Origin of the sequence: Henriciella litoralis (genome assembly GCF_002088935.1) — a bacterium.
Lineage (GTDB): Bacteria > Pseudomonadota > Alphaproteobacteria > Caulobacterales > Hyphomonadaceae > Henriciella > Henriciella litoralis.
On the sequence record NZ_NCSS01000006.1, the window covers coordinates 1,568,292 to 1,625,072 of the forward strand.

Genomic DNA, 56,781 nt, shown 5'->3' on the forward strand with positions numbered 1-56,781 from the left:
AGAAGCGAAATGTCATCTGCTCCATAAATTTTGGAAAGCCGCAGGATTGGCGCCTTTTCAGGGCCGATTGAGGCCGAAATAATCACGTCAACTGCCGAGCCTGGCCTGGTCTGCCGAGAGGGACATCCAGCATGGAATACACAGCTCTCCTGATCACGGTGATGGCGTGAAGGCCGAGGCGATCAGACGCCTTACGTCGCCTGAAAAACCGGACTAGTCGGCCGTTTCCGCCAACGTCTCTTGCGCCATTTCAATATAGGGCACCGGATCGACCAGCTCGAATCCGGTTGTCCGCTCGACCATTTCGGTGAGCCAGGCGCGGTGGCCTGATCCATAGACGACGAGCACCCGGTCCCCCGGCTTGGTCACTTGGACGAGCTTGTTGAAAATCTTCGCATTGCGCATGAACCAGTAGGCCGCAAGCTCGGCACCCGGCTGGGTCTCGCCTTCGCCCATCTTGATCATGTCCCAGTAAACGGTGTCGAGCGTTTCATCGCCATTGTGCAGCATCAGCACGTCAGGGATCGTGCCCGTCGTTTCGGCCTGCTGGAATTTCTTCATCAGCGCTGACATGTCGGTCACCTCAGCCAGCTCGGCCTGTCGACCGGTTTCCTCGGCGAACTCGCTTAGCTTGCCATAGGGAAAATAGTCCGGCTCATCGCCTTCGGGTTGCTCGTCGATGCCGTACACCCGATCAACGCCTGCCAGCATCGCGACGCGGTAGCCGATCTGCGCGATCTCATTGCGGTTTTCAGCAAGATCAGCCGGCGTAAAATCATCAAACCTCGTGTCGAGATAAGGCGGCTCGGCCTGCGCTTCGGTCGCGACGACAGTTGGCTTGAAGCTCGCCAGGGCCTTGCCCAGCGCATCGAGCTCTGCCTGGCGCCGAGGGACCAGAACATCTCCAACCTCGATATTGTTGAGATCATGGCCCGGATTAGCGAAGTGATAGACGCCCAGCACCATGACCTCTACCGGCCGCTCATCGGCAGGCTCGGTCTGCGCAAATGCCCCTGCGACCAATGCAAAGGCGGACAGGGCGACAACCAGAAAACGAACCATCATCTAAACCTCCCAAGTGTGGGCGTTCAGACTAGGACATCGCTACTGGCTGCACCAGCCATGTCAGACCTGATTTCGACCAGCTCCTGCCCCTGCCTTGGCGGCGCGCTTTCGCACATTTAGCCCGGTCGTGCGGCTGGAACTGTCGAACCAAAGATTTATCGCAGTCCTCAGCAGTAAAATCTGCCGCAATTATCTATCAACCTGCCAACAGAGTTATTCTGAAACCGGAGCTAAGCGGGATCGTCATTCTGTTCATTATTTTCCAATTCAATGCCTGAGAGCGCCTCGTTTTGTTTGTTCTCACGAATTTGAATTTCTGCGTCCAACGACAGCTTCATGTTGCCAATGTCGTTTTGTAGACGTTGCATTTCGGCATCCATTCCGGCCATAGCACCTTTCAATTGCGCGAGTTCTCTCTCCAACTCCAAAATTTCTTTATTCTTTTTTTCAATATTGGTTTTTATGTCCTCAACGCCTTCACCTTCGGCAGGCGTTGCTTCAGCGCCCTCCAATTGCGGGTCATTCAACTTCTCTTTGAGGGCGCTGAGTTCATTTTGAAGCTCACCTAAATGAGCCTGTGCGTCTGTAACTTTTTGAGAAATTTTCTCTTTTTCAATTTTGAGGCTCTCCTTCGCGTCCGTTCGTTCTTTTATCATGGATGTATAAACGAGGATTTTTTGCTGACGAGAGTCGTGGTCTGAAGTTATCAGCATCTGTGACTGCAGCACGCCTACCTTTTTTAAGATTGACGCGACCTGGTCAATGCCTGGGTTCTGCCTGATATCTATGCTAACCGCGGCTTCTTCGAGCCCCGAAATTGTTGTGCATGCCGCATGATATCTCAGCGCATCGGTTATTGCTTCTTCGAGGCTGTACCTATCGATTGCTGTCACTTTGTCGTCAGAGGAAAGTTCAAAACGACGCGCTGAATCGGTTGAATTCCTTTGAGCGGCCTGAACAATCACCGGCGTTCCTCGGCGGGTCGAAATCTGCTCGCGCAATCTGTCTTGCCTGACGTCAATACCTTTGGATATTACGTCGAACGTTAAGCTATACAGGTATGACTGACTAAACTCGGCACCTATGCCGCTGGATATTCCACTCAAGCCCGCCATGGCCCGCACTGTTTCAACATCAGAGAATATAGTCGCTAAGCCGCCAAATATCGTGGCCACAGACCCGGAAAAAAAGTCGCTCGTGGATGACATGCTAGCTACATGATTTTTGTAAATCAGGCAGTACTGCTCGGACGCCGCAATTATTCTATCCTGAATACTATTGCGTCGATGTTCGAGGGATAGATACCCCATGCTGCGGACTTCGAGATAAGAATAGCAATTCGCGCCTGCCAGCAAAAGTTCGTAGCTCGTTTCAATCCTCTCGAATTGTTTGTCAGCGGAGTTTAACCTAGACGGCTCGCAAACAATTTTGGTTTTACCTATAACAGCCCGCGGATTGGTTCCGCCTGACACAGCTCCACCGACTAGATAGCTGACAGTTTTGCCGGTCTGGTCGTAAACCGGAATTCGTCTTGCCGGATTAACCAAAGCGATCAAATCTATAGAATCGAAGTTCTTACCATCAAGCAGCGGCCAAACGCCTGCCATGTTCGCTTTGAGATAATTGTCTTGATAATTTCGCGGCCCGTAAATTTCTTCCGATGTTTCACAGCCGACCAACGCCAGACCGCAAAGCCCAGCCACCACAAACTTGTTCATAATGCTTTCCCCCGAAACCCGGAAAGCAAATTCTATTACAAATTTACATCAGTCAAGCTGAAAGCGTTTCAACTAGCTCGTCGCACCGGCCTTAGCGGCGCGCTTGCGGACGTTCGGGTCAAGGTGGATCTTGCGCAGGCGGATGTTCTGCGGCGTCACTTCGACCAGTTCGTCGTCTGCAATATAGGCGAGCGAGCGCTCAAGCGTCATCTGAATTGGCGGAGTGAGGCGCACCGCTTCGTCGGTCCCGGAGGCGCGAACGTTGGTAAGCTTCTTGCCTTTCATGACGTTGACTTCGAGGTCGTTGTCACGGTTGTGCTCGCCGATGATCATGCCCTGATAGACCTTGTCGCCAGGGTGGATCATCATCGGGCCGCGATCTTCCAGATTCCAGAGCGCGAAAGCCACAGCCTCGCCCTGCTCCATCGAGATCAGAACGCCGGTATGACGGCCTTTGATCGCGCCTTTGTATGGCGCGTATTCAAGGAAGACGCGGTTCATGATGGCGGTGCCGCGCGTATCGGAGAGAAGCTCACCCTGATAGCCGATCAGGCCGCGCGTTGGCGCATGGAAGACAAGCCGGGTGCGGCCTGCACCGGATGGCTTCATCTCGGTCATGTCGGCTTTGCGCTCATTCAGCTTCTGCACGATGATACCGGTATGGTCATCATCCACGTCGATGACGACTTCCTCGATCGGCTCAAGCTTTTCGCCGGTGTCCGGGTCTTCCTTCAGGACGACTTGCGGACGCATTACGCCAAGCTCAAAGCCTTCGCGGCGCATCGTCTCGATCAGAACGGCGAGTTGGAGTTCGCCCCGTCCGGAAACGGTAAAGGCTTCGGCCTCGGTTGAGCGCTCAACTTTCAGCGCCACATTGCCTTCGGCTTCTTTCACCAGACGGTCCCAGATGAGACGCGAGGTGACTTTCTTGCCTTCGGTGCCGGCCAGCGGGCTGTCATTGACGCGGAAGGTCATCGACAGGGTTGGCGGGTCGATTGGCTGGGCTTCGATAGGCTCAGTGATGGACGGGTCGACAAATGTGTCGGCCACGTTTGCCTTGGTGAGGCCCGAGACAGAAACGATGTCGCCAGCAACACCTTCTTCAATCGGCTCACGCGAGAGACCACGGAACGCCAGCACCTTGGAAACGCGCCCCTGCTCAACCAGCTCACCATCGCGCGACAGGACTTTCACCGTCTGGTTCGGCTTGATCGAGCCGGACGTCACGCGGCCGGTGAGAATACGGCCAAGGAAGTTGTCAGCCGAAATCGTGGTCGCCAGCATCCGGAACGGGCCTTCTTCGACCGCTGGTTCCGGCACATGTTTCACAACCATGTCGAACAGCGCATCCATGCTGTCGGTTTGATCTTCGGGATCGGTCGACATCCAGCCATTCTTGGCTGAGCCGTAAAGGATCGGGAAATCGAGCTGGTCGTCGTCTGCGCCAAGGTCAGCGAAGAGGTCGAACACTTCGTTGATGACATAGTCAGGACGCGAGTCCGACTTGTCGATCTTGTTGACGCAGACAATCGGACGAAGGCCGACTTTCAGCGCTTTCGACACAACGAATTTGGTCTGCGGCATCGGGCCTTCAGCCGCATCGACGAGCACGATCGCACCATCGACCATCTGCAGGATACGCTCCACCTCGCCGCCAAAGTCGGCGTGGCCGGGCGTGTCGACGATGTTGATGCGGGTGTCACCCCAGACGACGGACGTGGTTTTCGCGAGGATGGTGATCCCGCGCTCACGCTCCAGGTCATTGGAGTCCATCATGCGGTCTTCGGTGGCTTCATTCTCGCGGAACGTGCCAGATTGTTTGAGCAGGCAATCGACGAGGGTCGTCTTGCCATGGTCAACGTGGGCGATGATCGCGATGTTGCGAAGCGCGGTGGGCTCAGTCATGGGAGGGGATGCTTTCGGCAAAGGCGTTGTTTGGGCGCGCTTTACACGCCTATGCCCCCTTTGGCTATGGCCAAGCCTCAGCGCAGGGCCAGAGGCGCCTCACTGACGCGGGCCTGACTGGCTCTGCTTGATCTTGTACCCCCAGCTTGTGAATTCCTTCGGGCCGTCCACCTCATCGTCCGGATTGGGAGGGAAATTGCACTGGTAGTTGGTTGCGCTTGTGAACTCACCCTCCCGCTGACCATAGGCAGCCATCAGATTACGATAGGAGCAGGTGTCATGCAGACGACCGAACAGGTATTTGCGCGTTGGCTGCAGCTCCGGACCTGAACAGCTCCCCCCAAAATCCTGCGGTTTACCGGTGGCGATCTGATTGGATGGCCCGGCAGAACGGGAGTGATCATTCGCCCAGCGCGCCGACTGGCAGCGATTGAGCGGGTCTTCAAAACAGGCAACTTCCTTGACCCGGCTTGCCGCCGTGCGGACGGGCTTGTCGGCAAGTTCCCGCAGGAAGGGGCGTGGATCATACCCGCCCGGTTTGGGCACATAACCGACAACGACCTGACCGAAATGCTCGGCATCCACCCAGCTTGTCCCAACGCGCATACCGCTTGGATTGCCGGGGACAGGATCGATGAAGCGGGGGCAGTCCTTTCCGGGATTTGCCGCATTTTCGACGGCCGGTGAGCCGTAGACGAACCGCGTCGTGCGCTGCTTCACCCCGGCCGGCAGCCGGTTCACGCAGCTTTTGGCGAGCGCGCGCGGCGCCCCCTCATTCACCATCCACACCTTGCCGGCATTGATCAGTGTCTTGAGACGACCGCTCGGCAGATCACGCGCCTGATTGATATACATGTCAGCCATCGCGACGCTGGCGGTCGCCCCGCCAAGAGACATGCCCGCGATCACAACCCCATCCTGGCAATGACCGGCATCGGTCGCGTCCGACAGGAATTTTAGAACCCCGTGCTGTGTCTCCAGATAATTATCGTGATAGCCTTCCTTGACTGTGCAAGTGCCACCGGAACGATCGAGGTCAGACGACTGCATCTTGGTGGCGATCTCACCTTCACCGAACACACCGAAAGCATCGCCCGTCACGCCGAAACGCGTCAGGAAGCCCCTCTTCGCAAAATACTTCACGTCCTGATCGGTGCCGCGGTATGAGACGACGCAATAGCTCTTGTCGCGTCCGCTATGTGTCTGCTCATAGACGCCCATCACGACATCGGCCGGGTATTTTACGCTCGAGCGCTCGTCGAAGACATCACCGAATGATATTGCCATCCGCAGGGGGCTCGCCCGGAGGGAGCCTGAGCCGCCAACAATATTCTTCGTGAAGTTCTTGTCCTGATGCACATAGGCGCGAAAGCTCGATGGCGTGATCAGATACGGAAAGCGCGTGTGATGGATGATGACGCCAATATCTCGCCACGGGATCGTCATGCCCGTATTCGTGCTCCAGCTAGCCTGTTCCGCAGCGACAATGGCCGCTTCCTCTGCACGCCTCTTTGCTTCCCTGGCGCGCTGTTCTTCAAATGCTCTCTCGGCCGCAATGTCTGTCAGCCTTGCCCAGTTGTGGTAGCGCGTTTCAAGTTCTGTCAGGGAGTCGCGGCTTTCGCCCGGTTTGAAATTTAGAATGGGCGGTGCTACGCCAGTGTCGAATGTGCCCTCCCAGGCCACACCACGCTTCAGCCAGACATCCGGCAAACCATTGGCAAGCCAGTTCCAGCGTCCATTGATATCGTCGCCTTCCGACTGCCAGAACTCTATGAACCCCTTGCCGCCATCCTTTCGTACGAATACGCCGCGCAGCGTGCGGTCGCACGGACGGGCAATCTTCGCCTTGATGACGCCGACATTTGCATAGTCGCCATAAACGGTCGTGCCATCCTCAATCAGGCGCAACTGTCCGTAGGTCGTGTTCCATGTCCCAGTCCAGATCGGTCGGCATTCCTGCGCTGTGGCGACCCCCGCCAGTCCCGCAACAGCCAGAGCGGCCAATGCGCCGCGATACAATTTCCTGAAAGGCGTCATCCTCTGCGTCCCCCAATTTGTCCCTGCGCAGATATTCCTTTTTCGACCGCCGCTTGTCCAGCTCATCGGCCCTTCACTGGAACCTTGTCGCGTCCCCAGAGGTTGCCTTCCTAGAGAACAGGGGACTGCATGAGCTATATTCACGACCATCTACACAAGGGCGAACAGGTTCTTGCCTGGGGCAAGTTCCACTGGCTCTGGCATGCGCGCGCCTGGGCCGCCTTGATCCTGCTTGGCTGGCTCATCGTCGGTCTGGTCTACTTTATCTATGAAATGATCCGGAAGAAGACGACCGAGTTCGCCGTCACCAACAGGGCGATCGTCATGAAGACCGGCTTCATCGCGACCCATGTCGACCAGCTGTCCCTGGAAGCGATTGAAAGCGCCAATCTCAATCAGGGCATCTTCGGACGTATTTTCAATTTCGGCGATCTCGATATCGAAGGGCGCGGCGAAGGCGAAGTGGAATTCCCGACCATGGCGCACCCGGCGGCGTTTCTAAGCGCCATTAATGAGGCGCGGATGCAGAATGACCGCGCCTCCGTGGATCGCCTTGCCGATGACCTGGCTGAAAAGGAGGTGCACACATGAGCCCGCACACATCCCGCCGACAAAACCGCAAGCCCCGCACGCGCCAATCGCTCGCAGCGGCCCTGATTAAAACAGGTTCACGTCGGAACGGTGCGACGGTGCAGCCGTTGATGAAGGGAATGGCGCGCAGAATCGCGCTTGCCATAATTGAAAAGAAATTCAGGAGAATTCGATGACCAAGAGAGCAGAAGGAAAAACAGTTGCTATCCTCGCCACAGATGGCTTTGAGGAAGTGGAACTGACCTCTCCCAAGGAAGCCCTTGAGAACGCCGGTGCGAAGACCGTTATTGTGTCGCTGAAGCATGGCGAGATCGAAGCGAACCAGCACCGCAAGCACGGCATCAAGGTTGCCGTCGACAAAACGCTTGATGAAGTGAAGGCAGACGATTTCGACGCCATCCTCATCCCGGGCGGCCTGTTCAACCCGGACGCCCTGCGCACAGAGCAGAAGGCCCTCGATTTCACGTCCGCCTTCTTCGAGCAGAAGAAACCGGTCTTCTCGATCTGCCACGGCCCGCAGGTGCTGATCTCAGCGAACCTTGTGAATGGCCGCAAAGTCACTGGCTTCAAGTCGATCCAGCAGGATCTGAAGAATGCAGGCGGTATTGTGAGCGACGAGAAGGTCGTTGTTGATGAAGGACTGGTGACCTCACGCAACCCGGACGATCTTGGTGCGTTCAATGACAAGATTGTCGAAGAACTCTGCGAAGGCAGACATGAAGGACAAAGAAAATCGGTCGCAGCGTAGTCTCATCCCCTCGCTAATTCGACCGATCAGGCGCCCCTCAGAATGAGGGGCGCTTTTTTTTTGCGCGCCATAAAGGTGGCCCGATAATTAGCTTGACCGCTAATTTCGATTTATGCTAATTAGCATTTATGACAAATAACGTGTTCAGCGCATTGGGACACCCTTTAAGGCGCAGCGTGATGACGCTGCTTCGCAAGGGCCCGCGGACATCCGGTGAATTAGCAGAGGCGTTCGATGCCAGCTGGCCCACTGTCAGCCGACACCTCGCCGTTCTGAAGGATGCCGACCTCATCACAGCTGAACGCAGCGGGACGAGCATCATCTACCGCGCAAATACAAGCGTCCTTGAGGACGCCGCCGCCGCCCTGCTGGCGCTTGTCGGCAAAGACAATGGCGATGATGACATCAAGGAGGCTGCAGAATGATCAAGACCGGACTCATATGGACCGCAGGCGCCATCGCCGTCATGGCGGGCATACTTTTCTGGGCCTGGGGCGCTGTGCCAGATGGTCAGCCAATCCCGGTTCACTGGAATGCCAGCGGAGAGGCTGACAGCTTCAAGCCTCGCAGTGAAGCTTTGATCTATCTTCTCATTCTGCCGGCCTCGGCCCTCTTCACCAGCCTGCTTATGGCGCTCGCCCCCAGCCTTGATCCGTTCAAGGACAATCTACGCAAGAGCGCCAAGGCCTATGTCGCCATATGGGCCGGCATTCTGCTCCTGATGACGTTTTTGACGGGTGGCATTGCCTATATGATGGTGCGCGGCGCGCAGGACGGTGAAACCTCAAATGACTTTATCCGCTTCGTGCTAGCGGCGTGCGGCATCCTCTTCATCGTCATCGGCAACTATCTCCCCAAGACGCGCAAGACTTTCTTCATCGGCATCCGCACCCCCTGGACGCTGACCAGCGACTATACCTGGGAGAAGACGCACCGCCTCGTCGGACCGCTCTACATCCTTGCTGGCCTCATCGGCATCATCGCGGCCTTCACCATGAGCGGGATTGCGCTGGTCATCACCTTTGTCGGCGCGGTCCTCTCGGTATCCCTCTTCGGTGTCATCTATTCCTGGTGGGTCTGGCGGCACGCAAATGACCGTAATGAAGGAAGCGACTATATCGTCTGATCGCGCGATCATGGCTGGACAGACAGCGGTTGATTATGCAGGTCAGTCAAATGCGGATCGTTTTCCTTTTCCTTGCAGCCGTCTCTCTGGTAACGGCCTGCGGACCGATGCCAGGCGATGCGGGCAAAGCGACCTTGCGGCAGGTGATGGCAGACACGATTGAGCCGCAGTCGGCGCTCGTTCAGGACATGACGTTTGAGCTTTACGACGATAATGGCGAGCTGGATCCCCGCCGCCTCTCCACCTCCCATTGGGATGTGATCGAGCAAGCCGGAAAAGACCTGGAGAAGGCCGGCCGCGCCCTCGCCCGCGCCGAGACCCACAAGGTCACCGCCGAAGGTGTCGCCCTGCAGGGGGCCGATGCCGAAGGCGCCGCAACGCCGGAAGAGATCGCCGCATGGATTGAGGCAGACCATGATGGCTTCGCCGCCGAAGCCCGCAAACTTGCCGGCGCCGCGCAGAACATCGTCGTTGCCGCGCAACTTCGCGACGCGATCGAACTCGACGCCGCCGCTCTCTCCCTCGGCGACACCTGCTCCAGCTGCCACAACCAGTTCTGGTATCGGCAAAGCGAGTAGCGCTGCCATATTCTTGCTTTCAGCTCGCTGGGGCACCCTCTTCGTTTCTGGACCCGCCTGAACACCTGCGCCAGCAGCATCACGGTTGACAAATTGGCGTCAAACGCCATTTTGTTATCATGATAACTTATGGAGCTTTCTAATGCCCGCTTTCAACCTCTTCGCCGAGATCAGCCCTAAACCGGAGCACTTTGCCGAAGCTCGCGAGGCCGTCATGGCCATCGTCGAGCCGACGCGCGACGAACCGGGTTGCGTGTCTTTCACCTTGCTAGACAACGAGGATGAGAGCCGCCTCTATCTCTTTGAGGAGTGGCGCGATGAAGCCGATCTCGAGGCCCATTATGCCAAGCCCTACACGGCGGCCGTTTTCAAAAAATACGAAAACTGGCTTCAGCACTCGCCCGTGATCACCAAGATGCAAAAGCGTGCCTGAGGCCTCATGTTCTTCCTGAAAGACCTTCCGACCCGCGACATGATCGAACGCTACGCCGCAACGCATGCTGCGGGCCGCGCGGGCGACATTCAGCGCACGCTAAACCTGATGGGCGCGGTCAGCCGCCTCATCCGGACACTCGATGCCTTCTTTGCCGCGCATGATTTCTCGCAGCTGAAATTCATGATCCTGATGGTGATTGACCGGGAGCTTGAGACAGACTCCCTGACGTTTTCCCAAATCGCATCGAAGATAGACGTGTCGCGGCCCGTGCTCTCGCGAACGGTGGCATCGCTGCTTGATGCAGGCTTTCTGTTAGAGCAGGCCGACAAGCAAGATGGCCGAGTGCGCCATCTTTCGATAAGCCCCGATGGCCGATCAAAACTCGAAACGCTCTGGCCGGAATACTTCACGCTCCTTACAGACCGCGCCGCCAAGGAAGGCCTTGCATGAAAGCCCGCCTGTTCCACCTCTTTGTCGTCTGGCTAACCGTCTATGTCGGGGTCACCGGATCCCTTCTGATCATCCATGAACTTATACCCGGCATACCGCTGGCCGTGCAGACTCTGGTGATTACAGCGATCCTTGTGCCGCTCATTCTGCTGGTCATCGGCCCGGCGGCTGCCCGACTGGCGGGGCGCACCTTCCCGCCCTGCACAAATGAAACCTCCGCCCATCAGGACTGACGGGCGGAGGCCTCGATAATCATTTTACGGCGCGTTACAGACGCGCCCTAATTGCCTTTGCGAGCCTGCACATCGGCTTCATTGGCGACGGCGCGGTCTTCTGAATCGAAGATAATCTCTTCGGACTCGCCCTTGCCATAGTCGCGCGATTTCTTGGCCAGCCGCGACATGGATTCCTGCATCGAGCCTGCACTCATCGCCATCGATTTTTGGCGCGAAACGCCAACCGCATCGGCGTCATCGAATTTGGCAAACTCCGCGCCGAGGAAGACAACTTCCCAGCCCTTTGCTTCAACCCGGTCAAGCGCGGCGCGCGCGCCCTCCTTGGTCATTTCACGCGAGGAGTTCTCCAGCCCGTCCGTCATGATGACGATCACGGCCTTTTCCGGCGCATCCTTCTCAGCGGTCGAGATAATCCGGCCGATGGCATCGAAAAGCGGCGTCATCCCGCGTGGGCTCACCTCGTCACTTGTCACCGTCTCCCAGTTGCCAGGCGTCACGCTCTTGCGCAGCACATCATATTTTAGACCATCCTGCGCATCGAATACCGCCAGCGTCACGGAGGTGTCTAGATCATCCTGCTCGCCCTCTTCCAGCTTGCCGATGTCGGCTGCGTACGCGTTTACAGATGTCAGCGCCTCGTCCCAGATGCCGGACATCGAACCGGTCCGGTCCAGCAAAATGTAGGAGTGGACCGCGTCATTGGCTGGCTGGATTTCTGGTGTGTCAGGCGCCGGCTTTGCCGCGCAGGCGCCAAATACGGCCGCCGTCGCCAGTGTCGAGAGGATCAGTGTCCGTTTCATCTCAAGTGTCTCCATTCATCCCTCGGCCCCACCCTGGAGCGCGATGGAGCAAGGCTGACGCCAAAATTGGGCGATGAGGGGGCAGGTTTTAGGTGAAAGGTCGGTCATCTTCGGGCAGTAGACGTTTTCTGCTGTCGCCGTATGATTTGCCGATGCTCATTCGTGCAGCACGACCTGATGATGGCCCACAGATTGCCGCGATCTCGCGAGAGGCGCGGGCCCACGGCATGCCATGGCTCGCAGTCGTTCACACCCCCGCAGAAGACGTGGACTTTTTCACCAATCGCGTGCTCGCCGAACAAACGGTCCTCGTCGCCGAACATGCAGGCGAGCGGGCCGGCTTTGCGGCGTGTCGCGGGTCTTGGCTGAACCATCTCTATGTTGCCCCGCGCCACTGGAGTTTCGGGATCGGCTCGGCGCTTATCGCAAGGGTCCAGGCCAGTCATGACCGGCTCGAACTCTGGGCCTTCCAGAGGAATGAAGGCGCGCGGCGCTTCTATCGTCGCCACGGCTTCCATGACACCGAATACACGGACGGAGACAACAATGAAGAGCGCGAGCCAGATGTCCGTATGGTCTGGCAAGCGTGAATTCTTTTAGTCCTGCGGAACGTTTTCTCCGGGCGGCGGTTCTTCTACTAGGATTATAAAAGGAGGGATCATCATGGATCCGGTTGGAATTCTAATCTGGCTTGTCATCGGTGCAGTTGCCGGTTGGCTCGCAGGACAAGTGATGCGCGGCGCAGGCTTTGGTCTGGTTGGCAACATTATTGTCGGCATTATCGGCGCCGTTCTCGGCGGCGTCATCTTCGGTGCCCTCGGCATCACCTTTGGCGGCATTCTCGGCAGCATTCTCGGCGCCTTCCTCGGCGCATGTATCCTGCTCTTCCTGATCAGTCTCGTTAAACGCGCCTGATCTGTCGAAGACAAAGACGAAATTCATGACGCCCCGGCCCAATGGCTGGGGCGTTTTTGTTTGATTTGGGCGTACGCTGTCACTTGCCCCGCCCGCGCACATGAATATGGTGCGCGCCGATAGCCACACCCCTCCCAGCGGAGCATATACATGTCCAAGAAGCCTGCGCCCAAGAAAGTCGTCCTTGCCTATTCCGGCGGCCTCGACACTTCGATCATCCTGAAATGGCTGCAGACCGAGTTCGGCGCCGAAGTCGTGACCTTCACAGCAGACCTTGGCCAGGGCGAGGAACTTGAGCCGGCCCGCAAGAAGGCGCTGGCCGCCGGGGTAAAGCCGGAAAACATCTTCATCGAGGATGTGCGCGAGGATTTCGTGCGCGACTATGTCTTCCCGATGTTCCGCGCCAATGCCGTCTATGAAGGCGTTTACCTGCTCGGCACCTCGATCGCCCGCCCGCTGATCGCCAAGCGCCAGATCGAGATTGCCGACATGGTCGGCGCCGACGCCGTCTGTCATGGCGCGACCGGCAAGGGCAATGACCAGGTCCGCTTCGAGCTTGGCTATTACGGCCTCAACCCGGACATCAAGGTGATCGCTCCGTGGCGCGACTGGGATTTCAAGTCCCGCACCGACCTTCTCGCCTTTGCCGAAACCCATGGCATCGAGATCACCAAGGACAAGCGCGGCGAAGCCCCCTTCTCGGTCGATGCGAACCTTCTCCACTCTTCTTCAGAGGGTAAGGTACTGGAAGACCCGGCCGAGCCAGCGCCGGAATTCGTCCACATGCGCACGATCAACCCGGAAGACGCGCCCGACGAGCCGGAAGTCATCACCATCGGTTTTGAGCGCGGCGATGCGATCTCCATCAATGGCGAGGAAATGAGCCCGGCGACCCTGCTGACCGCGCTCAATGCCTATGGCAAGAAGCACGGCATCGGCCGCCTGGACCTTCTGGAAAACCGTTTCGTCGGCATGAAGTCGCGCGGCATCTATGAGACGCCCGGCGGCACCATCCTGCTCGTCGCCCATCGCGGCATCGAACAAGCCACGCTCGACAAAGGTGCAGGCCACCTCAAAGACGAGCTGATGCCGAAATATGCTGAGCTCATCTATAATGGCTTCTGGTGGAGCCCGGAGCGCGAAATGCTGCAGGCCGCCATCGACCATTCCCAGCGCTGGGTGACCGGCGAAGTGACGATCAAGCTCTATAAGGGCCAGGCCTACCTCATCGGCCGCTCCAGCCCCTATTCGCTCTACTCAGAGAAAATCGTCACCTTCGAAGACGACCACGGCGCCTATGACCAGAAGGATGCGGAGGGCTTCATCAAGCTGAACGCGCTGCGCCTGAGGCTCCTGGCCGGGCGGGACCGGAAGGCTGGGCGGAATTAGCTTGGCTCCCGACATATCTGAGTTCTCATACGGATTCGCCTTAACCAACGAACTGGTAGATCGTTACGGCGATTTGCGCTTTGCACCCATCTTTCCGTCACTGCTTGAGGAGGGCAAACCAGGGGGCGGATACGATTTACAGATTGGCGGTCCAACCTTTCCGATATTTGTCCAATTCAAGCTCTCTCACAAAATGATGACGAGACGCGCGAAAGAAATATCAAGATACAAACTACCCATTATTCCGCCCTTCTTTCGGTTTTCAATAATGGATTCTCGGCACTCCAAGCAGCATGAAATGCTGCTTTCATTGGAGAATGCTGGGAATGAAGTGTTCTATGCCGCTCCACGCTTTCATACTCATGAAGAACTGAATGCAGCTTTCAACAAGAACTCGGTAAGTGCTGATTCAACTTTCGTGCGCCCCTCCACGATCGGACATCTAACGCCCGGATCGCACACGTGCGCGATTGATCATTCGACTATTCACATTTGCTCAGAACCATTCTCGGCAGAGGGGCTGAGCGTTCAAGATCTACGAAATTCCATAACCGGCAAACTGGACGAGAACTTGTTGCGGTTCGGTCCGGACCTCACCGAATTCCTGCTTGACCGATACCAGCGCGCTTCTGAACGAATCGAAGATTCCGAGAACAAAGCTTTAATGGCGTACGATCAGTATATTGAGACTTACATGTACGGTCGGTTTCAGACTACCGGTCAACCCGCGCGCCCGATTGGTCTCCGATACAGAGAACTAGTCAGCTCTCTTTCCGAAAAGGTATCCTTGGCGGAAGGAACATTCGAAAAGATTTCAAAGCTATCGGAATTCTCTACCAACATATTCGGAGCGCAACTTTTTGTCGTACAACGAAAATAGTATCCCTTAGCTCAATACAATCCCATAGCTCGTCTCGCAAAGCTCGGTTGAATATTGACACCCCCCAACGCCGCCTGCTATCTCCCGCGCCCATGTTCAATATGACGCTCTATTATTGTAGCTGCTCCTAGCAGACTGACGCGCCGGCCTTAGCCTGCGTGACCAGAGCCTTATTGTCTTAAAAACTCACAATCGATCGCTGACGCCTCATCCGGGCTGCTCGCTCCCAACCGCGCTGTAAACGCGGCCCCGTTCACCAAGACCGGGAGTGGCCACGGTGAGAGGTTTGATTCCTCGGCAGCCCACCAGGGGCGCCGCATCGCTTCGTGAGACCCGCACGGACATCACCCCATGCGATACCTACGTTTCGAAAGTCAGGTGCCCTATGAGGGCGCTTCCAGCCGTCTTGGCATCTTCCAGATTGCGTACCGTCTGCGCGACGCCGATGACACGCGCGTGCACGACGCCAATGAAATTGCCCGGCTGCTCCTATGGCTAAAAACCCACCTTCATGCCCCCGAAGAGCTGAGCCTTGACGCCAATAAGCGCGCGATATGCTGGTTCAAGTCCGCCGCGCATGAGCCGATGAAGCGGATGTGGCATCTGAAGGCCATTGTCGAGGTCTATGGCTACTGGATCAGCGTCAAGAAAACGCGGGAGCCGGGCCTCATCATCTATGAGGATGGCTGGCAGGTCGCGGCGATCCCACGCACTCGTAGGCCCAATTAACCAGATCAGCGCCACCCTACGCAATCTCCCTTATTCCCAACGCCTCAGCGCCGCCGCATCCTTTTGGTCACCACAGGCTTGGGTGGAGGGAAATGCATATGGGACACCTCACTGTTGATCCGCTTGCCATTGCGGCGCTGGTCGGATTCGGATCGCTGGTGCTGATTTGTGTGGGCATCACTGTCTGGTTCGTGCGCCAGTCAATGAAGAAGCCGGGCGAACTTTAGGGCCGCGCCAGACAAACCAGAATCCCTGTCGACAGCGGCCCCGACGCGGGCGCATAGTGGCGTTTTCACCGACAGGAGACGCCCATATGCCCGTCACACGCCTTGCTCTCTCGTTTGCGCTCGCACTTGGCAGCGTCGCCCTGCCCGCCTTTGCCACGCCAGCGAGCCATGATGTGTTCGGCACGTTCTACATCGAAAAAGGCACGTCCCGCATTACCATCGCAGATTGCGGCGATGGCACCCCGTGCGGCACGGTCAGCTGGATTAACCCGGACACGATGTCGCCCGGCCTGACGCCGGAAACGGCGCGCACCAAGGCGGGCGATCCGGTGATCGGCCTCCTCATGCTGCAGGGCTTCGAAAAGAAGAAGAATGACTGGCGCGGCGGCACGATCTATGACCCGGAAAACGACAAGAGCTATGCCTCGCGCATCAAACGTCTGCCCGATGGAAACCTTGAACTGAAAGGTTGCATCGGTCCGATCTGCCAGACCCAGATCTGGCCGGAGTTTGCCGAGGACTAGGCGCGTCCATCACGGTTGACGCCCACGCGAAACCGCCCCACTCTCGCGCATGCCCATTCGCCCCTATCGCCCGTCAGATCTGCCTGCCCTCTTTGCCATCAACCAGGCCTCGACGCCGGGTGTCGGCCATGAGGAGAGCGCAGACGGCCTTAAGCGCTGGATCGATATCTCGACCTGCCTAGTCGCCGCCGATGAGAACGACACGCCGCTCGGCTTCATCACTCTGCTTGAACCGCACACCAAGGCGTATGCCAGCGACAATCTGCGCTGGATGGAGGACTGGATGGCGCGCGAGGAGACCGACATGATCTATGTCGACCGGATCGCACTCGCCGAAGCGGCCCGGGGGCAACGCCTCGGTCAGGCGCTTTATGCCGCCGCGTTTGAGCATGCGCGCGGGCGCAAGCACATCACTTGTGAAGTGAATACCGATCCGGACAATCCCGGCTCTCACCGCTTCCACCAGCGGCTCGGTTTCGTCGAAGTTGGCCGGAAACGCTACAAACCCGACTATGAAGTTGCCTATTATGCGCGGCCGGTTGCCGATTGATTGCGGGACGCCGTTGTAATTCCTGCCCATCCTTCGACAAGCTCAGGATGAGGTGGTGCTTGGTAGCAGGCCGAGCGTGAAGCTCAACGCACCCTCATCCTGAGCCTGTCGAAGGGTGAAGCCCCAAATGCGCCCCTTCTCCTCGCTCCACAATGGCGGATTTGTACAATCCCTGCGGGCCGCGTCCGCCTAGTTTTCAGATCTGATCTTCACACTGAAACGAGCGCGCATGTTCCGAACCTTCCGCTTTGCTATCGCGGCAGCTGCCGTTTTAGCGACAGCCGCCCCGGCACTCGCCGAGGGCGACACCGCCGCGCCAGCGCCCTGCCCGGAAGACGCCGAGCAAAAGCTCTATGAGTGGATTTATTTCCTCCGCCGCGATCAGGCCGAGCTCCCGAAAGCCTATGCGGTTGCTAAATCCGTCGAAGCTCGATGCTCAGATCGGCCAGAAGCGCTTGGCCTCGCTGCCCTCATTTATGCGCAACTCTTCAGCCCGGAAGGCAATGAGGAAACCCGGCACGCCTTGCTCGATGGAATCTGGCGTCTTCAACAGGCGCAAGACAAAGTCTGGGACCCGGAGACCAATCCTCCCATCATGGTTCACTTCCCCGGCAATGAGCTGGAGACCACCAAGCTCGCTACACGCAGCAATCTCGATTCCATCTTTCGTAATACGATCATCCCAGGGCTGATGCGGCTGCATGTCGAGGGCGCAGACGTGCCGATCTATGATGTGTCAAAGCATCTAGAGAGCTGTCCATGGCCGATCAAGAAGGCGGATAAAAGCCGGGCCCGCGATGAGGCATGGGGGCTCTTCAACGCCGTCCACGCAGATCGCTCAAAGGTCGATGTTGAGGCCGGCGCGCACCGCTTGCGTGAACTCAGCCGCGTCTGCCCGGATCAGTCAGCCGATGTTACGAAATTGCTGGCGCAGTACCTTGCTGCCGCCTCAAGGCTCGCCGCCGAAGACGGAGAGCAAGACAAGGCGAGGCAGTATGCCAAAGACGCGATCGACGCGGGATTTCATCTGCTCAATGACATTCCGGGCACCGTCGGAGGGATCGCCTATCTGAAAGGCCAGACCGAGCAGATGATCAAGGAATTGCGGGCCACTTATCCCGACCTTTAGGTCAAGCAGCCACTGGCATCGCTGCGCCGGTATCGATCGCCTTGAAAACAGATTGCATCGGCGCGCTCGCCTTTTGCGTGTCGAGTTTCGACAGCGTGGCCTCAAGCTCGATATTGTAATGGATCGACGTGCCGCCGGTCGCCCCGCTCACAGCGCCAATCGACTTCATGAGCGCGCGTCCGGGCTTATTTTCGTAAAGCACATCAGCGGTCAAACGCGTGATCCCGACTTGCCGGGCCTCGGACGCCAGAAGCGCGATCAATAGACGTGAGATGCCCCTTGAATGCCACGGGTCAATGAGGCCGATCGCAAAATCGGCGGTTGGCGATTTGGGGTCGTCACGCATCGCATGTACAGCGCCGATAACCTGATGGTCAGGCGCGCTTTCATCAATCGCCACCCAGGCCACATGAAGGATGCCATCCGCATCAGCGAGACGGTGGATCACATGTTCGGGCACATGCGGCGCACCACTGAAAAAGCGCATATAGCGGGTCTGCGGCGAGAAGCTTTCAATTGCTTCACGCAAGGCTGGCTCGTCTGTCGGGACCAGTCGGCGCAGGAGGATGGGCGTGCCATCCGCTGCGCGAAGTCGAATCTCTGAAACCATTATGCTGCACCTGCTCATTTTTATGCTGCATATGCGAAATGGGGTTTTTACCAGGTTAAGGCAATGGGCGAGGCGCAGCTTTTCCATGCATAGATGCATATCTGACACACCGAGCCAGTCTTGCGCTCCGAATGGCGAGAAAAACACCGCTACGACACCCGAGGCGGCCTCTACGACACCGTTACGACACCGTGTTTTTGGGGGAAACCGGGCTGTCTTTCACGTCGCTAATCCTCTCCGGCTCTGCTAGTCAGGCCCAATGACAGACACGCACACCTATACGGGCGACGAGCCGATGCGGCTCAATAAATGGATGGCGCAGCTCGGCCTTTGCTCGCGCCGTGAGGCGGAAACGCTGATCATGTCCGGCAGTGTAAAGGTGGATGGGGAGCCGGTTTCCGAACCGGGCCACAAGATATCACCCGGGCAAATCCTGTCACTCGCAGGCAAGGCCGCCAAGGCGCTGGACGATCAGCTGACCGTGGTCATTCACAAGCCCGTCGGCTTTGTTTCGGCCCAGCCGGAGCCGGAACAGACGCCCGCCATCCGTCTCGCGACGCGTGAAAATCTAATCGGTAGCGCGCCCAAACTGCCCGGTAGATCAACGAATTTCGCGCCGCTTGGGCGCCTGGACATGGATTCGCGCGGGCTGTTGCTCCTGTCCGAAGACGGGGTGCTGGCCAAGGCGATTATTGGCCCGTCGTCTGAGCTTGAGAAAGAATATATCGTCACCGTCAAAGGCCAGGTCACCCCGCAGGCGCTCGCGCAATTGCGGCATGGGCTCTCGCTGGATGGGCGGCGCCTGAAAGCTGCGGATGTCGAACAAATGTCCCCCGGACGCTTGCGCTTTGTCCTTCGCGAAGGCCGCAACCGTCAGATCCGGCGGATGTGCGAACTGGTCGGCCTCCTTGTGGTGGACCTCCTGCGCATCCGCATCGGCAGCCTGAAGCTGGGCGATCTGCCCGAGGGAAAATGGCGCGCCCTGTCATCGCAGGAACGCCAGGACCTCATTGAAAACGCACCCGTAATCTCGGCCTCGCCCCCAACCGAAAGCGGCGGAAAACCTGCGCGCAAGACCGTGAAAAAACCGACCGATCCAACAAAGTTCGGGCGGTCCAAACGGCGCAAGAGCAACCCGAAACCGATCTCAAAATACAAACCGCAGGATGGGCCCGGCAATGAGAAGTCCGAACGCCCAAAAAGCCCACGCAAGAGCGGTGACGGACGCCCCGGGCGATCAGGCAAACCTGGTGGCAGGCCGCCCTCACGCTCAAAACGTCCCGGCCGCGATTAGGCCTTCGGCTTGCGGCGGCGCCGCACCCATGGCCAGATTGCCCTGAGCCAGATGAACATCAGGATTCCCAACAGGATCAGCCATGGAAGGCCGATCGCAAACGCCGTGATGACGCTGCCCAAGGCCATGGAAAGATTGTAGAAAAAGTCGCCGAATGCCTCCCCCAGAGGGTTCCCGCGCGATGCGCTGAACGGCTCTCGCTTGGTCTCATAGCTGATATCGAGCGAAGACATCGCCACCCGCAGACGAAGCGCTTTCAGCTGGGCTTCGATGGATTCAATTTCGCCCGTGACTCGCGCCAGTTCACGTTCGATCTGGAGGAGGTCTCCAAGCGTACCGTCCCGGCGCTCCAGCAGGCCTTCGAGGCGCCCCTGCAGTATTTTCTGCGCGTCCAACCGGCTCGACGTATCGATGATTGACCGGGTGAGATCTTCCGCACTGGTCGAGCGGCTCGTGATGTCGCCACCCGCTGTCTCAGTGGCTTCGTCAACAGCGCCAAGAAAAGTCTCAATCCAGTCAGGCCTGGCGCGCAAAGACATGTTGCCGGAGACATAGTCTTCGTTCGAATTGTAGACATTGGAATTGATCACAATGCAGGTGTTCGTCCCGGCCTCCCGGCAAGCCTTCACATGCGCTTGCATCATCGCATCGACGCCGCCTTTAGGCAGACGTAGCCCCAGTGAATGGCTGTAGGCGATATATTGCTCGGCGCCCGGTTCAGCGTCCGGGCGGTCAGGACCCGCTATCGGCTCGCCATAGGACTCATCGGCAGCCATTTGGTCGGCGCCGCCATAGATGGTTGCCTCTTCCATGACCGGGGCTGCCGACGGCCGCCCGCGATCTGCAATAATTCCGCCACTATCAGGCCCGCCACATCCGGCCAGCAGCCCGAGCGCCAGCACCGTCGGCGCGATTAGTTTCTTAATGTGCATCATGCGTCCCCTTCTCCACAATCAGGTAACGCCATGTGAGCGACCGTTCACGGCAGAATTAGGGCAGCTTCAGGGCCTTGGGCCGAAACTCGTCTTGCCCGGCTCCATGCGGCGGCGCGCGTGATGGACGAAATCGACGAGCAGAGGGCGGGTCTCTCGCGGGTCGATAATCTCTTCAGCGAAGAAGGCCTCGGCGGTGCGGAACGGGTCCTCCATCGCCTCGAACTTCTTGTAGAGGCTGGCGAGCAGCGCTTCGCGATCATCCGTTTCGGAAAGCTCCTTGCGGAACGCCGCTTCAATACCGCCCGCCATGGGGAGCGAGCCCCAATTGCCTGACGGCCAGCAATAGCGCCACTTGGCTTTTGTCGGGTTCATCATCGCCGAGCCTGCGAGCCCAAACGCCTTGCGGATCACCACCGCGCAGACCGGCACCGTCGCCTGATAGACCGCCGCCATGGCGCGCACACCCTTGCGGGTCACACCGGCCGTCTCATGCTTCACGCCAACGGCGAAACCCGCGCAATCAACAAAGTGGACCACCGGCAAATGGAAGGTCGAGCAAAGGTCCATATGGCGGGTGACCTTGTCGCAAACGTCTGCCGTCCATGCCCCGTCGAGGAAGAAGGGGTTGCCCGCCATGATGCCAACCGGGTGACCATCAATGCGCGCAAGACCGGTAACGATACCCCGCCCCCACTGGCTGCCAATCTCGAAGAAACTGCCCTTATCGACCGTGCCTTCGATGATCTTCTGCGGCTTGTACGGTGTCTTTCCATCCTTCGGCACCAGAGACAGGAGGCTTTCCTCCTTGCGCTTCGGGTCGTCCGTGGGCGCCGTGATGAGCGGCAATTCGTGCACGGAGGATGGCAGATAGGAGAGGAAGCGCTTTGCGGCCTTGAAAGCATCCGCCTCGCTCTCAACGACATCGTCAACGGTGCCGTTTTTCGCCTGGATTTCCCAGCCGCCGAGCTCTTCCTTTGTGACGTCTTCTCCGATCGCAATTGCCACGGGCGGGCCAGCGACGAAGACCTGACTCAACTCTTTCACCATCACCGAATAATGGCTTGCGCCGACACGGCCCGCGCCGAGGCCGGCACATGGGCCGAGCGCCAAAGAGACGAAAGGCACCTCGCTCATGCCTTCGACGATCAGCTCCCAGCTTGGGGTTTCCGGGATGTAGGTTCGTGGGTCCTTCAGGAACATCTTGATAGAGCCACCGCCGCCTGTGCCATCAATCAGCTGGACCAGTGGCATCCGGTATTCGATTGCCTGTTTCAGCGCGATGACCGTCTTGCCGCGGATCGAGGCATCGGCTGCGCCGCCGCGCACGGTAAAATCATCCCCCAGAATGACGGCCGGGCGATCATCGAGCGTGGCGCGGCCAACGACCGAGTTGGACGCCATGAAGCTCGCCAACTGCTCGTCATCATCATAGGTCGCAACGCCAGCGATCTTGCCGATTTCGTGGAAGCTGCCGGGATCGACCAGGAAGGAAACTCGCTCCCTGACGGTGAGTTTGCCGCGCCCACGCTGGCGCGACACCGGCTCCTCGCCGCCCATCTTTTCCGCCATCCGTTCCCGGCGACGAAGCTCTTCAATCGATTTTTCCCAAGACATGGGTCCAGCTAGACCGGCAGACGTAGCGGAAGGTCAAGTCCATAATTTGGGAACCACTGGCACGGCGCTTGCTGACTGGGGAGGTATGAGGGGCACTGTTTCACTTCTTGCTGCCGCGCTGGCCTTTGCCGCTACGAGTGGCGTAGCGATGCGCGCGTCTGCGCAGCAGCCGCAGGCCGGGCTCGACTGCAAGGCCATGACTGGCACAGCCGAGATACTGGGGGCTCATGATAAGACATTCCTGATCTTCGGAGAGCTGCATGGCACACGGGAAGCCCCGGCCGCCTTTGGCGAGATCGCCTGCGAAGCAGCGCAGCAGGGCCCGATCGTCATCGGCATCGAGCAGACGGCAGGCCATACCCCATTGATGCAGGACTTCGTCGATAGCGAAGGCAACGATGATGACCGTCACCGCCTGCTTCGCCGTTTTTTCGACGGTTCGGATTGGGGGCTCTCCAGCCAGGCCTTTTTGGATCTCTTTGTGCGTCTGCAGAAATTGCGTGAAGCTGGCGCCGACATCCGCATGATCGGTTTCAAGAATGGCGAAAAAGGCGCTGACGGCAGCCAGGCGCCTTATGAGAAAAGCCTCGCCGAATCGCTGATGCAGGCATCGGCGGAGAATCCGGACGCGCGTGTACTGGTCCTCACCGGAAATTTGCACGCCCGCCGCGAGGCCTATGGCGCTATCGGCGATTCGCCGGGCTTCCTGCCAATGGCCATGCACCTGCCCGACGATGAGACGCTGACTTTCAACATCCAGCATCCGGGAGGTGAGGCCCACACCTGTCAGGCTGATGGCTGCGGACCGCACGCTGTTTCCGGTCGAGAGGTCGGGCTGAATGATGGGCTCTACCTGTTTGATACGCCGGGGACCTATCACGGGACCTGGAATGTCGGCCCTATTTCAGCTTCACCGCCCATCGGCAAGATGATGATCGTGCGCTGATTTTAGCGCGCCGGGCAGCTTGTCTGCGGCCGTTATCCTGTTTTCCCTTGCCTTGCCCCCCTTCACGCTGCTTTATCGCCAAAGTTCCAATTCGAGGAGGCGTTAATGGATCTCGCAACACTCACCCAAAAAGCCAACGAAGCCGTATCAGCCGGCGGAGACTTCACCAAGAAAGTCAAGTTTGACTTCGGCGATATCGGCAAGCTGTTCATCGACGGCGCAAACGGCAAAGCCGACAATTCCGACGCCGAAGCCGATGCGACGGTTAAAGTTGACTGGGATGATTTCCAGAAACTCGTGGCTGGCCAGCTGGATCCAACGATGGCCTTCATGCAAGGCAAACTGAAAGTGCTCGGCGACATGTCCGTCGCAATGCAGCTTCAGGGCCTGATGAAGAAATTCAGCTAGGCTGATCTGGCCGCATTAGACGGTCATGAAACGTTTGAGGGGCGCTGAGCTGTAAAGGCTGTCAGCGCCCCTTTTGTTTGCTAGGAATGGACATGGCCGAAACCAGTTTCGAAAAGCGTGAGACCTTTGTTCAGATCCCGGGTAATCCGGAGCCGGATGGCGCAGAGCTGATCTGGTTCAAGGGCATTGGTGGTCGCCAGCTGCGCGCCTGCGTGGCGCCTTCGACCGCTACGAAGCCGCGCGGAACGGCCATTATCTGCCCGGGGCGTACAGAATTCATCGAAAAGTACTTCGAGACTGCGCGCGACCTTCAGGCACGCGGGTTTGCCTTGGTGATCCTCGACTGGCCGGGGCAAGGGCTGTCAGACCGGCTGCTTGATGATCCGGCAAAGGGGCATATCGACCGGTTTGAGACCTTCATGGGCGCGCTCGCCAACGGGCTTGAAGCGTTAAACGATCGGTTGCCGCGACCCTATGTGTCGGTCGCGCATTCTATGGGCGGCGCGATTGCGCTTGCCACCATTGCGCAGAAACTGGTGCGTGTCGAAGCGGCCGCTTTCTCAGCGCCCATGTGGGGCCTGCCCATTAACGCGGCGGTCCGCTACCTCGTCTGGGCCATGCGCGTCATGGGCAAGTCTGGTGATTATGCCCGCCAGCCCGGACCGGCCGAGACGTTCGAGACAAACATTGTTACCCATGACGAAGCGCGCTGGCAGCTTCAACGTGACCTTGTCGATGCAGCGCCGGAGCTTGAACTTGGCCCGGTCACATGGGGCTGGCTTGGCGCGTCGATCAACATCCTCAACCAGACCCGTAAGCCTGCCCTGCTTCGCGACATCGATGTCCCGGTCTTCGTCGCCAGCGCCGAGCAGGAGCAGCTGGTCGACAATCGCGCGCACGCACGCACGGCCAAATACCTGCCCAACTGCGAACACATCACCATTGCAGGCGCGCGGCACGAAATCCTGATGGAGACGGATGAAATCCGGACCCAGTTCTGGGACGGTTTTGACCAGCTTCTGGTTCGCGCCTCGATTTAAAGCGCTGCTCTCCTCGCATCATGCCTTTGCAAGCGGCGGCATCGCGCTAGCTATTGAGGCAAAGGCGCAAGAGGGAGCCAAAACATGATTAAGGTCCATCATCTGGAGCATTCACGATCCCAGCGGATTCTGTGGCTGCTGGAAGAGCTCGGCATCGAATACGAGATCGTTCACTACAAGCGCGATCCAAAGACGATGCTGGCGCCAGATAGCTTGCGGGCCATTCACCCCCTCGGCAAATCGCCCGTGCTGGAAGAGAATGGCGTGATCGTCGCTGAGACGGGCGCGATCATTGACTACATCATTGAAACGCATGGTGGGGGACGGTTGAAGCCTGCCGCCGGCACGCCCGAAGCGCGCGCCTGGACCTACTGGATGCACTACGCTGAAGGCTCAGCGATGACGCCCCTGCTGATGAAGCTCGTCTTTCAGAGACTGCCGGAAAACGCTGGCATGCTGATGCGGCCGCTGGTCAAGGCTGTTGCCTCGAAGGCGCAGGCCGCTTTTGTCGACCCGCGCCTGAAAGAGCATATTGAGTATTGGGACAGCTCGCTGGCGCAAACTGGCTGGTTTGCGGGGGACACGTTCAGCGCCGCTGATATCATCATGAGCTTTCCGCTCGAGGCCGCTGTGAGCCGTGGCGGGGCTGGCGCGTATAAGACCATCACGGAGTTTCTGGCCCGCATCCACGCTCGCCCGGCCTATAAGACCGCCCTCAGCAAGGGCGGCCCTTACGCCTATGCGGATTAGCCTTCGTCGTCGGTCGCACGCGACTGAAGCTGGATGTAGTTCTGGATACCGATCCGCTCGATCAGGTCGAATTGGGTCTCGAGAAAATCGATATGCTCTTCCTCGCTATGGAGGATTTTACCGAACAGGTCGCGGCTTCCATAATCGCGCGCTTTTTCCGCCGCTTCGACAGCGTCTTTCAGCAAGGCAACAGCTTCGATCTCCATATTGAGATCTGACTTCAGCATCTCTTCAACGGATTCGCCGATGTTGAGCTTACCGAGATCCTGCAGATTTGGCAGGCCGCCCAGGAACAGAATGCGCTCGATCAGCCAGTCGGCATGTTCCATCTCTTCGATGGATTCCTTGTACTCGAACGCGCCGAGACGATTGACGCCCCAGTCGTTGAGCATCCGGCTGTGGAGAAAATACTGGTTGATCGCCGTCAGCTCATTTTTCAGCGCAGCGTTCAGAAATTCGATAATTTGAGGCTCGCCCTTCATGGCGGTCTCCTTCAAGCTTGTTTGATTGACGAGTCGCAAATTACCATGATTGCGGCGCATTGCAATCAAAAAACCCAATAAAAACAGATGCCTATGATAGTGAGAAGCAATTGCATGGCGTCATGCGATGCAATTGCAAACACGCATCTGCTGCGCGTTCCGACGCCCGGTCGCAAAGAGGTTTGATTTTAAAAAATTTTATAAAGTTGGCGGCGTTATTCTGCAGCGGCCAGCAATGGCTGAGCTGTCAGACCGTCGACCTTTTCGGAAATCATCTCACCGATGGTCGTGCGGCATTTGCCACAGTTAAACTGACAACCATGATGCGCCTGCACAGCTTCAGGGCTGCGCGCACCCGCGTCCACCGCTTCGAGGACGCCCTTGTCATTTATACGTCTGCACATGCAAATGATCATGATTCTCATCTAGAGCAGATGCGAATGATTGTCAATAACATGCTGTCGCGATTTTATCTGCTTTACGAGAGTCTTTCAGTTTTCCAAGAAATTTCGATGTCCAGAAAGGCGGGTTCTTCAGACCTTCCCGCTATTTCTGGTTGGTGGACAAAGAACCGATCATCACCGAATCACCTGTGCGTGTTTCCTATCGGCGCGCCTTGCTGATCACTTTGATCAACCTCGCTGTGAGCCAGGTGCTTACCGCGCTTGCGATACTCATATGCGACATTCCGGAGCATATTCTTCGAGAGATCATCGGCATCTGGTTCGCTCTGGCAGCCATCTGCGCAACGTCGGTTACCTTTCCGCTCGCCCTGATCTTCCAACGTGAACGATTGAAGCTCGCCCAGGCCATGCAGCAGCTTGAAAAAGCGCATGCCGAGCTTGCCAACCGGGCCCGTATGGACCTGCTCACCGGCCTCCTCAATCGGGAAGCCTTTCTGAGCCGGATCCGGCGTTTTCAGGAACGAAAGACCTCCGGCGCGATGCTCATGGTCGATCTCGACCACTTCAAGCAGATCAATGACACCTATGGCCATCAGGCCGGTGACGAGGCCCTGAAGCTTGTCTCCAAAGCCATCATGGACGCGACGCGCGATGAAGATATTGTCGGACGGATCGGCGGCGAGGAATTCGGAATATTCGTTCCGGGCGAAAATATCCAGCTGGCCCGCATCATCGCGGAACGTGTGCGCCTTTCGATCGCCCAGATCGAGTTCATTCCAGAGCCCGGCTCCAAAATCGACATCACCGCCAGCATCGGCGTCGCCCAAGGAAGCTGGTCCACGCAGCTCTCGGAACTCTTCCGCCGCGCCGACGATGGTATGTATGACGCCAAGAATTCCGGGCGCAACCGCGTCATGGTCCACAAGGCCGCCTGAGCGGCCGGGCAGCAGGCGTCTCACGCTTGACCGCGACTGCCCTGCCCTCTACCTCCGGCACATTCCTGACTTTGACCAATGGAGACGTCATGAGCGCGCTGTCCGAGCTTGCCGAAAACGCCAAGGCCTGGCCCTTCGAACAGGCACGCGCCCTGCTGAAACGGCTGGAGAACATGGAGCGCGCCGGCACGCCGAAAGAAGGCCCGGTCGTCTTCGAGACCGGTTATGGCCCGTCAGGCCTGCCGCATATCGGAACGTTCGGCGAAGTTGTCCGCACGACGATGGTGCGCCACGCCTTCGAAACGCTGACTGAGGGCAAGTATGAGACGAAGCTGATCTGCGTCTCCGACGATATGGACGGCATGCGCAAAGTGCCACCGACGGTCCCGAACCCGGCCGACCTTGAGCCCTACATGCAGATGCCGCTGACGGATGTGCCGGATCCGTTCGGCACGCATGAAAGCTATGGCGCGCATATGGGCGCCCGCCTTTGCGCCTTCCTCGACAGTTTCGGCTTTGACTATGAGTTCAAGTCGGCGACCCAGCTCTACAAGTCGGGCGCCTTTGACGAAGCGCTTCTACGCGCACTGGAGAAGTTCGACGACATCATGAAGGTGATGCTGCCAACGCTCGGCGCGGAGCGGCAGGCGACCTATTCGCCCTTCCTGCCGATCTCGCCGACGACGGGGCGCGTGCTCTATGTGCCGATGAAGGCGACCGACCCGAAGGCTGGCACGATTACGTTCGAGGATGAAGACGGCACAGACGTCACTATCCCCGTCACCGGTGGACGCACCAAGCTGCAATGGAAGCCGGATTTCGGCATGCGCTGGGCCGCGCTTGGCGTGGACTTCGAAATGTTCGGCAAGGACCATCAGGACAACGCGCCGATCTATTCCAAGATCTGCCAGATCCTCGGCAGCCGCCCGCCGCAGCAATATGTCTATGAGCTCTTCCTCGATGACAAGGGCGAGAAAATCTCCAAGACCAAGGGCAATGGCATCTCGGTTGAGGACTGGCTGGCCTATGCGCCGCAGGAAAGCTTGTCGCTGTTCCAGTTCCAGAAGCCACGCGCCGCCAAGAAGCTCTATTTCGACGTCATCCCCAAGGCGGTGGACGAGTATCTGACATTTCTGGACAAATACCCGCAGGAAGCGCCGGAACGGCAGATCGAGAACCCGGTCTGGCACATCCATTCCGGCCGCGTCCCGCAATGGAGCTCGCCGGTGTCATTCGCGCTGCTGCTGAACCTTGTCAGCGCAGCCAATACCGAGACCAAGGACCAGCTCTGGGATTTCATCTCGCGCTATGCGCCGGATGCGAGCCCGGAAAACCACCCCTTCCTCGATCAGCTCGCCGGCTATGCGATCCGCTATTACGCGGACTTCGTGAAGCCGACCAAGGTCTACCGCGCGCCGGACGAGAAAGAACGCAAGGCGCTTGAGGATTTTGCGGCCCGTCTGCGCAGCTGGGAGGGAGAGGCGAATGCCGAAACCCTGCAGAACCTCACTTTCGAGATTGGCAAGACGCACGAGTTTGAGAACCTTCGCGACTGGTTCAAGGCGCTCTATGAAGTCCTGCTTGGCCAGAGCCAGGGGCCGCGCTTTGGCGGCTTTGCGGCTCTCTATGGCGTGGATGAAACAGCGCAGCTCATTGAAGATGCACTCGCGCGATGATCGCGTGCGGGTGGGGGAAAATTTCATGAAGACGCTCTTTATCCTTCCGCTCGCAGCTCTTGCGGTCTCGGGCTGTCTTGCGGCCAGCGTCGCCGGTGCGACGGTTGGCCTTATCGGCTCAGGCGTCGAACTGGCCGGCAAGACCGTCTACTATACCGGCAAAGGCGCCGTCGGCCTTGTCTCTGCTGGCGGCGACAGTGTGCCCGTCACCGTGGCAGACGATATTGGCAACATCGAAAAGGGCAGGCTGCGCCTGACCGTGCGGTTTCGCGATGGCAAGCAGATGTACTCAAACGACCGCGTCATTCCCGCCCGGAAACTCGACAAGGAACTCGACGCCCTGATGGAGCGCGATGACGTCGTCGACGTGTTTGTCAGCAGGGCTTAGGCCGACACGCAGACCTTATCCCCGACCGACAGATTGCGCCCATTCCATCAGACCGACCTTAACCCTTTTCAGCTAGTGTCAGCCTTCCACGGGATAGGGGCTGGGCATGAAATACGTAATCTCGGCTGCACTGCTGAGCACGCTCTTTGCAAGCAGCTGTACGGCCGCGAAGGTCACGGGGCAGGCTGTCGCGCTTCCCTTCAAGGGCGCTTATCACGGCACGCGTCTGGCCGCTAAAGGCGTCTACTACACGGGCAAAGGCGCCTACATGGTCGGCAAGGTGCCCGTCCAGATTGCCGATGGGGCGCTGGACACTTCAGCGCGGATTCTGACCCTGACGGTACTAACGCTGAACGCCGCCGGGCAGGTTACCTCTGTCAGCAAGGATATCGCGGCGACGTCTCTCAATGCAGAACTTGCCGCCATAAATGCCGGTAGCAGCCTGCTCGAAGTCATCGTGACCATCGCAAGCTAAAAGGGCCACGCCGATACGGCGCAGCCCTTGAAGAATGTGACTTGTAGATCGCGCCTATTTGGCAGCGATCAGGGTCTGCTTCTTGGCAGGCATACCGCCTTCAGGCCAGTTCTTCAAAAGCTCTTCGCGATGGCTTTCGGCCGCTTCGACTGAGGCTTCCTTCACATGGCCATAGCCGCGAATTTCATCCGGAATGGACGCAATGGCGACGGCCAGCTCATGGTTCTTCTTGGTGAGGCCACGAGCGAGTTCGCCGACGCGCTCAATGTACTCGTCACGCAGACGGCGTTCCATTTTGCGTTCTTCGGTATAGCCGAACGGATCGAATGGCGTACCGCGGAGACCCTTGAACTTCTTCATCACGCCGAACACCGTGCCCATCCATGAGCCGAATGGCTTCTTCTGAAGGTGTCCGTTGGAGTCCTTCTTGGCGAGCAGTGGCGGCGCCATGTGGTATTGCAGTTTGCCGCCATGGAAGGTCTCACGCAGCTGCTTCTCGAAGGTGCCGTCCGTATGGAGACGGGCGACTTCATACTCATCCTTATAGGCCATGAGCTTGAAGGCGTATTTGGCGACAGCGGTCGTGAAGGCATCGCCGAGGCCTGCGGCCTCTTCCGACGCGCGGACTTTGGCGACCAGGTCGCGATACTTGTCAGCGTAGGACTTGTTCTGGAAGGCAACGAGACGCTCAGCGCGATCTTCGATGATCTCGTCCAGTGACATTGGCTGAACATCACCGCGTGGGTCTGACACCGCTTCAAGACGATCAGGATCTGCAGCGGCCAGACGGCCAACATCAAACGCTTTCATGTTGTCTTCGATCTTCACGCCGTTCAGCTTGATCGCGCGGTAGAGGCCACGCAGCGTGATCGGGAGATAGCCCTTCTGCCAGGCATATCCGACCATGATCATGTTCGTGTAGATCGCATCGTTCAGATAACCGATGGCGAGGGCCTCAGCGTCAATCGCGCCAAACTCGAGCGCCTGACGCTTCACGCGGGATGCGAGCATCTGGCTTTCGAAGGTCTTGGAGCGATCGCGGATGAACTCGCTGGTTGGTGTCACGTCTGCGTTTGCAGCGACGCGTGTACGGCCAACATCCATTAGCGAAATCGCATCACCGCCTGCAGCGACGACAAGGTCACAGCCGATGATTACGTCAGCAGAGGCTGGCGGGACGCGGCCGGTCGAAATCATGTCCGGCTCTTTTGCAAAGCGCAGGTGCGACAGGACGGGGCCGCCCTTCTGGGCAAGGCCGGTCATGTCGAGCGAGGATGCTGCATTACCATCAACATGGGCCGCCATGGCGAGCACAGCCGCAACCGTCGTGACACCCGTGCCGCCAACTCCGGTGAACAGGATGTTCCACGGCTGGGCGACAGGTGGCAGGTCTGGAAGCGCGAGACCCGAGGCATCGGCATCGAGCACGGGCGCGTCTTCAGCGGCAAAATGCGCATCCTTGACGGTCACAAAGCTCGGGCAGAAGCCACGCAGGCATGAGAGGTCTGTGTTGCAGGTTGACTGGTTGATCCGGCGTTTGCGGCCAAGATCGGTCTCAACAGGCTCAACCGACAGGCAGTTCGATTTAACAGAGCAATCCCCACAGCCTTCACAGACGGCCTGATTGATCATGACGCGCACGCGATCTGGCTTGCGCAGGCCTCGTTTGGAGCGGCGACGCTTTTCAGTGGCGCAGATCTGGTCGTAGATCATGACCGAAACGCCCGGCGTGTCGCGGAGCATTTGCTGCACGTCATCGAGCTCTTCGCGGTCATAGATTTTCACGCCGCGTGGCAGGCCTTTGACGCCGGCATAACGGGTCGGGTCTTCAGTCACGATGACGATCGTCTTGACGCCTTCAGCTTCGACCTGCTGGGCAATCTGTTGCGGGGTCTGGCCGGACTCGACCGTCTGGCCACCCGTCATTGCAACGGCGTCGTTGTAGAGGATCTTGTAGGTCATATTCGCGCCGGAGGTGACCGCTGCGCGAATGGCGAGCGAACCGGAGTGCGAATAGGTGCCGTCGCCGAGATTGACGAACATGTGATCTTCATCGGTCGCGAAATACTGGCCGAGCCAGGCAATGCCTTCGCCGCCCATCTGGCTGGTCATGTCGGTCTTACGGTCCGGCATGAAGTTCGCCATATAGTGACACCCGATGCCTGCGAGGGCGCGTGAGCCTTCCGGTACAACGGTTGAGGTGTTGTGCGGACAGCCTGAGCAATAGTGCGGCGACCGCACCGTCGGCGACGCGTTCGACAGGGCGGCCTGGCCGGCAGCGCCGACGCGCTGAAAATACTGGTCGGCACGCGACGTATCCCATTTGCCCGGCACGCGCTGCATGACAGCATTTGCCATTTCAGGGACCGGAATTGAGGAAACCTGGCTCAGCAGACGATTGCCATCGCGGTCGCGCTTGCCCTCAATGTAGGGACGCTCATTGTCTGGCAGGCTATAGAGAACCGAACGCAATTGCTCTTCGATGAGCGGGCGCTTGTGCTCAATCACGAGAACCCGTTCCAGCCCTTTGCAGAACTCGCGGATGCGGGTTGGCTCAAGCGGCCATGGCATGGCGACCTTGAAGACGCTGACGCCCAGACGCCCGGCCTCTTCCGGCGTGAGGCCGATGGCGGCGAGCGCTTCGAAGATGTCCCGAGCAGCCTGACCGGTGGTGATGATACCGACGCGCGGCTTGGGCGACGGGACCAGAACATGGTCGAGATGATTGGCGCGGACCCAGGCCTGGGCTGCCGGTAGTTTGTATTCGCGCAGACGGCGCTCTTTCTCAATCGGGCTATCCCCGCGGCGCATGTGCACGCCGCTTTCAGGGAATTCGAAGTCTGGCGTGATCAGTTTCAAGCGGTCGAGCGTGACATCGACGACTGCACCGGAATCCATCGTGTCGGCCAACGCAATCAGCGAGGACCAGGCGCCGGAGAACCGGCTCATGGCCCAACCATGGATGCCATAATCGAGCACGTCCTGGATGGAGGCCGGGTTCAGGACCGGAATTTCGGCGTCCTGCATCGCGAATTCGGACTGCGATGGCAGGGTGGAGGACTTACAGGTGTGGTCATCGCCGCAAATGGCGAGCACGCCGCCATGGCGCGATGAGCCCGCGGCATTGGCATGCTTGAACACATCGCCTGTACGGTCGACGCCAGGCGCCTTGCCGTACCAGATGCCGAACAGCCCGTCGCGGCGGGCGCCGGGGAACAGGCCGAGCTGCTGCGAGCCCCAGACAGCGGTCGCGCCGAGGTCTTCATTCAGGCCTTCCCAGAACTCGATATCGTGCTTGGCGAGCCACTTGCCAGCCGCGCGCAGCTGCTGGTCATACCCGCCGAGCGGAGAGCCGCGATAGCCGGAAATAAAGCCGCCCGTATTCAGGTCGGCTTTCAGGTCCAGTCGCTTCTGGTCGAGCGGCAGACGCACCAGCGCCTGAATGCCGGTCATGTAAGCATGGCCCTCGACAAGATCGTATTTATCATTCAGCGTGACTTCACGGTGTTCCAAGGAACGCCTCCCTTTTGGTCATACGGCTATATTTTTCGTCTTTTTTGCTGAAAATGCTTGCCCTTATTGCGCTAAATAGCGTAGTAACGGGCAAGTTGTTCCACGATTAATGTGAATTTGGGAGAGAAATTGCCTCACACACTTGACGCAATCGATGCGAAGATCCTGGATCTGATCCAGAAGGATGCAGCCTTGTCGGTCGCGGAGATCGCGGACCGTGTGGGTCTGTCCTCTTCCCCGTGCTGGCGCCGCATCAAGCGGATGGAGGAAGCCGGCATCATCCAGGGCCGTGTGACCCTGCTGGACCGCGACACGCTTGGCCTCGGTTTCGAGGTCGTTGCCAGCGTGAAGCTTGCTCTGCCCAGCAAGGAAAACCTCGCAACATTCGAGCAACTTGTCCAGAAGTGGGCGGAAGTTCTCGAATGCATGACCGTAACCGGCGCCGTCGATTATGTCATACGCATCACAACAACTGACATGCACGCCTATGATGCGTTCCTGCGCGACAAGCTGCTCGGGTCAGGCCTGGTGTCCGATGTGCAGTCGCGTATCGTGATCAATATCGCGAAGCGCACAACAGCGCTGCCGCTGGGCCTCGTCAGCGACTATATTCCGACCAGCTAAGCATGGCAGAAAGACCGATGTTCCAATGATACGGACGGGTCTGGTTCTACTCCTACTCATTGCGGCAGCCTTGCCGGGGCAAGCTCAGCAACCCGTGTCTCAGGATTGGCTCGACAGCACGGTCGAGGACGTTCGGGAGACCCATGATCTGATTGCGCTCGGCGCCGCCGTCATTGGCATCGACGGCGACCCTATTGTCGCCGTTTCGGGAACAGTGACGATCAAGTCCGATACGCCGGTCTCGCCGCAGGATGCCTGGCATATTGGGTCGAACACCAAGGCGCTGACGGCCCTGCTCTATGCGCGGCTTGTCGAGGACGGACAGGCTGAATGGGGCGCGACGCTGAATGAGCTGTTCCCCGATATGACGGACATGGATGCGGGCTGGTCTGACGTGACCGTGGAAGACCTTTTCGCTCATCGGTCCGGCGTTGGGCAAACCGGCCCTTTCTGGATCATGGCGCGGCGGGCGGATGACGCATCGGTCCGCGAACAAAGGCTCAAGACGACCCAGGACCGGCTCCGCAAGCCGCCGGGCGAAATCGGTGAGTTCGAGTATTCCAACCTCAATTACATTATCGCAGGCGCCGCGATTGAGACGCTGCTGGACATGGACTGGGAAGATGCCATGCGGGCCTATGTCCTGAACGTTCCCGGCGGCGAGTGGAGCGAGGGCTGGGGCTTTGGCCCACCGCAGACTGGGCTGCAGGGTCATGGTCCCGGCATGTTTGGCGGACTTGTGCCCAAAGGCCGAGGCGTGGGCGCTGACAATCCGCAGGCGCTTGGCCCAGCCGGAACCCTGCACGCCCCGCTGGCGAGCCATGTGAGGCTGTTGAGGGAATTCCTTCGGGACGACAGTGAACTTGTCCCCGTTTCAGTCCGGGAAAAACTGTTCACGCCGCATCCAGATGAAGCGGCCACCTATGCGATGGGATGGGGCGTTTCAGACCGCAGCGACATTGGCCGCGCCTATGAGCATGCAGGCTCGAACACAATGTGGTTGTCGCGTGTGATGATCGCGCCTGAGCTTGGCATCGCCCTGGTGATTGATACCAACCAGTATAGCGACCCCGCTGTGGACGCGACTGCCCAGCTACGCGATGAAATTATCTCGCACGTGCAGAAGGGGCGCGAAGTTTCCTCAAAATAAAAGGGAGGCAAACGCGGCTGCGCATGCCTCCCAATAATTAAGTGTTCGTCAGAAGGTCGGTGCTATGCGCGCTCTACGCACATTGCGATGCCTTCGCCGCCGCCGATGCAGAGCGAAGCAACGCCCTTCTTCACATCGCGGTCTTCCATGGCCGCCAGCAGCGTCACGAGAATACGCGCGCCGGACGCGCCGATCGGGTGACCCATGGCACAGGCGCCGCCATTCACGTTGACGATATCATGCGAAATGCCGAGCTCTTTCATCGCGATCATCGGAACGACCGCAAAAGCTTCGTTGATTTCCCACAGGCCGACATCTTCCTTGGACCAGCCAGCCTTATCGAGGGCTTTCTGCATGGCAGGCACAGGGGCCGTCGTGAAGTATTCCGGCTCATGCGCGTGGCTGGAGGATGAGACGATCGTTGCGATCGGCTTCAGGCCGCGCTTTTCAGCTTCAGACTTGCGCATCAGAACCAGAGCGGCCGCGCCATCAGAAATGGCCGACGCATTGGCGGCGGTGACGGTGCCATCCTTGTTGAAGGCAGGACGAAGGCTTGGGATCTTGTCCGGGCGTGCGGTGCGTGGGAGCTCATCGGTATCGACCGTCACGTCGCCCTTGCGGGTTTTCATCGTGACAGGCACGATTTCACGTTTGAACTTGCCGGTTTCAGTGGCTTTCTGCGCGCGGGCCAACGTTTCAAGCGCGTAGGCATCCTGTTGCTCACGAGTGAACTGGTACTTTTCAGCGATCATGTCGGCGAAGTTGCCCATCGGGCCGCCCGCATAGGCGTCCTCGAGGCCGTCCGTCGCCATATGATCCTTCATGGTGGTCGCGCCGTATTTGTGGCCCTTGCGCATATCGACAAGGTGAGGCGCATTGGTCATGGACTCCATGCCGCCCGCGATGACAATTGTTGCATTACCAGCCGAAATAGCATTGGCGCCCATGACAGTCGCCTGAAGACCGGAGCCGCACATCTTATTGATCGTGGTGGCCTCGGTGCCCTTGTCGAGGCCGGCCTTGATGGCCGCCTGACGTGCAGGTGCCTGACCCTGACCAGCAGGCAGGCAGTTGCCCATGATGATCTCATTGACTTCGTCTGCGCCGAGCTTTGCCTCATCGGAGGCCGCTTTCACAGCGATTGCGCCAAGCTCGTTGGCAGACATGCCTGAAAGGTCTCCAAGCAAACCGCCCATGGGCGTGCGAGACATTCCGACGATGACCACCGGATCCTGTTGAGACATGAGTATTCCTCCTGATAGCGATAAATTCTTGTTGCAGCTGCGAGGTTTTGCGCCCGGAGTACGGCTCCGGTCAAGTGCAGCGGGCTGAGTTTGAGGTGGGGTGAGGCCGAGGCGCGCGCAAGCCCTTTGCCGTTGCTTGTATCAACACCAAAGAAAATGCCCCCGATCGGATAACCGGGGGCATTTAGCGCCTTCATAGCAAAAGCTATTCGTTGATCTTTACCGTAACGGTACCCAGGGTCGGGTTTTCGACCTCAAAGCTGTCGCCCGGTCCCTTGCCGGCCGGATACGTCGTGCAGGTTTCGGTCGGCGCGAGGCTGGACGAGGTGCACAGCTGATCGCCATCAATGTTCCACTTGCCCGTGAAAGCCGAGCCCATCACGCTGCCTGAATATGTGCCATCGTCTGCATAGTCGATGTCGATCGAGTAACCGCTAGTCGTCAGCACCACGCCGTTGGTTGTGACAGCAACCAGCGTGTCCAGGTCTTCTGCAGCCGCGGTGCCCACTAGAACTGCCGCAACGGCGGCCAGTTTAATTGTTTTCATGTACATGGGTCTAAATCCTTCTGTTTCCCCGCCTCCTTCATACGCGAAATGGGCGCCCACACAAAGATAAATATAGTTCGGTATCTCTATTTTTCCGGGGCGTGTAGAGTGCGAGAATGTCTGGGCCTGAACAGGCTTATTCTGCCTCGGCCCTTGCACATGAGACGCTGCACCGTCATTTCAGGATTCCAAAAAGAATATTGAATAATCAAACGGCAGGGAGCCCTTAATGTCATCGTCGATTCCAGATACCGCCCTTCAACTTCGTTCGCTTGTGAAGGAAAGCGGCCACCTCGAGCTGTCCTTGCAGGAGGTGCCCGTGCCGAAACCCGGCGATGGCGATATCCTGATCAAGGTCGAAGCCACGCCGATCAACCCGTCTGACCTTGGCCTGCTGGTCGGGGCCGCCGACCTCTCAACGCTGAAAAAATCTGGCACCGACAAACAGCCTGTTCTGACAGCCGACATCCCAAAGCCGGCCATGCGGGCCATGAAAGCACGCGTCGGCCAGTCTCTGGCCGTTGGCAATGAAGGCGCCGGTACCGTCGTCGCCGCGGGCAGCTCGGACGCCGCGCAAGCCCTGCTCGGCAAGAAGGTGACCGGACTTGGCGGGGAATTCTACGGCGAATACCGCCTGTTGAACGTCGCGCAGGTCATGCAGCTTCCCGACGATGCGAGCGCCCGTGATGGCGCGTCCTGTTTCGTCAATCCCCTGACCGCGCTCTCAATGCCAGAGACGATGCGGATGGAAGGCCATAAGGCCCTGATCCACACAGCAGCAGCCTCCAATCTCGGCCAGATGCTGAACAAGATCTGCATCGCTGATGGCGTGGACCTCGTAAACATCGTGCGCAAGCCGGAGCAGGAGAAAATCCTGCGTGATCTTGGAGCGAAATATATCGTCAATTCCTCAAGCGACAGCTTCATGGAAGACCTCATCAAGGCCCTGGCCGAGACGAAAGCGACGATCGCATTCGACGCTATCGGCGGCGGACCACTGGCCGGTCAGATCCTGATGGCGATGGAAGCTGCTGCCAGCATGGGCTCTGAATTCAGCCGCTATGGCTCTGCCGATCCGAAGCAGGTCTATATCTATGGACGGCTGGACCTCAGCCCGACAATGATCCCACCGGGTGTCGGCATGGCATGGAATGCGGGCGGTTACCTACTGACCTACTTCCTGCAGAAGATCGGCTCGGAAGGCCGTGAAAAGCTACGCAAGCGCGTCATGGATGAGCTGAAGACAACCTTTGCCAGCCATTACACGGACGAGATCTCGCTTCAGCAGGCGCTCGATCCCGAAACGCTGCAAAACTACAATGCCAAGCGCACCGGCGAGAAATTCCTGATCAATCCGACGCTTTGATAAGCTGAGTAAACCGTTCGGATTGGGTCAGCCTGATCCGAACGGTCGCCTTGCCCTATTCCGGCGAATTGATGAGCACCGTTATCGTGCCCATTGTCGGACTGGACACTTCAAACGTATCGCCTGGCGCCTTGCCGGGTGGGTATTCGGTGCACGTTTCCGATGAAGACAGGCTGGACGATGTGCACAGCTGGTCGCCCTCAATACGATAGGTGCCCGAAAAATCAGAGCCGGCCGCATCGCCTGAAAACGTGCCGTCTTCGGCGTAGTTCACATTGATCTTGAAGCCCTGCGTACTGAACGTCGCGCCATTCTGGATAATGGCCGTCAACGTATCACTGGCCTGAGCGCTGGCAGATTGTGCCATCGGTAAACAGGCGAGTGCGGCAAGCGTCACACATATTGGACGGATCATCGGACGTATCCCAATTTGCCCCAGCCCGTCGAAATTATACGGCTTTTCAGGTTTGCCAAGGGCCAGATACCGTTAGCGGGCTGACGCTCTCCTCTCCGGCGCGGGGCGGATGTTTCAGCGGACCTTTTCCGGCGCATTCTGATCCAGCAGGATTGCCTGGTCGATGATGTCGATCAGTTGATCATCAATGTCAGAAAGCGAGCGCACTTTGACATGGCGAAGCGCCTTGCCATTGCCCTCGATCCGGCCATCAAAATAAGGCGCAAGGCGCGCGCCTGCCCAGAGCTGCAAATTGCAATGTCGGGCATGCGCGACAACAGACGCCACCCGCTCATGTCCCGACCAGCAGGGCTGCCCCCAGGCAAGTGTCGCGATCAAATGCGGGCCGCGTTCGGGCACCAGGCGTGCCAGCGCCTCGGCGATCTCCCGCATCGGTCCGTCCATGGCCTCGAAATAGGCCTCAACTGCCGGAGGCATCGGCATGGCATTCTCCCATCAACCCCGCCCCCGCAATTAAGCCAGACACAGATCGAGTTGTGAAGAACGCAAATAGAGGTGCCTGAAACGAAAAAGGCGGGCCGATCTGGCCCGCCTTCTCAATTATCCGGTGTCGCTTACCAGATCCGGATGCGTTCTTCCGGTGGAAGGTAGAGCGCGTCGTCTTCGGTCACGTCGAACGCGTCATACCACTCGTCAAAATTACGGACGATGCCGTTGACGCGGTATTCCGCCGGCGAGTGTGGATCGGTCAGAAGCTGATTGCGCAAGGCTTCATCGCGATACTTCGAACGCCAGACCTGCGCCCAAGCCATGAAGAAGCGCTGGTCGCCGGTATAGCCGCCGATGACCGGTGCTTGCTCATCCTCGCTGACAACGCCGTCGCCATTTGTGTCGAGGCTGATCTGATAGGCGCGGTAGGCGAGCGACAGACCGCCCAGGTCACCGATGTTTTCACCGAGCGTCAGCTTGCCGTTGACGCATGGCTCACCTTCTTCAAGCGGACAGTACTGATTGTACTGGGCGACAAGCGCGGACGTGAGGGCATCAAAGGCCTCACGATCATCTTCGGTCCACCAATTGGCAAGAACACCGTCGCCATTGAACTTGGAGCCCTGATCATCGAAGCCATGGCCCATTTCGTGGCCAATAACACCGCCAATAGCGCCGTAATTCACAGCCGGATCAGCCGTCGCGTTGAAGAATGGCGGTTGAAGGATCGCAGCCGGGAAGACGATCTCGTTGTATCCCGGATTGTAATAGGCGTTCACGGTCTGAGGCGTCATGAACCACTCATCGCGGTCCGGTTTCTCGTTCAGACGGTCGAGATTGTCTTCAAGCTCATACTGAGCCGCGCTGACAGCGTTCTCGAAGGCATTGTCGCCGCTCACTTCAAGCGTTTCATAAGTCTCGAACTTGTTCGGATAACCGATCTTGGGATTGAACTTGTCGAGCTTGTCCTTCGCCTTGATGCGGGTTTCCTCGCCCATCCATGCCAGGTCTTCGAGATTGGCATGCATTGCTGCGCGGAGGTTAGCGACGAGCGCATCCATCTTCTGCTTGTTTTCCGGTGGGAAATAGCGCTCGACATAGACTTCGCCGATCGCTTCACCCAGCGTGCCGGTTACGTTCGAAACGGCCCGCTTCCAGCGAGGACGCTGTTCTGGCTGACCGTTCAGGACGGTGCCAAAGAAAGCAAAGTCACGGTCATCGATTTCTTTCGGCAGGACCGAAGAGAAATTCGAGATCATGTGGGCCGCGAGATAGGCCTTCCAGGTCTCAAGGTCGGCCGTGTTCGCCAGCTCAAAAGCGGCTGGTAGACCAGCGCCGAGCTTTTCCACGTCTTCCTCGCTGAGGCCGGCAGCTTCAATTTCTTCTGCCGTTGGCGGCACTTCGGTCACCAGAAATTCCTGCTCGTCATTCACGCCAAGCTCTGTCAGCGCGGCCGCAAGCGGGAAGTCGCCAGCAAGCTTGCCAAGCTCGTCGCGGGTAAGCTTGTTGTAAGTGATCTCAGGGTTACGGCTAATCGCGCGGTCCCAGTCTGCCTTCGCAAGCTCTGTTTCGAGAGCGAGGACATCAGCGGCCTTTGCCGCAGCATCCTCATATCCGGCCTTCTCAAGCAGGAAGGTCAGGAGGGCTTCGTACTCGGTCCGGATATTGACCGACTTTTCGTCATCCTTGAGGTAGTATTCGCGGTCGGGAAGCCCGAGGCCACCCATCGATACCTGGAAGATGTAGTCGTCAGGATCCTTGTCATCGACCCAGACGAATCCGTTGATCGGAGACGAGTAGCCAACGGTTACAAAGATGCGTGCGAGGTCTTCGCGGCTGTCGATGGCGGCAATCTTGTCCAGATAGGGCTGGGCCGGCGCCATACCGGCAGCTTCGATCGCATCGGTGTCCATATAGGCATTATAGACAGCGGCAACCTTGCCTTCAGATGTATCAGCCGACGGCTTTTCAGCGGCCAGATCTTCAATGATGAAACGGGTCTGTTGCTCTGATTTCTCGCGCAGCAGATCAAACGCGCCGTAACGGGTCTTGTCAGCCGGCAGTTCAAATTCGTCGAACCATTCGCCGTTGGCGTACATGAAGAAGTTGTCGCCAGGCTTGACGTCGGTGTCCATCGCGCCCGTATCAATGCCCCAGTCGCCCCAGTAATCGGGCGATGTCGTCTCAACAATCTGAACTTCAGCTTCGGCGCCGGTATCGGTTTCGACGCTTACAGATGAAGTCTCGATTTCAGGGGTTTCTGTTTCGGTGGTCGCGCATGCGCCAAGAAGCGCAACTGTGGCCACGCCAGCGAGAAGTTTTTTCATTCGGGATATCCTCCAGATCAATAAATTCAATAATTACACGCCGCGGGGAAGTTTCCACCCGCGGCGTGCAGTTTCATGGTTTTCTATTCTGCCGGTTGCGTGCGTCCACCATGACGGGTGCCTATCAGTTCTTCCTCGTCGATCTGCGCATCGCCTTCATAGCTATCGCCGATGTGGCGGTACGGACGGCCACCCCAGGTCCATCGGAATATCCGACCGACTTCACAGCCAACGGCGTAAAGGGCCGGCACAAGAAGAAGAGAGACGAACAGGGCAAAGGCGACAGCCGATCCGAGCGAGACAACCATCGGCTTGAGGAACTGTGCCTGCACCGATTTCTGCGTAATCATCGGCAGGATACCGACGAACGTCGTGACCGACGTCAGCAGAATGGGCCGGAAACGGGACACACCGGCATCCACGATTGCTTGTAGCGCGCCCGCGCCTTCATCCCGGCGCCTGTTGATATAGTCAACGAGGACCAGGTTATCGTTGATGACAACCCCGGCCGCCGCACCGATCCCGAACATGGAGAATAGCGCCATTGGCGTGCCAAACGCGACGTGTCCGAACGCGGCCCCGGCAAAGCCGAACGGAATAGCCACCATCAGCAACAAGGGTTGCGAGTAGGACTGGAACGCGATTGCCAGCAGGATGTACATCGCCACAAAGGCAATGATGTACAGCTGAATGATATCGCCGAAGAATTCCTGTTCGGACTCGGCGCTACCGACAACGCCGCGAGTAATCTCCGGATATTTCTTTGCAAATTCGGGCCAGAAATTCTGCTCCATGTCTTCGGAGATGGTCGCCCGTGTGCCGTCACCAACAAGGTCAGCGAAGATGGTCACAGACCGCTGACGCTCGCGGCGAAGGATCCGGTTGATCCCCGGCGCAAACGAGATCTCTGCAACTTGCTGCAACGGAATCTCGCGGCCATCCGGCGTGCGGATACGCAGACTGTCGAGACTATCAAGCGAACGACGCGCCGCCTCCGGATAGCGAACCATCACACGCACATCGTCACCGTCTCGCGGAAGCCGTTGGGCTTCGATGCCATAATAGGCGGCGCGAACCTGCGATGTGATGTCGTTCAGAGTAACGCCGAGTGTCGTCGCCCCCGGTTTAAGCTCAATCCGGACTTCCTCGGCGGCCGAGGACAGATTGTCACCAATGTCGTAGGTCTGCTCATAGGTCGCGAGCTGAGCCTTTACCTCGTCGGCAGCTGTTCGCAGCGTGTCGAGATCATCATGGTTGATGGCGAACCGGATAGAATTGTCGGAGTCGTTGATCGTGAAGGCAAAGTTGACCTCCTCTGCATCAGGGACTTCGCCAAAGTCGGCCCGCAACTGGTCAGCCACTTCCTTGGTCGTGACACCTTCCGGACGGGATTCCGGCGACATCAGGCCGATCCAGGATTGAACCTGACCCTCGCTAGCGACGATCGACACGCTTTGGATCAGATGCTGGTCGCCCAGTTCAGGGTACTTCTCGTCAAATGCGGCGCGCGACGCGGTCACAGCCATCTGCAATTGATCGCGCACTTCCAGCGACCGGGAGAATGGTGACCCATCCGGCAGGTCAACGCTGACCCGGACAAGATCATCCTCAATTTCCGGCATGAAGCGGAAAGGCAGGACGCCGGTCTGCAGCAACACAACTGAGAGGATGAAAAGCGAGGTGAATCCGGCAATCGTCACATATCTGAACTGCACGGCCCATTCGAGTACCGGCTTGTAGATCTTGTTTGCAAAGGTCAGCAGACTGTCAGCAATGGTCTGCTGCAGATGCATCAACTTGCCGACCGGACCATCGAAATTCTGTCGCTCCATATGACCAAGGTGAGCTGGCAGGATCAGCATCGCCTCAAGCAGCGAGAAAGTTAGAGCCGCAACGACAACATAGGTGATCTGGGCCGTGAACTGGCGCTCCGGCCCCGGCAGGAACGCCCACGGGGCGAACATGATCATCGTCGTGATGACGCCGAAAATGACGGGCTTGAGAACAAGCTGCGTGCCGGTGACCGCTGCGGTCAGGCCGTGACTTCGCCCGCTCTCGACTTCCTTGTGAATATTCTCCCCCACAACGATCGCATCGTCGACGACCACGCCGATCACCAGCAGGACCGCGAAAAGCGACAGGAAGTTCAGCGAAACACCAAAGAGCGGGAGAATCAGCATGCCGCCCGCGAACGCGGTCCCGATGCCGATCGTGACCCAGAAGGCAACGATTGGCCGAAGGAACAGGATGAGGATGATCATCACCAGCGCCATCCCCTGGAAGGCGGCTGAGCTGATGGTATCCATCCGGCCCCGATAGACCTCGGACTGGTCAAACAGCATGTCGATACGCAGACCTTCAGGCAGCGCGTCGGATCCGCGACCGCTATTGGCCCGCTCGACATAGTCCAGAATGGTGTCGGAATAGGCCGCGATGTCCATTTTCTCGGGCGAGTTGACCATGATGAAGGCCGTTGGTTCGCCGTCGAACGTGGCCTCAAGGTCGCCATCGACAAACCCATCGACGACATTGGCAACATCGCGAATACGGATCGCACCGCCACCCATTGTCTCCCGGACAATGATATTTTCAAAATCAGCGCGCGTATCGGCCAGTTGACGCGACTGAAGCGCGACCGTGCCTGTATCGGTGCGCACCGCGCCGCCCGATGAGTTCAGTGACGAGCTCCGGACCGCATTCGCCACTTCCTGAAATGTCAGATTATAGCGACGCAGCGCCTCTTCTGAGACTTCGATAGAAACCTCTTCCTGGAGCGTGCCATTGACCATAGCAAGCTCGCCACCTTCCAGCAGCGCAATATCGTCTCGTACTTTTTCGACATAGTATTTCAGCGTGCGCTGATCGACATTGCCGTGAAGCGCGAGCCCCAGATACGGGTTATCCTGACGCCAGCGGCTGACCTGCGGCGGAAAGCTCGATTGCGGCAGGTTGGAGATCGTGTCAACGCGGCGCTTCACCTCGTCGACGAACTCATCAACATCGGCGTCCAGTTCAATCTCGAGGTTGATATATCCGACGCCTTCACGCGCAGAGCCAATCAGCCTTTTGAGCCCGTCCATGTCTGCGACAACTTCTTCGAGGCGTACGACAATCTGATCTTCAACGTCCTGCGGAGAGGCACCGGGCCAGGCAATAGAGACGCTGGCACCGTTAAAGTCAGCGGATGGGAATGCCTCTTTTTCGAGACTGAGAAAGCCGAAAGTGCCGCCGATCAGCGCCACAATCATCAGCAGGTTGGCGGCGATGGAGTTCTTGGCGAACCAGGCGACGATACCGTTCATTGGGGGGCTCCTTCACCTTCGCTGGCAACCTGTGCGGAGCCTTCCTCAGAGTCACTGCTCATCGAAGTTGTCCGCGGCGTGCGCGGCTCAAGGCTACCATCGGGCATCCGCTCAACGACCTGGATCTTCATGCCGTCGAAGGCCGCCTGAATAGGGGAAATAATGGCAAGCTCACCGGGCGCGACACCGCTGCGAACATAGGCGCCATCTTCTGTACTATAGACGACGTCGACCGTGCGAATGTGCAATTCACCCGCGGGGCCATCGCCAATGAAGACCTGATCCACCCCGCGAAGCGCAGACCGTGGGATCTTCACGACACTGTCAACGCTGCGCCCATCGATCGCAGCATTCACAAACAGACCCGGCGCCATCGGCACACCATTATCTGAGCCTGCACCATAAGGGTCATCCAGTTCAGCGATGACATTGATGAGCCGGGTTTGCGGGTTGATCGCAGCGGATGTGCGCTTCACACGGCCGACCCACTCGCGCGGCTCACCCGCAACCGACGCAGAGAAGACGACTTTAGGGCCGCGTTGCTGTTCGCTTTCCTGGAAGGCGAGCGGCAGGCCTGTACGACCGAGCTCTTCATCCGACAGCGGCAAGGAGACTTCGACCACATCCGTGGCGAAGATCGTGCCGAGCGACTGCCCGGGGCTAACAAACTGACCGAGATCAGCGGTACGCTCGCGCACACGGCCGGAAAACGGCGCTGTCACGGCTGTACGGTTGAGGGCAAGTTGCGCGTCAGCGAGCTGTGCCTTGGCAGAATCGAGCGACGCTTCAGCTTCAGCGAGCTGTGGTTCGCGGCGGGCCAGTGGACTTGTATCCTCGATGCCGAGTTCTTCAATGTCCTGAAGTGCCAGTTCGGCTTCAGCCCGCTCACGCGCTAGGCGCTGCTGAGCTGAGGCCACACCAGACTTCGCGCGCACAACCGCAAGCTCATAGTCGGCCGACTCAAGCCGGACCAGCACCTGTCCCTGACGGATGAAACCACCATCGACGAAATCAGGTGACACAAATGAAACGCGCCCGGAAATCTGCGGCGCAACGACGATCTGACGCTTTGGGCGCACTTCGCCCTGCGCATTGACCTTAAGCTCCAGCGACGTCGCTTCAGCAGCCTCAGCGAAAACCGACAGGCCGCGCGGCTGTTCTTCGGCGCGCTCAACCGGTGGCTTCAGACTGTTTAAGAGCAAGGAACCGCCGCCACCAAGCACCACCAACACAATGACAGGAAGAAGGATCGCAAGAATTTTTTTCATGGAAGGTCTCAGTTGCTTGATGCGATTATATCAGAATTCGGGTCGAACGGATCGCCTTCGACAGCGCCGCCGACAGCCAGATGGAAGCGGATGCGGTTCGAAATTCGGGCGGAACGCGCGGCAATCAGATTGCTTTCAGCGTTCAAGCGTCGGCTCTGGGCGTCGATCAGGTTAAAGATTGTGATGACGCCGCTTGTGTATTGGCGGGTGGCAAGATCTTCGGCTGCAACCGCTTCGGTCAGCGCCCGGTTCTGGGCTTCAACCTGCTTGGCCAGGAATGTGTCGGCAGCAAGCGCATCTTCAACCTCACGCCAGGCGACTAGCACTGTCGATGCGTAATTCGCCAGAGCGACTTGAGCGTTCGCGATTGCTGCGTCCCGGTCAGCCTTGAGCGCGCCGCCATTGAAGATGGGCTGAGCCAGAGATGCGATCGCATTGGCGGCAATCCGGGTCGGGTCGATCAGATCTGACAGATCGGTCTCATTATTTGTCAGCGAGGCTGAAATCGACAGGGTCGGCAGAAGCGCGAGCCGGGCCTGCTCTGCCCTGAGACCAGCTGACATTAAGCGCGCTTCGGACGCTGCAATATCAGGACGCCGGGAGAGAAGGAGTGTCGGCGTACCAGCCGCTTCAATTGGCTCCAGGTCTGGCAGCTCAGCCGGGGCTTCGAGCAGATTGCCCGGATAACGGCCCAAGAGGATTTCAAGTCGGCGAGTGGCGTTTCCGCTCGCCTGCCGGCGCGCAGCGATCGATGCTTCGGCGGTCGCCATGGCGCTGCGGGCCGTGCGCACATCAAGCGCGTTGGCAAGACCGCGAGAGAACCGGCGCTCAGTTAGCGTCACGACGCGCTCTCGGGCTTCGTAAGTCTTCAAGGCCACGCTTTGCTGAGCCAGCGCTTCGTTGAGGTCGGTCCAGGCGATGGCTGTTTGCGCCGCCAGGGAGAGGCGCGCGGCGGCGAGATCCGCCTCGCTTGCAGCGACGTCGGATTGGGCGGCGTCAACCTGGGCCGCGATGCGCCCCCAAAGGTCAGCCGTCCAGCTCGCATCGGCGCGCAGCCCATAAACCGGATCGGTGAACCGGTCGTCGGCAGCTTCGGAATAGGTTGAATTGACCCCGGCGCTGGCGCCTGCCGAAACGTTCGGCAAGGACCGGCCATAAATGCTGCGGGCCTGAGCGCGGGCTGTCTGCACGATGTAGTATTGTGCGCGGATGTTTGGATTGGCCTCGAGCGCCTCATCGACGAGATCGCTCATGACGGGGTCATTGAACTGCCCGATCCAGTTACCGGTTGGCAGGTCACCTGTCACACCGGCTGCAGACCAGGCCGATGGCGCATCTGGCGCAACCGGAAAAATGGCCACAGGCTCTCCAGCGAGACCTGAGACAGTACTGCATCCGGCGAGCATGACGATGCCAAGAAGTGCGCCTTGATGTTTCATCCGACCCTCATTCATTCTGATCGTGCTCTAAAAGCCGACTAGTTGACTGTCAACAAATAATTATCGAATTTCAATAACGTTTTGCAGCCTGTATAGAGAAAACGTCTGCATTCGGGAAAATCGGACGTTCTCCCGTCATTCTGGCATAGATATGGCACCGGACAGCTTGTCGGATTGCCCGGCTTCTGGTTTCTAAACAAATGGCCATGACAGATAGAGAAACGCACAAGACCCATGCGCGCCGCGCCGAACGCGCGCGCGACTTTATCGTGCTGACCCTTGGCGGGGCCGGGCTGATGACCCTGCTCGTGATCTCTGGCTCACTAGGTTTCGTAGAAGGGCTAACGGCAGCCCTCGTCCTGTTCGCTGGCGCCCTTGCCTATTTTGTGGGCTCGGTGCCGCCAGTTGTGAGCGATGCTACTTCCGTGGGCGCGAAACCTGCCACAGGATCGCGGGATCCGTCGATCCGGTCGCTCATTCACGCGCTGCCCTTCCCTGCTTTCTATATCTCCGAGGAAAGCCGCATCCAGTATTCCAACCGCCATCTGGATGAGATTTTCCGCATCAAGCATGTTGAAGGCGCGCTCAAATCCGTGATCATCCGCCAGCCAGATGTGTTGGCGGCCACCGACCGGGTTGCGCGCACCGGCGCGAGCGAGCGCGTCGAGTTCATGGCTGTCGATGGCGAGGAGCTGTGGCTCGCCCACCTCACATCGGGCCCTGCCCCCCATAGCGTTTTCGTCGTGTTCGAGGACCGCACAGCCGTCCACCGTGCAGAGCGGGCGCGCGCCGACTTTCTGGCGAATGCCAGCCATGAATTGCGCACGCCCCTGACCGCGCTGGCAGGCTTTATCGAAACCATGCGTGGTCCAGCGCGCGATGACCGCGAGTCGTGGGACGGGTTTCTGGAAATCATGCATAATCAGACGGACCGGATGCGCCATCTGGTGTCCGACCTTCTGTCTCTGTCACGTATCGAGTTCAGCGAGCATCGTCCGCCGGACACGGTCATCGACCTCAGCGATGTGCTTAGCCACACAATCCTGGCGCTACAGCCGCTGGCCGCCGAGCGCGCGATCGAATTGTCCCTCAGCGGTCTCGATCAGAAAGTGCCGGTCACTGCCAACTGGGATGAAATTGCGCAAGTGGTACAAAACCTCGTCGGCAATGCGCTGAAATACTCGCCTAAAGGCGAGACCGTTTCTGTCAGCATGGGTGTGTCGCCATCCATGGCGGAAGCCGCAACCTCGGCCACAGCCAATCAGAGCCGCTCGATCAGTGCCGTCCTCCTGCAACCGCGGGCCTCCTCCGAAGCGGCGGCGGCATGGATCAATGTGGCCGATTCCGGTCAGGGCATTGCCCGTCAGCACCTCGCCCGCCTCGGCGAGCGCTTTTATCGCGCAGATGAAAGCCGCGGCGGTGAGATTGAGGGCACCGGGCTTGGGCTAGCGATCGTCAAGCACATCATGGCGAGACATCGCGGTGGCCTGGCCGTGGCCAGTCGTGAGGGCGAAGGCGCGACCTTTGGCATCTGGCTCCCACGCGTCGAAACCGAGACCAAAACGCCGACGGCTAGTGTGAACGGCTGAGACAATGTCGACGCGCCCAGCGCCCCGCCCCTATTCTCCGCCGCCTGCAGATACACTCACAATTCACTACATCGACGCTGATATTATTGTGGCGGAAAAGCCCAGCGGATTGCTGTCGGTGCCGGGTCGCGGCAAGGACCGACAATTTTCGGCCTTATCGATCCTGACGGAGCGCTTCGGTGAGACATTCATTGTGCACCGGCTCGACATGGATACGTCAGGGCTGATTGCCTTCGCCCGCAATCGCGAGGCACAGTCGGCGATGTCCAGCCTTTTCGAGTCGAAAAGCGTGGAAAAGCGCTACATGGCGAAAGTCCTGGGCGCGCCCGCCGAAGAGGCCGGTCGCATTACGCTGGCGATCGGGCGTCGATGGGAGGACCGTCCCGCCCGCTGCATTGATGAAGTTTCGGGAAAACCATCCGAGACGCTTTGGCAGGTCAAGCGGCGCGGCGATCATGCCAGTCTCCTGGAGGTCACGCCCCTTACAGGCCGGACCCATCAGATTCGGCTTCACCTTGCCGCGATTGGCCATCCAATTCTCGGCGACCGGCTTTATGGCACGGTGGAGACCGTTTCGGAGCGCTTGTGTCTGCATGCAGGTGCACTCGCCTTTGACCACCCCCGAAGCGAAAAAATCGTCACATTTGAAAGTTCTGCGCCATTCGACTGACAGCCATCCACAGGCTTTAGGCCTCTGTGGGCAGTATGTGTCACATATGTGTCAAGCAGCGGCGTTAAGAGGCCCGTAACAGGCTTGAATTGGTGCGTGGCTGAATGCTTGAAACCTTCGGACATCTGCCGGTGTCATGGCTGCTTTTCGCAGTTGTGGCTGCGGCTGGCTTCGTTGCCTTTTTTGTAGGGCGAACGAACGCGGTTGCAATCGCGAACGGCGGAACAGCGCGCCTGAATTCTCAACCGAACTATCACGGCTACTTCGTGGCCATGGCGACGGTAGTGCCCGCCATACTTGTTTTGGGTCTCTATTCCCTTGTCGGCGACTCCGTCGTGCGAGGCGAGCTGGCAAATGAACTGCCTCAGCGGATCCGTGACCTCAGCCAGATCGAACTCAGCCAATATATCGACCGGATTGCAGAGCATGCGGCCCGCCGCGATGCGCAAGCGACCGGCAATGCCCTCTTCGATGCTGCGTCTGCGCGGTATACAGACTTGCTCGGCATCTCTCGCCTTGTCGCAATCGCGCTGGCCTTGCTGGCCGCGGGCGCTGGATTTTTCATGGCGCGCCGCAAATTGGCTGTCGAGTTCCGGGCGCGCGCCCGCGTTGAAGACGGGATCAAGCTCGTGCTGTTCCTCTGCGCCGCGATCGCTGTTCTGACGACAATCGGCATCGTGGCGAGCCTTTTGTTCGAGGCGGTCCGCTTCTTCTCCAAGGTCAACTTTTTCAGCTTTATCTTCGGTACGGAATGGAACGCACAGACGGGCGCTGATTTCGGGGCGATCCCGCTTTTCTTCGGGACGTTCATGATTGCGTCACTGGCGATGCTTGTCGCTGCCCCAATCGGACTTTTGTCCGCCATCTATCTGTCTGAATATGCAAGCGCGCGCTTCCGCAGCGTCGTGAAGCCGGTTCTGGAGCTGCTCGCCGGTATCCCGACCGTGGTCTACGGCTTTTTCGCACTTCAGTTCGTGGCACCTGTCGTCCGGGCCGCCGCGACCTGGATCAACGCGCTCCCCTTCGTGCCCGACACGTTTCTCGCCGCTCAGCCGACGAGCGCGCTCGCAGCTGGTCTTGTCATGGGCGTCATGATCATCCCTTTCGTCTCCTCGCTGTCTGACGATGTTATCAACGCGGTGCCACAGACGCTTCGTGACGGTGCTTACGCAATGGGCGCTACCAAGTCCGAGACGGTCAAACAGGTCGTCATGCCAGCGGCTCTGCCGGGCGTGATCGCTGCCCTGTTGCTCGCCGTATCCCGCGCAATCGGTGAAACGATGATCGTCGTGATGGCCGCTGGCCAGCGTGCACAGATTACAGGCGACCCAACGGCCGACCTTACCACAATCACCGTGCAGATCGTCGCGCTGCTGACAGGGGATACCGAGTTTGACAGCCCGAAAACCCTGTCGGCCTTCGCACTGGGCTTTGTCCTCTTCATTGTCACGCTGATCTTCAACCTGATCGCCCTGCGCGTCGTCCAGAAGTACAGGGAAAAATATGAATAGTCCGGACCCGCAAACACCGCCGAAGGGCTCATTCGTCACCGAAAAAGCCCTGAAACGCCTGAAGAAGCGCCACGCCGCAGAGGCGCGCTTCAAATTCTATGGGCAGGCTGCGATCGGCATTGCCGTTGTCGCGCTTTGTACGTTGCTGGTCTCCATCATTGGCCAGGCGACAAGCGCTTTTTCTCGCAACGTTCTGTCTTTCGACGTCACCATCGCCGCAAGCGAAGTCGACCCTGAGGGCACGAAGGATCCAGAAGAGATTGCGCGCAATGTCAGCGGGTTTAACCTGTTGCTGCAAGACAGCCTGTCGGAGCAATTCCTGCCAGAAGACGCAGGCCGCCCTCTGCAACGCGAACTCTACGGTTTGTTCACCCGGCTGGCCGTCCTGCCAATCGCGCGTAAAACAGCTGACAATATGTCGACGATCGGCACCCGGCAGACATTCGATGTCGCGCTGGCCGACGACGTTGATCTCTTTCTCAAGGGCGGTGTCACAGATCGCAAAAACATCAATCTGGGCGGTCTACAGGCGATAACTGGCAGCCTGGAGGACGGCGTCCAGATTCGTCTGAAGGATGACGCCACTATCAAGCGCCTTGATGATGCGCTGAGCGACTTCACGCCCGAGGGCACGGACACCAGCAAACCAACCGCGCTTGTCAATATCGGCGACACCTGGTTCCGGCTGGCCGGGCGCGACGGCGCCGCGCTTGATCTCACCTATATCGCTGGCACGAGGTCGCTACCGTCCGAAGCCGCTAAAACGACGGCGCTCGTTCTGGCGCAATCGCAGGAAAACAGAACGCTCAGCGATCGCCAGATCGCGTGGACGATGATCCTCAAGAAAGAAGGCCGTATCCAGTCCGTCTTCAACACGTCCCTGTTCACTCATTCCGACAGCACCTATCCTGAGCTGGCCGGCGCAGCGGCCGCTATTGTCGGCTCGCTTCTAACGATGCTGATCACGGCCCTGCTTGCCATCCCGGTCGGCATTTTTGCAGCCGTTTATCTTGAAGAGTTTGCCAAGAAGAACCGCCTGACCGACTTCATCGAAGTCAACATCAACAATCTGGCAGCAGTGCCATCGATTGTGTTCGGCCTGCTGGGCGCGGCGGTGTTCATCAATTTCCTCGGCATGCCGCGGTCCGTCCCGCTTGTCGGTGGTCTGGTGCTGGGGCTGCTGGTTCTGCCAACCGTCATCATCGCCTCTCGCGCCGCGCTCAAATCCGTGCCGCCATCGATCCGCACAGCCGCGCTGGGCGTTGGCGCGTCCAAGACGCAATCTGTCTTTCACCATGTGCTGCCGCTCGCGGCGCCTGGCATCCTGACAGGATCGATCATCGGGATGGCACGCGCGCTTGGCGAAACGGCGCCGCTGCTGCTGATTGGCATGGTCGCCTTCGTGGCTGAAGTTCCGGACGGCCCGATGGATGAATCCACCGTCCTGCCCGTACTGATCTATAAATGGTCAACTGGCGCCGAGCGCGCCTGGGAACCGATGACGGCAGCGGCCATCATCATACTTCTCATCTTCCTGGTCATGATGAACCTCATCGCGATCATTCTCAGACGCCGCTTTGAAAGGAGATGGTAGTCATGGACGGAAACATCGAAAATTTCACCGAAACGAAGAAACCGAGACAGGCTGCGCACATGGCTGAGATGAACAAGGTAGATTGCCGCAACATCGACGTCTTCTATGACGATAAGCAGGCGATCTACGATATCTCCCTTCAGATCAAGGACAGGGCCGTGACCTCGTTTATCGGTCCATCCGGTTGCGGCAAGTCGACCTTCCTTCGCTGCATCAACCGCATGAATGACACGATCGATTCAGCCCGCGTGAACGGCAAGATCTTCATGGATGGGATGGATATCAATGACCACTCCATTGACCCGGTCCTGCTACGTTCACGCGTCGGAATGGTTTTCCAGAAGCCGAACCCGTTCCCGAAATCGATCTACGACAACATCGCCTATGGCCCGCGCATTCACGGCCTCGCCTCCGGCAAGGCGGAGCTTGACGAGGTGGTCGAGGAATCGCTTCGCAAGGCCGGCCTGTGGGAAGAGGTGAAAGACCGCCTTTCAGCGCCAGGAACCAGCCTGTCGGGCGGCCAGCAGCAGCGCCTTTGTATTGCGCGAGCCGTGGCAGTCAGCCCGGAAGTCATTTTGATGGATGAGCCCTGCTCAGCGCTGGACCCGATCGCGACGGCCCGCATTGAGGAGCTGATTGATGAGTTGCGCGAGCGCTTCTGTATCGTCATTGTGACCCACTCCATGCAACAGGCCGCCCGCGTGTCCCAGAACACGGCATTCTTCCATCTGGGCAAACTGGTGGAGTATGGTGACACAGAGCGCATCTTCACCAATCCTGAAGACACCCGGACTCAGGACTATATTACCGGTCGCTTCGGATAAGCGACGGGAAGTGAGAAAAAATGTCTGAACACATCGTAACAGCGTTTACGGACGAGCTTGAACACCTGTCGGCTAACCTGCTCAGAATGGGCGGGCTGGCCGAAAGCATGATTCTGGACGCTAGCCGCGCCGTCGCCACCTATGACCTCGAGCTCGCACGCGAAGTCATCAAGCGCGACAAATCCATCGATGAGCTTGAAGCAGAAGCTGAGAAGGCGATTATCCGCCTCATCGCTCTGCGCCATCCTATGGCGACCGATTTGCGAGCCGTCCTTGGTGCCATGAAACTCGCTGGCGACATCGAACGCATCGGAGACCTTTGCAAGAACATCAGCAAACGCTGTCTCGAGCTGACCGGTGAAGAAAACCGCGCCGCGGTCAAAGGCATTGAGCGGATGTCACGTGCGGTTTCGCATCAGCTTCAACTCGCGCTCGATTGTTACCTGCGCCAGGATGTCGACGCGGCGCTGACGGTGCTTGATCTCGATGATGACATTGATGATCACTACATGTCATTCTTCCGTGAGACGCTGACCTACATGATGGAAGATCCCCGTCAGATTGGTTCAAACACGCATCTCATCTTCATGGCCAAAAACCTTGAACGTATTGGTGACCACGCCACGAATATTGCCAAGGCCGTGTACTATATGGTGACTGGTGAGCCGGCGCAGACCGCCCAGACATCTTCAGACGAACCTTCGCCCGGAGCCTCCAGTTGAAACCATTTGTGCTGATTGCCGAAGACGAGAAGGCAGTCGCCGAACTGCTCCGCTACAACCTTGAACGAGAAGGTTACGAGACCGCCGTCGCGCCTGATGGTGATGAGGCCATGATCCTGCTCGACGAACGGGTGCCAGATCTGGTCTTGCTGGACTGGATGCTGCCGAAAGTGCCAGGCATCGAAGTGTGCCGGCGTATCCGCTCGCGGGCCGAAACGGCAAACCTGCCGGTCATCATGCTGACCGCACGCTCTGAAGAGGCCGACCGTATTCGCGGGCTGGACACCGGGGCGGATGACTATGTCACCAAACCATTCTCGACGACCGAGCTGATGGCCCGTGTCCGCGCCGTGCTTCGGCGGATACGTCCGGCGCTGATTGAAGACAAGATCACCGTTGGTGACATCACGATTGACCGCACGACCCACACCGTCAGCCGCGATAATGAGGATATCCATCTCGGCCCGACGGAGTTTCGCTTGCTGGACTACTTCATCCAGCATCCGGGCCGCGTCTTCTCACGCGAGCAATTGCTGGACGGGGTCTGGGGCTCGGATGTCTATGTCGAAGTGCGCACGGTTGATGTGCATGTCGGCCGCCTTCGCAAGGCGCTGATGAGCCGCGGCGGCGATGACCCGATCCGGACAGTTCGCTCTGCCGGCTATTCCCTACGCGGTAATAATGGCTGATTAGACGGCTGCACGACGGAAAACGCTACGGATTGTAAACTGGGAGACAAGTCTCTCCACACCCGGCAACCGGGTCAATACCTGGGTGTGCACCCGCTCATAATCAGCTGCATCGCGCACCGCCACACGCACTAGATAGTCTGCTTCGCCAGTCATCAGATAACATTCGAGAACGTCCGGGCAGTCCGTGACAGCATCCTCAAAAGCGCGCAGATCATCGACACGCTGATTTTTTAACGACACACGCACAAACACGCTTGCGCCGCGCCCCAGCGCTTTTTCATTGAGGCGGGCTGAATACCCTTCAATGATACCTGCTGCCTCAAGCGCCTTTACCCGTCGATGAACCGACGAGGTCGACATGCCGATCTGTTCACCGATCTCTGCATGAGGGGCTCGCGCATCGCCTTGGAGCCGCGTGAGTATTGCTCGATCCTGACGATCAATCGTCATCCAAACCTCCATATTTGGGAAAGTTTCCCACCGAAAGAGAACTAGACACGAAAGTCGGCAAGAAATCCCAGTTTTTTTGAAGTATGTTTCGGTAAATTCTAATTGGAGATCACCTATGCGTATTGGCGTGCCTACCGAGATCAAGAAACAGGAATCACGTGTTGGCCTGACGCCCGAAAGCGTCGGCGACCTCATCGATTCCGGTCATCAGGTGTTTATCCAGAAAGGTGCAGGCCTCGGCTCAGGCTTTTCAGACGAGGACTACACGTCCGTCGGCGCCAGCATCGTTGCTGACGCAGATGCGGTCTTCAAGTCTGCCGAGCTGATCGTGAAGGTGAAAGAGCCTCAGCCAGAGGAAACCGCTCGCCTGACGCCGCAGCACACGCTCTTCACCTACCTCCATCTGGCACCAGACCCTGTGCAGGCCAAAGGCCTGATCGAGTCCGGTTGTACCGCGATCGCCTATGAGACCGTCACCGAAGCTGCAGGCGGCCTGCCGCTGCTTCGTCCGATGAGCCAGGTTGCCGGCCGCATGTCGATGCAGGTCGCCGCATGGGCGCTGATGCGCACGAAACGTGGTCGCGGCCTGCTTCTGGGCGGCGTGCCCGGCGTGCAGCCTGCAAAGGTTGTCATCATCGGCGGCGGTGTTTCCGGCACGAATGCGGCAGAAATCGCTGTCGGCATGCGGGCTGACGTCACCGTATTTGACCGCAACAATAACCGGCTTGCCGAGCTGGATGCGCAGTTCAATGGCCTCGTGAAAACGATGTTCTCAACCAAGGCCGCCCTCGACGCCGCTGTGAAGGAAGCCGACCTCGTTATCGGCGCCGTGCTGATCCCTGGCGCATCTGCCCCGAAACTGATCTCTCGCGAACAGCTGAAAACGATGAAACCCGGCGCGGTTCTCGTGGATATCGCGATTGACCAGGGCGGCTGCTTCGAAACCTCGAAAGCGACAACGCACGAAGACCCGATCTATGAGGTCGACGGCATCCTGCATTACTGCGTGGCGAACATGCCAGGCGCCGTGCCGCGCACGTCGACCTATGCGCTGA

58 protein-coding genes (2 of these 58 running past the window's edge) are annotated in these 56,781 nt (G+C 58.6%); 37 read left to right on the top strand and 21 right to left on the bottom strand.

The features are described from left to right. From B8783_RS11055 to B8783_RS11075, 5 genes are all read right to left on the bottom strand, one after another. Positions 1-16, bottom strand: partial view of a GNAT family N-acetyltransferase gene (locus B8783_RS11055; protein WP_169711780.1) — the beginning only. The gene continues 485 nt to the left of window position 1, outside the view; 16 of the gene's 501 nt are visible here — the first part of the coding sequence; it begins with the start codon at positions 14-16; the stop codon falls past the left edge of the window. Positions 17-213: 197 nt separating this feature from the next. Continuing rightward, a complete protein-coding gene (locus tag B8783_RS11060) occupies positions 214-1,065 on the bottom strand; it encodes a DUF5694 domain-containing protein (protein ID WP_084420183.1) in 852 nt (283 codons plus the stop codon). Between the two features lie 230 nt (positions 1,066-1,295). Beyond that, positions 1,296-2,783: a hypothetical protein gene (locus tag B8783_RS11065; RefSeq protein ID WP_084420184.1), complete on the bottom strand. Its 1,488-nt coding sequence runs from the start codon at positions 2,781-2,783 to the stop codon at positions 1,296-1,298. 72 nt (positions 2,784-2,855) lie between these two features. Continuing rightward, on the bottom strand, positions 2,856-4,688 hold the full coding sequence (gene typA / locus B8783_RS11070; protein ID WP_084420185.1) for a translational GTPase TypA: 1,833 nt from the start codon (positions 4,686-4,688) through the stop codon (positions 2,856-2,858). Positions 4,689-4,787: 99 nt separating this feature from the next. Then, on the bottom strand, positions 4,788-6,725 hold the full coding sequence (locus B8783_RS11075; protein ID WP_084420186.1) for a lipase family protein: 1,938 nt from the start codon (positions 6,723-6,725) through the stop codon (positions 4,788-4,790). Positions 6,726-6,854: 129 nt separating this feature from the next. Between B8783_RS11075 and B8783_RS11080 the strand changes: the two genes are divergently transcribed. The 8 genes from B8783_RS11080 (at position 6,855) to B8783_RS11115 (ending at position 10,887) form a co-directional block, all read left to right on the top strand. After that, positions 6,855-7,316, top strand: a complete 462-nt coding sequence (locus B8783_RS11080; RefSeq protein ID WP_084420187.1) for a PH domain-containing protein — start codon at positions 6,855-6,857, stop codon at positions 7,314-7,316. A 172-nt stretch (positions 7,317-7,488) separates the two neighbouring features. Further along, positions 7,489-8,064, top strand: coding sequence for a type 1 glutamine amidotransferase domain-containing protein (locus B8783_RS11085; protein WP_084420188.1), 576 nt, complete (start codon positions 7,489-7,491; stop codon positions 8,062-8,064). A 128-nt stretch (positions 8,065-8,192) separates the two neighbouring features. Further along, positions 8,193-8,489 (top strand): metalloregulator ArsR/SmtB family transcription factor, encoded by a 297-nt coding sequence (locus B8783_RS11090; RefSeq protein WP_084420189.1) that lies wholly within the window; start codon positions 8,193-8,195, stop codon positions 8,487-8,489. Then, entirely contained in the window at positions 8,486-9,190 is a 705-nt protein-coding gene (locus tag B8783_RS11095; RefSeq protein WP_084420190.1) for an SdpI family protein, read from the top strand. Before B8783_RS11090 ends, B8783_RS11095 begins: the two co-directional genes overlap by 4 nt. A 50-nt stretch (positions 9,191-9,240) precedes the next feature. Beyond that, positions 9,241-9,768, top strand: coding sequence for a cytochrome c (locus tag B8783_RS11100; protein ID WP_169711781.1), 528 nt, complete (start codon positions 9,241-9,243; stop codon positions 9,766-9,768). A gap of 142 nt (positions 9,769-9,910) precedes the next feature. Beyond that, positions 9,911-10,201 carry a putative quinol monooxygenase gene (locus B8783_RS11105; protein WP_084420192.1) on the top strand — a complete coding sequence of 97 codons (291 nt, stop codon included), beginning with the start codon at positions 9,911-9,913 and terminating at the stop codon, positions 10,199-10,201. Between the two features lie 6 nt (positions 10,202-10,207). Continuing rightward, positions 10,208-10,654, top strand: coding sequence for a MarR family winged helix-turn-helix transcriptional regulator (locus B8783_RS11110; RefSeq protein ID WP_084420193.1), 447 nt, complete (start codon positions 10,208-10,210; stop codon positions 10,652-10,654). Continuing rightward, positions 10,651-10,887: a hypothetical protein gene (locus B8783_RS11115; protein WP_084420194.1), complete on the top strand. Its 237-nt coding sequence runs from the start codon at positions 10,651-10,653 to the stop codon at positions 10,885-10,887. The genes B8783_RS11110 and B8783_RS11115 overlap by 4 nt, the downstream gene beginning before the upstream one ends. A 47-nt stretch (positions 10,888-10,934) precedes the next feature. Here B8783_RS11115 and B8783_RS11120 read toward each other — a convergent pair whose 3' ends face one another. Then, positions 10,935-11,690 (bottom strand): vWA domain-containing protein, encoded by a 756-nt coding sequence (locus B8783_RS11120; protein ID WP_084422063.1) that lies wholly within the window; start codon positions 11,688-11,690, stop codon positions 10,935-10,937. Between the two features lie 152 nt (positions 11,691-11,842). On the opposite strand from B8783_RS11120, the gene B8783_RS11125 reads away from it, so the two are divergent. The 9 genes from B8783_RS11125 to B8783_RS11160 all read left to right on the top strand — a co-directional run bounded on the left by B8783_RS11125 (position 11,843) and on the right by B8783_RS11160 (position 18,033). After that, positions 11,843-12,280 (top strand): GNAT family N-acetyltransferase, encoded by a 438-nt coding sequence (locus B8783_RS11125; protein WP_084420195.1) that lies wholly within the window; start codon positions 11,843-11,845, stop codon positions 12,278-12,280. Between the two features lie 73 nt (positions 12,281-12,353). Continuing rightward, positions 12,354-12,605: a GlsB/YeaQ/YmgE family stress response membrane protein gene (locus B8783_RS11130; protein WP_084420196.1), complete on the top strand. Its 252-nt coding sequence runs from the start codon at positions 12,354-12,356 to the stop codon at positions 12,603-12,605. 150 nt (positions 12,606-12,755) lie between these two features. Further along, positions 12,756-13,994, top strand: a complete 1,239-nt coding sequence (locus tag B8783_RS11135; protein ID WP_084420197.1) for an argininosuccinate synthase — start codon at positions 12,756-12,758, stop codon at positions 13,992-13,994. Between the two features lies 1 nt (position 13,995). Then, positions 13,996-14,874 carry a hypothetical protein gene (locus tag B8783_RS11140; RefSeq protein WP_084420198.1) on the top strand — a complete coding sequence of 293 codons (879 nt, stop codon included), beginning with the start codon at positions 13,996-13,998 and terminating at the stop codon, positions 14,872-14,874. Positions 14,875-15,225: 351 nt separating this feature from the next. Then, a complete protein-coding gene (locus B8783_RS11145) occupies positions 15,226-15,603 on the top strand; it encodes a hypothetical protein (protein WP_084420199.1) in 378 nt (125 codons plus the stop codon). A 98-nt stretch (positions 15,604-15,701) separates the two neighbouring features. After that, positions 15,702-15,830: a hypothetical protein gene (locus B8783_RS18730; protein WP_267889658.1), complete on the top strand. Its 129-nt coding sequence runs from the start codon at positions 15,702-15,704 to the stop codon at positions 15,828-15,830. A gap of 86 nt (positions 15,831-15,916) precedes the next feature. Next, complete coding sequence (locus tag B8783_RS11150) at positions 15,917-16,354, top strand: DUF2147 domain-containing protein (protein WP_084420200.1); 438 nt, start codon at positions 15,917-15,919, stop codon at positions 16,352-16,354. Positions 16,355-16,403: 49 nt separating this feature from the next. Beyond that, positions 16,404-16,904 carry a GNAT family N-acetyltransferase gene (locus tag B8783_RS11155; protein WP_084420201.1) on the top strand — a complete coding sequence of 167 codons (501 nt, stop codon included), beginning with the start codon at positions 16,404-16,406 and terminating at the stop codon, positions 16,902-16,904. Between the two features lie 229 nt (positions 16,905-17,133). Then, positions 17,134-18,033 carry a hypothetical protein gene (locus tag B8783_RS11160; RefSeq protein ID WP_084420202.1) on the top strand — a complete coding sequence of 300 codons (900 nt, stop codon included), beginning with the start codon at positions 17,134-17,136 and terminating at the stop codon, positions 18,031-18,033. Between the two features lies 1 nt (position 18,034). On the opposite strand, the gene B8783_RS11165 is transcribed toward B8783_RS11160, so the two are convergent. After that, a complete protein-coding gene (locus B8783_RS11165) occupies positions 18,035-18,643 on the bottom strand; it encodes a GNAT family N-acetyltransferase (protein WP_084420203.1) in 609 nt (202 codons plus the stop codon). A gap of 259 nt (positions 18,644-18,902) precedes the next feature. Here B8783_RS11165 and B8783_RS11170 point away from each other — a divergent pair, with 259 nt between their 5' ends. Beyond that, the gene (locus tag B8783_RS11170) at positions 18,903-19,937 is read left to right on the top strand and encodes a pseudouridine synthase (RefSeq protein WP_084420204.1); all 1,035 of its coding nucleotides are present in this window, start codon (positions 18,903-18,905) and stop codon (positions 19,935-19,937) included. Here B8783_RS11170 and B8783_RS11175 read toward each other — a convergent pair. Together B8783_RS11175 and B8783_RS11180 are read right to left on the bottom strand one after the other, a co-directional pair. Next, positions 19,934-20,872: a DUF4349 domain-containing protein gene (locus B8783_RS11175; protein ID WP_233355758.1), complete on the bottom strand. Its 939-nt coding sequence runs from the start codon at positions 20,870-20,872 to the stop codon at positions 19,934-19,936. The genes B8783_RS11170 and B8783_RS11175 overlap by 4 nt on opposite strands. A 66-nt stretch (positions 20,873-20,938) precedes the next feature. Next, the gene (locus B8783_RS11180) at positions 20,939-22,486 is read right to left on the bottom strand and encodes an acyl-CoA carboxylase subunit beta (RefSeq protein ID WP_084420205.1); all 1,548 of its coding nucleotides are present in this window, start codon (positions 22,484-22,486) and stop codon (positions 20,939-20,941) included. A gap of 85 nt (positions 22,487-22,571) precedes the next feature. Here B8783_RS11180 and B8783_RS11185 point away from each other — a divergent pair, with 85 nt between their 5' ends. The 4 genes from B8783_RS11185 (at position 22,572) to B8783_RS11200 (ending at position 25,630) form a co-directional block, all read left to right on the top strand. Next, a complete protein-coding gene (locus B8783_RS11185) occupies positions 22,572-23,432 on the top strand; it encodes a hypothetical protein (RefSeq protein WP_084420206.1) in 861 nt (286 codons plus the stop codon). Between the two features lie 105 nt (positions 23,433-23,537). Next, the gene (locus B8783_RS11190) at positions 23,538-23,840 is read left to right on the top strand and encodes an SCP2 sterol-binding domain-containing protein (protein ID WP_084420207.1); all 303 of its coding nucleotides are present in this window, start codon (positions 23,538-23,540) and stop codon (positions 23,838-23,840) included. A gap of 92 nt (positions 23,841-23,932) precedes the next feature. Next, positions 23,933-24,880 (top strand): alpha/beta fold hydrolase, encoded by a 948-nt coding sequence (locus tag B8783_RS11195; protein WP_084422065.1) that lies wholly within the window; start codon positions 23,933-23,935, stop codon positions 24,878-24,880. A gap of 84 nt (positions 24,881-24,964) precedes the next feature. Next, entirely contained in the window at positions 24,965-25,630 is a 666-nt protein-coding gene (locus tag B8783_RS11200) for a glutathione S-transferase (RefSeq protein WP_084420208.1), read from the top strand. On the opposite strand, the gene bfr is transcribed toward B8783_RS11200, so the two are convergent. Both bfr and B8783_RS11210 read right to left on the bottom strand, forming a co-directional pair. Further along, positions 25,627-26,112, bottom strand: coding sequence for a bacterioferritin (gene bfr / locus B8783_RS11205; RefSeq protein WP_084420209.1), 486 nt, complete (start codon positions 26,110-26,112; stop codon positions 25,627-25,629). The two genes, B8783_RS11200 and bfr, sit on opposite strands and share 4 nt — an antisense overlap. Before the next feature lie 215 nt (positions 26,113-26,327). Beyond that, entirely contained in the window at positions 26,328-26,516 is a 189-nt protein-coding gene (locus B8783_RS11210; protein WP_233355759.1) for a (2Fe-2S)-binding protein, read from the bottom strand. Positions 26,517-26,671: 155 nt separating this feature from the next. Between B8783_RS11210 and B8783_RS11215 the strand changes: the two genes are divergently transcribed. The 4 genes from B8783_RS11215 (at position 26,672) to B8783_RS11230 (ending at position 29,990) form a co-directional block, all read left to right on the top strand. Continuing rightward, a complete protein-coding gene (locus B8783_RS11215; RefSeq protein WP_139792338.1) occupies positions 26,672-27,451 on the top strand; it encodes a GGDEF domain-containing protein in 780 nt (259 codons plus the stop codon). Between the two features lie 89 nt (positions 27,452-27,540). Then, positions 27,541-29,127, top strand: coding sequence for a lysine--tRNA ligase (locus tag B8783_RS11220; RefSeq protein WP_199288160.1), 1,587 nt, complete (start codon positions 27,541-27,543; stop codon positions 29,125-29,127). A 25-nt stretch (positions 29,128-29,152) separates the two neighbouring features. Continuing rightward, positions 29,153-29,515, top strand: coding sequence for a hypothetical protein (locus tag B8783_RS11225; RefSeq protein WP_139792339.1), 363 nt, complete (start codon positions 29,153-29,155; stop codon positions 29,513-29,515). Between the two features lie 106 nt (positions 29,516-29,621). Further along, the gene (locus B8783_RS11230; protein ID WP_084420213.1) at positions 29,622-29,990 is read left to right on the top strand and encodes a hypothetical protein; all 369 of its coding nucleotides are present in this window, start codon (positions 29,622-29,624) and stop codon (positions 29,988-29,990) included. Between the two features lie 54 nt (positions 29,991-30,044). On the opposite strand, the gene B8783_RS11235 is transcribed toward B8783_RS11230, so the two are convergent. Further along, positions 30,045-33,503, bottom strand: a complete 3,459-nt coding sequence (locus B8783_RS11235; RefSeq protein ID WP_084420214.1) for an indolepyruvate ferredoxin oxidoreductase family protein — start codon at positions 33,501-33,503, stop codon at positions 30,045-30,047. Between the two features lie 129 nt (positions 33,504-33,632). Between B8783_RS11235 and B8783_RS11240 the strand changes: the two genes are divergently transcribed. Further along, positions 33,633-34,127 carry an Lrp/AsnC family transcriptional regulator gene (locus tag B8783_RS11240; protein ID WP_084420215.1) on the top strand — a complete coding sequence of 165 codons (495 nt, stop codon included), beginning with the start codon at positions 33,633-33,635 and terminating at the stop codon, positions 34,125-34,127. A gap of 25 nt (positions 34,128-34,152) precedes the next feature. Continuing rightward, a complete protein-coding gene (locus tag B8783_RS11245; RefSeq protein WP_084420216.1) occupies positions 34,153-35,277 on the top strand; it encodes a serine hydrolase domain-containing protein in 1,125 nt (374 codons plus the stop codon). Between the two features lie 62 nt (positions 35,278-35,339). Here B8783_RS11245 and B8783_RS11250 read toward each other — a convergent pair whose 3' ends face one another. Continuing rightward, complete coding sequence (locus tag B8783_RS11250) at positions 35,340-36,521, bottom strand: thiolase family protein (RefSeq protein WP_084420217.1); 1,182 nt, start codon at positions 36,519-36,521, stop codon at positions 35,340-35,342. Positions 36,522-36,726: 205 nt separating this feature from the next. Next, positions 36,727-37,068, bottom strand: coding sequence for a hypothetical protein (locus tag B8783_RS11255; RefSeq protein WP_139792340.1), 342 nt, complete (start codon positions 37,066-37,068; stop codon positions 36,727-36,729). A 229-nt stretch (positions 37,069-37,297) separates the two neighbouring features. Between B8783_RS11255 and B8783_RS11260 the strand changes: the two genes are divergently transcribed. After that, positions 37,298-38,434 (top strand): zinc-binding dehydrogenase, encoded by a 1,137-nt coding sequence (locus B8783_RS11260; RefSeq protein WP_084420219.1) that lies wholly within the window; start codon positions 37,298-37,300, stop codon positions 38,432-38,434. Positions 38,435-38,489: 55 nt separating this feature from the next. Here B8783_RS11260 and B8783_RS11265 read toward each other — a convergent pair whose 3' ends face one another. From B8783_RS11265 to B8783_RS11290, 6 genes are all read right to left on the bottom strand, one after another. Further along, positions 38,490-38,849, bottom strand: coding sequence for a hypothetical protein (locus tag B8783_RS11265; protein WP_139792341.1), 360 nt, complete (start codon positions 38,847-38,849; stop codon positions 38,490-38,492). Positions 38,850-38,963: 114 nt separating this feature from the next. Further along, complete coding sequence (locus tag B8783_RS11270) at positions 38,964-39,332, bottom strand: DUF1801 domain-containing protein (RefSeq protein ID WP_084420221.1); 369 nt, start codon at positions 39,330-39,332, stop codon at positions 38,964-38,966. 131 nt (positions 39,333-39,463) lie between these two features. Beyond that, positions 39,464-41,665, bottom strand: a complete 2,202-nt coding sequence (locus B8783_RS11275) for a M13 family metallopeptidase (protein WP_084420222.1) — start codon at positions 41,663-41,665, stop codon at positions 39,464-39,466. Positions 41,666-41,748: 83 nt separating this feature from the next. Further along, a complete protein-coding gene (locus B8783_RS11280) occupies positions 41,749-44,967 on the bottom strand; it encodes an efflux RND transporter permease subunit (protein WP_084420223.1) in 3,219 nt (1,072 codons plus the stop codon). Next, a complete protein-coding gene (locus B8783_RS11285) occupies positions 44,964-46,235 on the bottom strand; it encodes an efflux RND transporter periplasmic adaptor subunit (RefSeq protein ID WP_084420224.1) in 1,272 nt (423 codons plus the stop codon). Before B8783_RS11285 ends, B8783_RS11280 begins: the two co-directional genes overlap by 4 nt. An 8-nt stretch (positions 46,236-46,243) precedes the next feature. Further along, a complete protein-coding gene (locus B8783_RS11290; RefSeq protein WP_084420225.1) occupies positions 46,244-47,674 on the bottom strand; it encodes an efflux transporter outer membrane subunit in 1,431 nt (476 codons plus the stop codon). A gap of 206 nt (positions 47,675-47,880) precedes the next feature. Between B8783_RS11290 and B8783_RS11295 the strand changes: the two genes are divergently transcribed. The 7 genes from B8783_RS11295 (at position 47,881) to phoB (ending at position 55,273) form a co-directional block, all read left to right on the top strand. Continuing rightward, entirely contained in the window at positions 47,881-49,263 is a 1,383-nt protein-coding gene (locus B8783_RS11295) for a sensor histidine kinase (protein ID WP_169711782.1), read from the top strand. A gap of 4 nt (positions 49,264-49,267) precedes the next feature. Next, complete coding sequence (locus tag B8783_RS11300) at positions 49,268-49,933, top strand: RluA family pseudouridine synthase (RefSeq protein WP_084420227.1); 666 nt, start codon at positions 49,268-49,270, stop codon at positions 49,931-49,933. A gap of 104 nt (positions 49,934-50,037) precedes the next feature. Further along, a complete protein-coding gene (gene pstC / locus B8783_RS11305) occupies positions 50,038-51,444 on the top strand; it encodes a phosphate ABC transporter permease subunit PstC (protein WP_084420228.1) in 1,407 nt (468 codons plus the stop codon). Further along, positions 51,437-53,038, top strand: coding sequence for a phosphate ABC transporter permease PstA (pstA, locus tag B8783_RS11310; protein ID WP_084420229.1), 1,602 nt, complete (start codon positions 51,437-51,439; stop codon positions 53,036-53,038). Before pstC ends, pstA begins: the two co-directional genes overlap by 8 nt. A gap of 59 nt (positions 53,039-53,097) precedes the next feature. Continuing rightward, positions 53,098-53,862, top strand: coding sequence for a phosphate ABC transporter ATP-binding protein PstB (gene pstB, locus B8783_RS11315; RefSeq protein WP_233355876.1), 765 nt, complete (start codon positions 53,098-53,100; stop codon positions 53,860-53,862). Positions 53,863-53,882: 20 nt separating this feature from the next. After that, complete coding sequence (gene phoU / locus B8783_RS11320; RefSeq protein WP_084420231.1) at positions 53,883-54,584, top strand: phosphate signaling complex protein PhoU; 702 nt, start codon at positions 53,883-53,885, stop codon at positions 54,582-54,584. After that, positions 54,581-55,273, top strand: a complete 693-nt coding sequence (gene phoB / locus B8783_RS11325; RefSeq protein WP_084420232.1) for a phosphate regulon transcriptional regulator PhoB — start codon at positions 54,581-54,583, stop codon at positions 55,271-55,273. Before phoU ends, phoB begins: the two co-directional genes overlap by 4 nt. On the opposite strand, the gene B8783_RS11330 is transcribed toward phoB, so the two are convergent. Then, positions 55,274-55,726, bottom strand: a complete 453-nt coding sequence (locus tag B8783_RS11330) for an Lrp/AsnC family transcriptional regulator (protein WP_084422067.1) — start codon at positions 55,724-55,726, stop codon at positions 55,274-55,276. 115 nt (positions 55,727-55,841) lie between these two features. Between B8783_RS11330 and ald the strand changes: the two genes are divergently transcribed. Further along, positions 55,842-56,781, top strand: partial view of an alanine dehydrogenase gene (ald, locus tag B8783_RS11335; RefSeq protein WP_084420233.1) — the 5' portion only. Its footprint extends 182 nt past the window's final position; only the first 940 of its 1,122 coding nucleotides appear in the window; it begins with the start codon at positions 55,842-55,844; its stop codon lies beyond the right edge, outside the window.

Bases quoted from the DNA above. Each gene is read 5' to 3' on its own strand.
- B8783_RS11065 (WP_084420184.1), bottom strand. From the start codon at position 2,783: ATGAACAAGTTTGTGGTGGCTGGGCTTTGCGGTCTGGCGTTGGTCGGC.
- B8783_RS11160 (WP_084420202.1), top strand. From the start codon at position 17,134: ATGTTCCGAACCTTCCGCTTTGCTATCGCGGCAGCTGCCGTTTTAGCG.
- B8783_RS11060 (WP_084420183.1), bottom strand. From the start codon at position 1,065: ATGATGGTTCGTTTTCTGGTTGTCGCCCTGTCCGCCTTTGCATTGGTC.
- B8783_RS11125 (WP_084420195.1), top strand. From the start codon at position 11,843: ATGCTCATTCGTGCAGCACGACCTGATGATGGCCCACAGATTGCCGCG.
- B8783_RS11250 (WP_084420217.1), bottom strand. From the start codon at position 36,521: ATGTCTCAACAGGATCCGGTGGTCATCGTCGGAATGTCTCGCACGCCC.
- B8783_RS11270 (WP_084420221.1), bottom strand. From the start codon at position 39,332: ATGCCGATGCCTCCGGCAGTTGAGGCCTATTTCGAGGCCATGGACGGA.
- B8783_RS11245 (WP_084420216.1), top strand. From the start codon at position 34,153: ATGATACGGACGGGTCTGGTTCTACTCCTACTCATTGCGGCAGCCTTG.
- B8783_RS11280 (WP_084420223.1), bottom strand. From the start codon at position 44,967: ATGAACGGTATCGTCGCCTGGTTCGCCAAGAACTCCATCGCCGCCAAC.
- B8783_RS11265 (WP_139792341.1), bottom strand. From the start codon at position 38,849: ATGATCCGTCCAATATGTGTGACGCTTGCCGCACTCGCCTGTTTACCG.
- B8783_RS11115 (WP_084420194.1), top strand. From the start codon at position 10,651: ATGAAAGCCCGCCTGTTCCACCTCTTTGTCGTCTGGCTAACCGTCTAT.
- B8783_RS11195 (WP_084422065.1), top strand. From the start codon at position 23,933: ATGGCCGAAACCAGTTTCGAAAAGCGTGAGACCTTTGTTCAGATCCCG.
- B8783_RS11190 (WP_084420207.1), top strand. From the start codon at position 23,538: ATGGATCTCGCAACACTCACCCAAAAAGCCAACGAAGCCGTATCAGCC.
- B8783_RS11135 (WP_084420197.1), top strand. From the start codon at position 12,756: ATGTCCAAGAAGCCTGCGCCCAAGAAAGTCGTCCTTGCCTATTCCGGC.
- B8783_RS11155 (WP_084420201.1), top strand. From the start codon at position 16,404: ATGCCCATTCGCCCCTATCGCCCGTCAGATCTGCCTGCCCTCTTTGCC.
- phoU (WP_084420231.1), top strand. From the start codon at position 53,883: ATGTCTGAACACATCGTAACAGCGTTTACGGACGAGCTTGAACACCTG.
- pstC (WP_084420228.1), top strand. From the start codon at position 50,038: ATGCTTGAAACCTTCGGACATCTGCCGGTGTCATGGCTGCTTTTCGCA.
- B8783_RS11275 (WP_084420222.1), bottom strand. From the start codon at position 41,665: ATGAAAAAACTTCTCGCTGGCGTGGCCACAGTTGCGCTTCTTGGCGCA.
- B8783_RS11085 (WP_084420188.1), top strand. From the start codon at position 7,489: ATGACCAAGAGAGCAGAAGGAAAAACAGTTGCTATCCTCGCCACAGAT.
- bfr (WP_084420209.1), bottom strand. From the start codon at position 26,112: ATGAAGGGCGAGCCTCAAATTATCGAATTTCTGAACGCTGCGCTGAAA.
- pstB (WP_233355876.1), top strand. From the start codon at position 53,098: ATGGCTGAGATGAACAAGGTAGATTGCCGCAACATCGACGTCTTCTAT.
- B8783_RS11130 (WP_084420196.1), top strand. From the start codon at position 12,354: ATGGATCCGGTTGGAATTCTAATCTGGCTTGTCATCGGTGCAGTTGCC.
- typA (WP_084420185.1), bottom strand. From the start codon at position 4,688: ATGACTGAGCCCACCGCGCTTCGCAACATCGCGATCATCGCCCACGTT.
- B8783_RS11180 (WP_084420205.1), bottom strand. From the start codon at position 22,486: ATGTCTTGGGAAAAATCGATTGAAGAGCTTCGTCGCCGGGAACGGATG.
- B8783_RS11185 (WP_084420206.1), top strand. From the start codon at position 22,572: ATGAGGGGCACTGTTTCACTTCTTGCTGCCGCGCTGGCCTTTGCCGCT.
- B8783_RS11095 (WP_084420190.1), top strand. From the start codon at position 8,486: ATGATCAAGACCGGACTCATATGGACCGCAGGCGCCATCGCCGTCATG.
- B8783_RS11165 (WP_084420203.1), bottom strand. From the start codon at position 18,643: ATGGTTTCAGAGATTCGACTTCGCGCAGCGGATGGCACGCCCATCCTC.
- B8783_RS11210 (WP_233355759.1), bottom strand. From the start codon at position 26,516: ATGTGCAGACGTATAAATGACAAGGGCGTCCTCGAAGCGGTGGACGCG.
- B8783_RS18730 (WP_267889658.1), top strand. From the start codon at position 15,702: ATGGGACACCTCACTGTTGATCCGCTTGCCATTGCGGCGCTGGTCGGA.
- B8783_RS11090 (WP_084420189.1), top strand. From the start codon at position 8,193: ATGACAAATAACGTGTTCAGCGCATTGGGACACCCTTTAAGGCGCAGC.
- B8783_RS11220 (WP_199288160.1), top strand. From the start codon at position 27,541: ATGAGCGCGCTGTCCGAGCTTGCCGAAAACGCCAAGGCCTGGCCCTTC.
- B8783_RS11225 (WP_139792339.1), top strand. From the start codon at position 29,153: ATGAAGACGCTCTTTATCCTTCCGCTCGCAGCTCTTGCGGTCTCGGGC.
- B8783_RS11285 (WP_084420224.1), bottom strand. From the start codon at position 46,235: ATGAAAAAAATTCTTGCGATCCTTCTTCCTGTCATTGTGTTGGTGGTG.
- B8783_RS11300 (WP_084420227.1), top strand. From the start codon at position 49,268: ATGTCGACGCGCCCAGCGCCCCGCCCCTATTCTCCGCCGCCTGCAGAT.
- B8783_RS11255 (WP_139792340.1), bottom strand. From the start codon at position 37,068: ATGAAAACAATTAAACTGGCCGCCGTTGCGGCAGTTCTAGTGGGCACC.
- B8783_RS11145 (WP_084420199.1), top strand. From the start codon at position 15,226: ATGCGATACCTACGTTTCGAAAGTCAGGTGCCCTATGAGGGCGCTTCC.
- B8783_RS11260 (WP_084420219.1), top strand. From the start codon at position 37,298: ATGTCATCGTCGATTCCAGATACCGCCCTTCAACTTCGTTCGCTTGTG.
- B8783_RS11330 (WP_084422067.1), bottom strand. From the start codon at position 55,726: ATGACGATTGATCGTCAGGATCGAGCAATACTCACGCGGCTCCAAGGC.
- B8783_RS11100 (WP_169711781.1), top strand. From the start codon at position 9,241: ATGCGGATCGTTTTCCTTTTCCTTGCAGCCGTCTCTCTGGTAACGGCC.
- B8783_RS11170 (WP_084420204.1), top strand. From the start codon at position 18,903: ATGACAGACACGCACACCTATACGGGCGACGAGCCGATGCGGCTCAAT.
- B8783_RS11175 (WP_233355758.1), bottom strand. From the start codon at position 20,872: ATGATGCACATTAAGAAACTAATCGCGCCGACGGTGCTGGCGCTCGGG.
- B8783_RS11075 (WP_084420186.1), bottom strand. From the start codon at position 6,725: ATGACGCCTTTCAGGAAATTGTATCGCGGCGCATTGGCCGCTCTGGCT.
- B8783_RS11110 (WP_084420193.1), top strand. From the start codon at position 10,208: ATGTTCTTCCTGAAAGACCTTCCGACCCGCGACATGATCGAACGCTAC.
- B8783_RS11080 (WP_084420187.1), top strand. From the start codon at position 6,855: ATGAGCTATATTCACGACCATCTACACAAGGGCGAACAGGTTCTTGCC.
- B8783_RS11120 (WP_084422063.1), bottom strand. From the start codon at position 11,690: ATGAAACGGACACTGATCCTCTCGACACTGGCGACGGCGGCCGTATTT.
- B8783_RS11150 (WP_084420200.1), top strand. From the start codon at position 15,917: ATGCCCGTCACACGCCTTGCTCTCTCGTTTGCGCTCGCACTTGGCAGC.
- B8783_RS11295 (WP_169711782.1), top strand. From the start codon at position 47,881: ATGACAGATAGAGAAACGCACAAGACCCATGCGCGCCGCGCCGAACGC.
- B8783_RS11230 (WP_084420213.1), top strand. From the start codon at position 29,622: ATGAAATACGTAATCTCGGCTGCACTGCTGAGCACGCTCTTTGCAAGC.
- B8783_RS11105 (WP_084420192.1), top strand. From the start codon at position 9,911: ATGCCCGCTTTCAACCTCTTCGCCGAGATCAGCCCTAAACCGGAGCAC.
- pstA (WP_084420229.1), top strand. From the start codon at position 51,437: ATGAATAGTCCGGACCCGCAAACACCGCCGAAGGGCTCATTCGTCACC.
- B8783_RS11290 (WP_084420225.1), bottom strand. From the start codon at position 47,674: ATGAAACATCAAGGCGCACTTCTTGGCATCGTCATGCTCGCCGGATGC.
- B8783_RS11200 (WP_084420208.1), top strand. From the start codon at position 24,965: ATGATTAAGGTCCATCATCTGGAGCATTCACGATCCCAGCGGATTCTG.